Below are 56,521 nucleotides of genomic sequence, written 5' to 3' on the forward strand. Positions count from 1 at the left end.
GGCGGGTTTGCCGGTGAAACTCGCGGAGCTGGATGCGCTAGGCGGGTACACCCCAGCGACTGCTCAGGGTTATGAGCAAGTGCTGGAGAAGCTGGGCAATGATCTGGCGGGTTGCCTGGAATCCTTGTAACAACACATACCTGTGGCGAGGGAGCTTGCTCCCGCTGGGCTGCGCAGCAGCCCCCCCTCAGTGGCTCACGAATGGATCGCAGGGGAGCGCTTCGCACTCCAACGGGGGCAAGCCCCCTCGCCACAATTCAGAGGGCGAACGGCAGATGAATGCTGACCTGTTGACGCCGCGCCAGTCGGTGCTCGAATTCTTGCGGATCGTGAATCAACACGTCCTGCCCGGCAAACGTTTCCGCCGCGATCAACCGCGATAGCCAGAACCGTACGCACGCCACGCGCAGCATGGTCGGCCACAACTCGGCCTCAGCCGCAGTAAAGGGTCGCAGCGCCGCATAGGCACCGAGAAACGCTCGGGCACGCGGGCCGTCGATCAAACCATCCTCGTCCGAGCACCAATCGTTCAACGCAATCGCCACGTCATAGAGCATCGGCCCCGAGCAAGCGTTGTAGAAGTCGATCAACCCGGTCAGGTGCGTGCCTTCAAACATCGCGTTGTCGCGAAACAGGTCAGCGTGGATGTTCGCCCGTGGCAGCGTGAGAATCTTGTCTTTCTGCTGGGTGATTTCATCCAGCGCCGTTTGCAGCAGCGCGCGCGGCTCGTCGCTCAGGTGCGAAAGAAACTGCGTGCCCTCCTCCAGCATCCAGTCCAGGCCACGATCAGTCTTGCGTTTGATCATGTTCGGGCCTTGGGTCGCCAGGTGCAGATGCGCCTGCAACTCGCCGACCTGCGCGCAATGCTGGGCATTGGCCTGCTTGATGTGCTTGCCGGCCAGGCGCGGCTGGAGCAGCGCCGGTTTGCCTTTAAGCTCACGCAACGCTTCACCATCTGTGGTGCGCAGCGCGTACGGCACCGGCAAATCGGCGTTGTGCAGCACGTCGAGCAGGTCGATGAAGAACGGCATTTCCTGCACCGGGCCGCGCTCGACCAGAGTCAGGACGAACTCGCCCTGCTCCATGCTGACAAAGAAATTGGTGTTTTCACTGCCGGCGGCGATCCCCTGAAAATCCAGCAGACGGCCAAGCCCGTAAGGGGCGAGAAAAGTTTCCAGCTCGGGCCGAGCCAGCGGGGTGAACACAGACATGGTTAAAAACTGCTCAGTTCTGGCGCCGGGGTCGAACCGGCGCCTGTTGAATTTAAGAAACTACTTCCACTCGAAAATCTTCCACGAAGGAATCAGCATATCCGGCTGATCCGAGCGGATGAAATTTGCATCCGTACCGTCCGCACGCACCAGAAAGTACGGCGGGAAACCCTTCTGGGTGACTTTGATCGCGTACAAAAAGCCATTCTGACGATATTCCTGAATGGTCTTGTCGCCTTCCGTGCGAATGGTTACCTCGGGTTCCCCACCCGGCGCGTCATCTGCCGCCATCGCAGGCAATGGCGAGAGAGCAATCAAACTGACCAGCAGCAAGCGATTTAACGTACGCATGATAACCTTGTCCCTTTGTCGTCAACGGTCCCGCTATTCTAGCGCCGGACCCGCCGAAAAGGTTGATCCTGCTCATGAGCCAAGCCCCCCTCGTCCTGGTGGACGGTTCGTCTTACCTGTACCGCGCTTTCCACGCCCTGCCCCCGCTGACTACGTCCAAAGGCCTGCCGACCGGCGCGGTGAAGGGCGTGTTGAACATGCTCAAGAGTCTGCGCAAGCAGTATCCCGACAGCCCGTTCGCCGTGGTGTTCGACGCCAAGGGCGGGACCTTTCGCGATGACATGTACGCCGAATACAAGGCCAACCGCCCAAGCATGCCGGATGACATGCGCGTGCAGATCGAGCCGCTGCACCAGAGCGTGAAAGCGTTGGGCTTCCCGCTGCTGTGCGTCGAAGGCGTCGAGGCCGATGACGTGATTGGCACCCTGGCGCGCAGCAGCGCGGCGGCGGATCGACCGGTGATCATCTCCACCGGCGACAAGGACATGGCGCAGTTGGTCGACGGTCACATTACCTTGGTCAACACCATGTCCGGCAGCTCGATGGACGTGGAAGGCGTGAAAGAGAAATTCGGTGTCGCTCCTGAGCAGATCATCGATTATCTGGCGCTGATGGGCGATTCTTCCGACAACATCCCGGGCGTTCCCGGCATTGGCCCGAAGACCGCTTCCGGCCTGCTGGTCGGCGTCAACGGTGGCCTGACCGAGCTTTACGCGCAGCTCGACATCGTGCCGACCCTGCCGATTCGCGGCGCCAAGACCTTGGCCGCCAAGCTCGAAGAGCACAAGGAGATGGCGTTCCTGTCCTATCAACTGGCAACGATCAAGATCGACGTGCCGCTGGACGTCGAACTCGACGACTTGCAGATGGGCAAGGAAGACACGGCCAAGCTCTACGAGCTGTACACGCTGCTGGAATTCAAGAGCTGGATCAACGATCTGGATCGGGACGCGAAACGCCAGGAACTGAGCAGCGCTCCCGCGCCTGAGGCGGCAGACGACCTGTTCAGCGCGCCGCAGGTCGACGCTCCGGCCGCCCCCGCTGAAGCCGCTTATGAAACCATCCTCGATCAGGCGCGTTTCGATGTCTGGCTGGAAAAACTCAAGCAAGCCAAGCTGTTCGCTTTCGTCACCAAAACCACTGGTATTGACGCGCAACAGGCGCAACTGGTCGGCTTGTCGTTCGCTGTGCAGCCCAACGAAGCCGCCTACATACCGCTGACTCACTCCTACATCGGCGTGCCGGATCAGCTGGATCGCGACAGCGTTTTGCGTGCGCTCAAACCGATTCTGGAAGACCCGAACAAGCTCAAGGTCGGCCAGCACACCAAGTTCGATATGAACATTCTGGCCAACTGCGCCATCGGCGGGGACCAGAACGAAGGCATCACCGTACGCGGCATTGCCTTCGACACGATGCTTGAGTCCTACGTCCTTAATTCCACCGCCACTCGCCATGACATGCCCAGCCTCGCGCAAAAGTATCTGGATCACGCCACCGTGAATTTCCAGGATATCGCCGGCAAGGGCGCCAAGCAGTTGACCTTCGACCAGATCGCTCTGGAACAAGCCGGGCCTTACGCCGCCGCAGACGCCGATGTCACCCTGCGCCTGCATCAGACGCTGATCGAAAAGCTCGACGCGATTCCGAGTCTGGCCAGCGTGCTGACCGACATCGAAATGCCGCTGGTGCCGGTGCTGGCGCGTATCGAACGTCAGGGCGCGTTTGTCGATGCCGAGCTGCTCGGTATTCAAAGCATCGAGCTGGGCAACAAGATGGTCGCACTGGAGCGCGAAGCGTTCGAGATCGCCGGTGAAGAATTCAACCTCGGCTCGCCCAAGCAACTCGGCGTGATTCTCTACGAAAAGCTCGGTCTGCCGGTGTTGAAGAAAACTGCCAAGGGCCAGCCGTCCACCGCCGAAGAGGTGCTGGCAAAACTCGCCGAAGACGATCACCGCCTGCCGAAAGTGCTGATGGAACACCGTTCCATGAGCAAGCTGAAAAGCACTTACACCGATCGCCTGCCGGAGCAGATCAACTCGCGTACGGGGCGCATCCACACCTCGTATCAGCAGGCTGTGGCATCTACCGGGCGCCTCTCATCCAGCGATCCAAACCTGCAGAACATTCCGGTGCGCACTGCTGAGGGCCGACGCATCCGCCAGGCGTTCGTCGCTCAGAAGGGCTACAAATTGCTGGCGGCCGACTATTCGCAGATCGAACTGCGGATCATGGCCCACCTGTCCAAAGACGAAGGCCTGATGAACGCCTTCCGCAACAATCTCGACGTGCACACCGCGACCGCCGCCGAAGTGTTCAAGGCCGAACTGCACGAAGTGACCTCCGATCAGCGCCGTGGCGCCAAAGCGATCAACTTCGGCCTGATCTACGGCATGGGCGCACAGAAACTCGGCAAGGACATCGGCGTCGACACCAAGACTGCCAAGGCCTATATCGATACTTACTTCGCTCGCTATCCGGGGGTTCGTGAATACATGGATCGCACCCGCGCACAGGCTGCGGATCAGGGCTACGTGGAAACCTTCTTCGGCCGTCGCCTGTACTTGCCGGAGATCAACTCCAACAAGCCCCAGGAACGCGCAGCCGCTGAACGCACGGCGATCAACGCGCCGATGCAGGGCACGGCGGCGGACATCATCAAGAAAGCCATGGTTGCAGTGGATAACTGGCTGAGCACTTCCGGGCTGGACGCCAAAGTCATTTTGCAGGTGCACGATGAACTGGTGCTGGAAGTTCGCGAGGACCTGGTCGATCAGATCAGCAAGGAAATTCGCGTGCACATGAGCGAAGCGGCGAAGCTGGATGTGCCGCTGCTGGTGGAAGTCGGGGTTGGCAACAACTGGGACGAGGCGCACTAAGCCTCGCTGGAGCGCGGTTCTGCTGTGACATGCAGTCGCAGCAGAACCGATGAAGGGCGCTTAGTCCGGATCGCTCTGGAGCTTATTCCAAAGCTATTTGAAAAAAATCTGAACTAATCTTGCGCTGAGCCACTCAGAGTTACTGAATGGCTGGTGAAGCCCTTCAATGCTCCTATGTTGTGTTAAGTGTTGGCAGATATCTGAACCCCGCCCTAGCGGTTCGGAACTTAAACCCCGGAACTTCTCCCTCCCCAATTGAAGTCCGGGGCTTTTTTTGCCTGCGATTTACTCAGCAGGCAGTTCTGTGCCCTTATCCGCCAGCTCCATCCAGCCCGCCAATACAGTGTAGGCGTCTTCCAGGCCCATACGCTTGGGCGCGGAAAACAGCTGGATGGTGACGTGATCACCCCAACCCTTACGAATTTCCGTCTGCACTTTGAGCAGCGTGTTCTTGGCTGCGCCGTAAGTCAGCTTGTCGGCTTTGGTCAGCAGGATGTGCATCGGCATGCCGGCCGCAACGGCCCAATCGAGCATCAGCAGGTCGAAATCGGTCATTGGATGACGAATGTCCATCATCAGAATCAGACCTTTCAAACTCTCGCGGCCGCCCAGATAGGCTTCCAGGTGACGCTGCCAGTGCATCTTCAGCGGGATCGGTACTTTTGCATAACCGTAGCCCGGCAGGTCGACCAGACGGCGTTCATCGTCTAGCTTGAAGAAGTTCAAGAGTTGCGTGCGACCTGGAGTTTTCGAGGTCCGCGCCAGGCTGGCGTGAGTCAGGGTGTTCAGCGCGCTGGATTTACCGGCGTTGGAACGACCGGCAAACGCCACTTCGAAGCCTTCGTCGTCAGGGCATTGATCGACTTTGGCGGCACTGAGCATGAACGTGGACTGTTGGCACAGGCCGAGGATGGGATTTTTGAGCTGCATGGGATTTCCGATGTGGGCGGCGCCGGGATTGGGCGCGGAACGCGGTGTCGCTTCCGTTTCAGTGACGCCAGTATATAATGCCGCAGATTTTGTGTGTGCTTTGTCCCAGCGTAGGATGAAGTCCACGGGAGCGACAGACCTTGATTGCGCATTAGAACGCAGAACGCTCTCAACCCTGAAAAGGTCGTTTTATGACGAAATGGCTGCTGGCAGCCGGAGTCTTGATGCCGCTTTACAGCGCGCAGGCTACACAAGATCCGGAAGCAGTGTACAACCGTGTTTGTGGTGCCTGTCATTCCGGCCAACTACCCATGGCGCCCGCAAGAGGCGATCAGGCAGCTTGGACGCCGAGGTTGGCGAAAGGTATGGAGACGCTGGTGCAACACGTGACCCAGGGTTTCAAGGCGATGCCGCCGCGTGGTTTGTGCATGGACTGCAGTGCCGAGGATTACCAAGCCATCATCCTTTGGATGAGCGAGTAAGCCCGGTCCATAACTCTTAACCCTTAGCCGTAGTTGGATTAGCTGATGAACAAATTGATCGTGAGTCTGCTGTTGACCGTGGGAATCACCGGCATGGCCCATGCCGCAGGCGATGCAACCGCAGGCCAGGCGAAAGCCGCCGTGTGCGGCGCCTGTCATGGCCCGGATGGCAACAGCATGGCGCCAAACTTTCCCAAACTGGCGGGCCAGGGTGAACGCTACCTGACCAAGCAGTTGCACGACATCAAGTCGGGCAAGCGTGTCGTGCTGGAAATGACCGGCCTGCTGACCAACCTGAGCGATCAGGATCTGGCCGACATGGCCGCCTGGTTTGCCAGCCAGAAAGGCAGCGTCGGCGCCGCCGATCCAAAGCTCGTCGCTCGCGGTGAAGCGCTGTTCCGTGGCGGCAACCTCGCCAAAGGCCTGCCAGCCTGCACCGGCTGCCACTCGCCGAACGGCACCGGCAACGCCGCCGCCGGTTTCCCACACCTGGGCGGCCAACACGCTCAATACATCACCAAGCAACTGACCGATTTCCGTAAGGAAGAAGGCGGCCGTACCAACGACGGCGACACCATGACCATGCAGACCATCGCCAAACGCCTGAGCGACGAAGACATCGCGGCGGTGTCGAGCTACATTCAGGGCCTGCACTAAGCGCGTCTACTGCGGCGGACATCTCGCGTTACGTTAACGCTCGATTAATCCGTCGCGGCAAGTATAAAAAGGGTGGCTTTGGCTGCCCTTTTTTGTGGCCGCTGCCGTTACACTACAGAACTCATGCCCGCCAGGATCTGTCTGAAAACAGGTCGCGCGAGGCGACCAAAATTGTCCAGGAGTAAAGCATGCGTAATCTGATCATCAGCGCCGCCCTCGTCGCTGCCAGCCTGTTCGGTGTGACCGCTCAAGCTGCCGAAGCCCCTGCCGCTCCATTCGTCGAACTGAGCAATCCGGTACCGGTTGCCGTACCGGGCAAGATCGAAGTGGTAGAGCTGTTCTGGTATGGCTGCCCGCATTGCTACGCGTTTGAGCCGGTGATCAATCCGTGGGTCGAGAAACTGCCGTCCGACGTCAACTTCGTGCGCATTCCTGCCATGTTCGGCGGCCCGTGGGACGCTCACGGCCAGATGTTCCTGACCCTCGAAGCCATGGGCGTCGAGCACAAGGTGCACAACGCAGTGTTCGAAGCGATCCAGAAAGAACACAAGAAGCTCACCGACAAGAACGACATGGCCGACTTCCTCGCCACTCAAGGCGTAGACAAGGACAAGTTCCTCGCGACCTTCGACTCGTTCGCCATCAAAGGGCAGATCGTCAAAGCGCGCGAACTGGCGAAGAAGTATGAAGTCACCGGTGTTCCAACCATGGTCGTCAATGGCAAATACCGTTTCGACATCGGCTCCGCCGGCGGTGCTGAACAAGCGCTGAAACTGGCTGACCAACTGGTCGCCAAAGAGCGAGCGACCAACAAGGCAGCTGCCAACTAAGCGCGGCAATCGCCATGCGCCGCTGGGGAACTGAACGTCTCGTTGGCCTGCACGATCCGCAGGTCAACGAGCATCACTTGGAATCCACGGGCCTGCCCGCAGACAGTCGTCTGCGCTTGCTCAGTTTCAACATCCAGGTCGGCATCAGCACCGAGCGCTATCGGCACTACCTGACCCGCAGTTGGCAGCATCTGCTGCCGCACACCGGGCGCTCCAACAATCTGCAAAAGATCGGCAATCTGCTCGGCGACTTCGATCTGGTGGCCTTGCAGGAAGCCGATGGCGGCAGCCTGCGTTCAGGCTACGTCAATCAGGTCGAGCACCTGGCGCACCTTGGTGCGTTTCCCTATTGGTATCAACAACTCAATCGCAACCTCGGGCGACTCGGCCAGCACAGCAACGGCGTGCTCAGCCGCCTCAAGCCGTGGGCGATTGAAGATCACCCGCTGCCGGGGCCGAAAGGTCGCGGTGCGATTCTGGTGCGTTTCGGCGAAGGTCCGGAAGCGCTAGTGGTAGTGATGATGCATCTGGCCCTCGGCGCCCGCGTGCGCAGCATGCAGCTGGCGTACATTCGCGAGCTGATCGGCGGCTACAAGCACCAGATTCTGATGGGTGACATGAACACCCACGCCAGCGACCTGCTGCAAAATTCGCCACTGCGCGACCTTGGCCTGCTCGCCCCGCAACTCGAAGCGACGTTCCCCAGCTGGCGCCCGCAGCGCTGTCTGGATCATATTCTGCTGAGTCCGACCCTGACCCTCGAAAAGGTCGAAGTGCTGGCTCAGCCTATTTCCGATCACCTGCCGGTCGCGGTAGAGATTCGTCTGCCGGGTTCGCTCACGGCTGATGCATTGCCCGCGTTGAGTCCTGCCCCTCGCGGAACCCCTGAATGAGCGACGAAGCCCAGCGCTGGAAAGAGAAGTACCTCAAAAGCATCGAACAACAGGAAAAGCTCGAACGTCGATGGGACGCCCGGCTCGACCTGCTGCGCCGTGGCCTGGTGCGCAGCACACTGGCAGCCGAGGGCACCGACCGCGTGGTTGACCAGTGCATGAAAGAGATGCGCGATGTGGTGCGCACCGACGAGATGGATGCCGGCCTCGCCGCTTTGCTGCCACGCCTGGAAAAAGCCGTGCTCGATTCCGAGCAACGCCGCGAAACCCGCATTGATCAGATGAGTACCGCGCTGACTTCGCTGGTCACGCAGTTGCAAGCCTTGCCGTTGCCGCGCGAAGTCGCCCAGCCGCTGAAGAAGTTCGCCAAACAGCTCGACGGTCGAGTCGGCCAGGCGCGCGAGATGCCGCTGCTGCTGGGTGAGCTCAGCGGTCTGCAGGGCAAGGCGTTGAGCCTGTTGGAGACACCGGTCGAGCCGGGTCGTCCGGGATTGTTGCAGCGGCTGTTTGGTGGTCGGGATAACGAGCAAGCGCCGGCGTCCGAGGCGCACGCTCCAGCTGCGACACCTGTGGCACAACAGCAACATACGCCCGCAGCCGAAGAGCTTGTCGCGCCGCCAGCAGCCACTGCCGCAGTCGCCGAGCCGGTAATGGTCGTTGCAGCCAGGGAAGCTCCAGCCGTAGTACCCGTCGACGTCCACGCACCAACGCCCGCGCCGCGTCCAGCGCTGGAGCCAGAGCCGGAGGTTGTCGCGTTCGAACCTCCAGCGATCACCCCTGAAATCGTCAGTAAACCGGTCGAACCCGAGCCAGAACTCTCTACAACAGCTCCGGTAACCGCCACAGCTTTCAACCCCGACGAACTGATCCACCCCGGCGATGCCCCGCCGCCATTGATCCTCGACAGCCTGCCCCTGCCCGAACCCATTGCTCAGGCCTTGGCTGCCATCGATCCGGAGCAGTCCGAGCAAGACATCCTCTATGCGCTGCCGGATTCCCCCGAGCCGTCCTACAGCTCAGTGGCCAAGCACATCGAAGACACCTTGCTCGGTCTGCTCGATGACCTGACCTTGCCGGAGCGTCATCGCCCACAAGCCGAAGCCATGCGTGATCGACTGAAAAACGGTCTCAACTGGTACGAACTGCTGCCGATCCTCGACGATCTGGCAACTCTGATGCTGGCGATCACCGACAGCGGCCAGCATGAATTCGAAGCCTACTTGCAGCAACTCAACGAGCGCCTGGAAGCGTTCCAGAGCAATCTGCAAGCCGCCAGCGACGGGCACGCCGACAACAGTTCCGCCGCGCGGGAGATGGAGTCGCAGATCCGTGAGCAAGTCGACGGCCTGCAAACCAGCGTGCAAGACGCAGCGGATCTGGAGGACCTCAAGCAAGTGCTGGAGAACCATCTGGAAGGCCTGCTTGGCACCATGGATCAGCATCAGAAGCAGCGCGACGCCCGCGAGCAGGAAGTCGCCGGTCGCCTGAAAAGCCTGGCCGAACGCGTCGCACACATGGAACAGGAAGCCCTCGGCTACCGCGAACACCTTGAAGAACAACGTCAGAAAGCCATGATCGACCCGCTGACCGGGCTGCCCAACCGTGCAGCGTGGAGCGAACGCCTCGAACATGAAATCAGCCAGTGGCAGCAGCACGGCAACACCCTGAGCCTGGCGATGCTCGACCTTGATCACTTCAAACGCATCAATGACAACTATGGCCATCTGGCCGGCGACAAAGTGTTGAAGATCATCGCCACAGTGCTGCGCAAACGTCTGCGCGGCAGTGACTTCATCGCGCGCTTCGGTGGCGAAGAGTTTGTCCTGCTGCTACCGGCAACGCCGCCAGCTATCGGCGCCAAACTGCTGGAAACCCTGCGCGCGGCGATCGAAGCCTGCCCGTTTCACTTTAAAGGTGAACGGGTGACCATCACTATCTCGATGGGACTGGCCTCGTTCAAACCGGGAGAACACAGCGATCTGGTACTGAAAAGAGCCGATCAGGCGCTATACCGCGCGAAAAATGCCGGACGCAACCGGGTCGAGCTGGGCTGAAGGCAATTGTTCCATATTGTTTAATTCAGCCCGCAAGCCTTTGAAGCTCAGGGCAGTACGTTACACTGTTGCATTATTGTCCTGTGCGTACTGCCCTTTATCATGAAATTTTTAGCCCTCATTGCTTCTCTTCTGGTACTCGCCGGTTGTGCCAGCGGCCCGCGTTTCGACACCAGCCATCCTTCGGTCAATCACGACAGCCGCGTGCAGTTCGTGATCGTGCATTACACCTCTGCGTCCCTTGAGCGCTCGCTGCAATTGCTGACTCATGGCGAAGTCAGCAGCCATTACCTGATCGGCGACGACAAAACTGCCACCACCTACAAGCTGATGGATGAAAATCAGCGCGCCTGGCATGCCGGTGAAAGTGAGTGGGATGGCCGTACATGGCTCAACTCGAGTTCGATCGGCATCGAGATCGTCAATCCCGGATTCAAGGACACCCCGACCGGGCGCGTCTGGTATCCATACAGCGAAGCGCAGATCCAGAGCCTGATCGTCCTGCTCAAGGACATCAGCCAACGTCAGGGCATCAGCCCGCGCCATATCATCGGCCACAGCGACATCGCACCGCTGCGCAAGCTCGATCCGGGGCCGCTGTTCCCGTGGAAGCGCCTGGCCGCTGAAGGTCTGGGCCTGTGGCCGAATGAACAAGCCGTGGCGCGTCAGCAAGTGCAGTTCAATAACGAACTGCCGAGCATCAGCTGGTTTCAGTCGCAGCTCGCACGCGTGGGCTACGCGACGCCACAGACCGGCGAACTGGATGTCGCCACCCGCCATGTGCTCGCAGCCTTCCAGATGCACTACCGCCCTACCCGTTTCGACGGTACGCCGGATGCGCAAACCGCAGCGCTGCTACTGGTTTTGAATCAGACAAAATAATGACACCCGCCCGACGGTCAGGGCGAAACGGCAAACAGCAGCTATAACTCATTGGTAATTCTTCGGAAATCCATGATGGTAGCTACCCGAGAAACGCTGCGTAGCTGGTTTTATCGCCCTTGGTTTTTGGCGATGATCGCGGCTGTTCTCAGTGCGAGCCTGTTGATCACTGGTGGGCTGTTCGTCGCCATGCGCCAGGTCGAACAAAGCGAAAGTCGGGAAATGAATGCTCAGGGCGAGCGCTTCCTCGCCCGCCTCGAACAATTGTTCGGGCAATTACGTGAAAGCCTCGACGATCTCGAGGCCCAGCCTCTGCGCAGCTGTGACGACGATATGATCGCCACGTTGCAGCAAGTCACCTTCAATTACCGCTTCGTGTATGAAGCGGCCTACATGGACGCTGCGCGAATCTGCTCCAACCGTCCGCGCCAGGAAGGCCTGACGGTGGTTCGCGCTCCAGATATCAAAGGCCCGACTTACAGCTATTGGCTGAACACCACCACTGAACCGGATGAAAACCGTGCGGCGCTGATGCTCGGCCGGGGCAATTTTCGCGTGGCCACCTCGCGCGGGCATCTGACCGACATGGTCGATCTGTCGCCCGGCAGCAGCCTGCTGGTGGTACTCGATCACGGCACGCGCGCAATTCCGGTGCTGGGCACGCCGCACGCCTGGCCACCCACCGAACCATGGCCACCCATAAACCCTGAAGCACTGCAAATTACCCAGGCCAATCTGATTTACCGCATGCCGACCAATAATCCGGAATATCAGCTAGTGCTGATCACGCCGCGTACCGGCATGCACATTCCGGAAGTGTGGTGGTGGATGGTGCCGTTCTGCCTGATGCTCGGTGCCTTTGTTGGAGCATCGGTGTTCTGGCTGGTACGCCAGCGCCAGTCGCTGGATGCCGAACTGCATGGAGCGATCCGCCGTGGCGAGTTGCAAGTGCTGTATCAACCGATCTTCGATCTCGACAGCCGCAACTGCGTGGGTGCCGAGGCGCTGCTGCGCTGGCGTCGGCCGGACGGCACGCTGACCAGTCCCGACCTGTTCATTCCGATGGCGGAAAACACCGGGCAGATCCGGCAGATGACCGACTTCGTCCTGCAGCGTCTGCTCGAACAATTGGGCCAACTCCTGCGCGCCAATCCGCAGCTGTATATCTCGGTGAACCTCGCGGCGTGTGACGTGATGGTGCCGCGTATCGGCCAGGTCATGGCGCGGCTGCTGACTCTGCACCGGGTCGCGGCGCGGCAGATTGCTTTCGAGGTAACCGAACGCGGTTTGATTGACGTGGTGGTAGCCCGGGAAAACCTGCAAGCCTTGCGCGATGTCGGGCATCAGGTGCTGATCGACGACTTCGGCACCGGCTATTGCAGCCTCGCGTACCTGCAAACCCTGCCGGTGGATTGCCTGAAGATCGACAAGGCGTTCATCGACGCCCTCGGCCATGACGCCGCCAGCAGCGGCGTCGCGCCGCACATCATTCACATGGCGCAGGCGCTGGACCTGAAAGTGATTGCCGAAGGCATCGAGCTCGAATCACAAGCGGCGCTGCTCAGTAGCGAAGGCGTGAAATTTGGTCAGGGCTGGCTGTTCGCGCATGCGCTGAGCGCGGTGCAGTTCATTGAACTGATCACGCGCGGCCGACGCCTCGCGGGCCGGCGCATCGACGACGAAGCCTAAACCGCCAGCGCCATGTAGAACTGCGTACCCTGCCCCGGCCGCGAATAAACGCCCATGCGGCCGCCATGCAGCTGAACGATTTCCTTGCACAGCGCCAAGCCAAGCCCGGCGCCGCCCTTCTTGCGCCCGACCTGCACGAACGGCTCGAAAATCCGTCCCTGTTGGCCGTAGGCAATGCCTTCGCCGTTGTCTTCGACGCTGATGATCACCCGCTCGCCATGCCGGCGTGCCTGCAAACGGATCCTTCCGTCGCGGGCGGTATGGCGCAAGGCATTGTCGATCAGGTTATCCAGCACCCGATCAAGCTGTGCCTGATCAGCCTGCAAGCGCGGGAGCGGCCCTTGCACTTCCACATTCAGCGCGATGCCTTTTTCAGCGGCCGAGTCGACGAAGCGCGACTGCGCCTGCGTCAACAGATCCTCGATGCAGCACGGTGCCAAAGTGAGTTTCTGCAGGCCGCTCTGGTACCGGGAAAAATTCAGCAGATCGTTGATCAGCTGCATCAAGCGCTGCATCTCTTCATTGACCGTATCCAGCAGGTCAGCCTCGCGCGACTCTGGCGGAAATTTCGCCCGCTCGCGAAACAGGCCGAACGCCATGTGCATGCCGGTTACCGGCGTGCGCAACTCGTGGGATGCGCGCAGCACGAATTCGCTGCGCACCCGCTCGAAGGCGCGCTGCTCGGTGACGTCGTGCAACACCATCACCGCGCCGAGGATGTGCCCTTCGGTGTGGCTGACCGGGGTCAGGCTGTAGGTCAGCAGGCGCGACTCGCCATCGACCTCGATGCTCAAATCTTCCGGTGCGCGTTCCAGGCTGCCGCCGCGCAACACCAGCTGCAACTGATCGTCCAGCTCCGGGCGTTCCAGCGCGGTGCCCAAGCCTTGCCCGAAGCGGTCGCTGTCCCAACCCAATTGGCGCTGGGCCACCGGGTTGAGGTGCTCCAGATGGCCTTCGCGGTCGATCATCAGCAAGCCGTCGTCGATACTGTCGAGCACCGCTTGCAAACGTTGCTGACCGGCCAGCAGTTCATCGACATTGGTGGCCTGGTGCTCGCGCAGGGCTTCAGCCATCAGCCCGAAGCGCCGCGATAACAGATTCACCTCCATCGCCGACGATGCCGGCAAGATCACCTCAAAGTTGCCCTGACCGATATTGTCAGCCGCTTTGGCCAACGCCTCGATCGGCGCGCCGAACCTGCTGGCAATCCCGTGCGCGGTAACGAACCCGATGATCAACACCGCCAGCCCCACCAGCCCGAGCAGACCAGCCACCAGCAGCGCTCGATCACGGGCCACATGTTGTACTGAGTTGATATTGTCCAGCGCATGCTTGTGTTCGGTGATCAGCCCGTTGCGCAGGGTGTTGAAGCGCTCGCGCAGGTCGCCGCCGCTTAGAGCAAGGCCCGGATCGCGTGACGCATCGAAAGCCTCGAGGAACTTCAGATAATCTGACTTCGCCTGACTGAAGCCATAATGCCGACCGTCATCTGTTTGTTCTTGGGCGATACCTTCGTCCAGCAGCTGGAAGTAGTGCTGCTTGGAAGCCTCGAAAGCCGCCGGATCGCGCTTCTCGGCGAGCATCATGATCAGTTGATCGCCGAGGGTCTGACGCAGCTTGAGGCCCAGATCAAGGGTGACGAAGTTGTTGCGGATCGTCGCCTCCTGAGTGCCGGCCATCTGCATCACGCTGACCAGCCCGAGCAACAGCCCGAGCAGGGCCACGGTGATCAGGGCGGAGATACTCAGGAACAACCGTGTCCGCAACTTCATCGCCAGTTTCATCGGCGGGCGCTCACAAGTTGTACTGCTTGCGCTTGCGATACAGCGTCGAGGCGTCAATACCCAGGGTCTTGGCGGCTTGATCGAGGGTGCCGGCAGTAGCCAGAACCGCGCCGATGTGCGCCTTCTCCAACTCGTCCAGACTCAGCGCCGCGCCGACCCGTGGCGCGTTATTGGCCGGTTGTTCGGCCATGCCGAGGTGGCTGATCTCAACGCGTTCCTGCGGACAGATGATGCTCGCGCGCTCGACCACGTTGCGCAGTTCGCGAATGTTGCCCGGCCAGCGGTAACCCAACAGGGCTTCTCGCGCTTCATCACTGAAGCCTCGGGCCGGGCGCGCGTATTCTTTGACGAAACGCGCGAGGAATCGGTCGGCCAAGGTAAGAATGTCCTCGGTCCGCTCACGCAGCGGCGGCAGATGCAGGGTGATGACGTTCAGGCGATACAACAAGTCCTCACGGAATCGCCCGTCGCGCACCATGTCTTCAAGGTTCAGGTTGGTCGCAGCGAGGATTCGCACATCGGCCCGGCGGGTCACTGGATCGCCTACCCGCTCGTATTCTTTGTCCTGAATGAAGCGCAGTAACTTTGGCTGCAACGTCAGGGGAAAATCGCCGATCTCGTCGAGAAACAGCGTACCGCCGTCAGCCTGATTGACTCGACCCAAGGTGCTTTCGCTGGCGCCGGTAAATGCGCCGCGACTGTGACCGAACAGTTCACTTTCCATCAGTTCAGCGGTCAGCGACGGGCAGTTGATGGTCACGCAGGATTTCTTCTCGCGCTTGCTCCAGCCGTGAATGGCACGGGCCAGTTCACCTTTACCTGTGCCGGATTCGCCGAGGATCAGAATGTTGGCGTCGGTGCCGGCGACTTGCCGCGCCGTTTCGAGTACGACTTTCATCGCCGGGCTGTGGGAATCGAGACCGTCCTTCGGTTTGCGGATCTCGCCTTCCAGCGCTTCGAGGCGCGCCGAGAGTTGGCGCACTTCCAGTTGCTTGGCGGTGGCCAGACGCAATTGGTCTGGGCTGCACGGCTTGACCAGATAATCGGCGGCACCCGCCTGGATCGCATCTACCGCCGTATCGACCGCCGAGTGCGCGGTGACGATCACCACACGCATCCACGGCGCCTGAATGCGCATCTGCGCCAATACATCGAGACCGTTGTCTTCACCCAGACGCAAATCGAGGAAGCACAGATCGAAAACCTGACGCTGCAGTAACGCATCAGCCTGGGCCGCACTGTTGGCGGTGGCGACGGTATAGCCTTCGTCTTCAAGGCAGTAACGGAATGTTCGCAGGATGGCGGATTCATCATCCACCAGCAGAATGCGGCCTTGGTGCTCAGTGGCAGATTCCATTTTTCCTACGCTCCAAAAGTGAATGTCCTGGGTTAGTCCCGGAAAAATCGGGCAAGTTGCATGGTTGATTCTGAACGATTCTGGCCATTGGAGGGTAGCCCTCTCATGCACTCATGGCTAATACGCTGATTTTGTTGATTTTTTAAACAATTTTCGAGTTACAGGCGATTGCCTGCGTTCTTTTCTGACATCCGCGCCCTGCCCTCAATTCAAAAAGAATCAATTCCCCTAAGAAATAATCGTGCAATCCGCACGACCACGAACGACCCATCGTGCAGGATGCGTCGTGCAAGATTTGCGCATCACATTCAAGTCATTGATTTTATTGGTGTTTTTTTAAATAAAAAACTGGCATGCAGGCTGCAATACATATGTCAGCCCGGGCAAAACAACAGTTGCCCCAACCGAACAAGAGTGAGGAACTCAGGATGACTCGCCAACGTGCCGCCCAAATGCGTATCTCGCCACTGCATATCCAGCAGGGCCTGTTTGCTGTACTCGCATTGTTGATCACGTTGATCGCTTGTCAGCAGTACCTGCGCTGGGAAAACAGCCAGCAGCCTGAGCCTTTGATCTCGATCCAGCACACCACGCAGAAGCACTTCAGCGCCGTCAGCAGCACTCAGGCGGACAACGCCTCGATGCGCATGATGGACGTCGACCAGCCGCAGCCGCTGGGCGACATGCCACGTGAAGAGCGCTGGGTCTTTTAACCGAATCTGGACGTAACCGCGTCGAGACCAGCACTACCCCTAAATAGAAGCAAGGAGAATCACCATGTTGAGTTGGGCAATCACTTTCCTGATCATTGCCATCATCGCTGCAGTACTGGGCTTCGGTGGTATCGCGGGCACCGCTACGGGTATCGCCAAGATCCTGTTTGTCGTGTTCCTGGTGATGTTCGTTGTGTCGTTCTTCTTTGGCCGTCGCGGTCGAGGTTGACCATGAGTGCTTTAAAGACACTGGCAGCCGCCCTGCTTATGGGCGGTAGTGCCATGGCGATGGCGGCCAATGATGGCCAGACGCGGGTCAACGAGATACTGAACACCGACCCGCAGTACCGCGAAACCTGGCAAGGCGTGGTCAAGAACGAAGAACGCCTGCCGGAATGGGTGATGAACCTGTCCGGTACCTCGGAACAGCAGATGAATGCGGTTACTGAGGACGGTGACAAGTATCTGGTCGGCCCGCTCTGCGAAAGTGCCGACAAGTGCCTGAACCACCGCTTGATCGTGGCCTTCAGTTTCGACAAGGACGATGCCTACGGCATGCTGGTCGATGTGCCTGAAGCTCTGCCCGCCGACAAGTCGCCGACGCGACATGCCACCTACCGGTTCTTCGGCAAGCCCGATCAGGGCATGCAGGATCTGTTGATGGAAACGTTGAAAAAAGATCCCAAGTGGTACTGAGATTGAACATGAGGGCAGCGCCTGCGCTGCTTTCCATTGCGCCCACCCGATGAAGGCCGGCGCATGACCATGGGGCCGGGATGTTCTGACTGTTGCAGGGTCGGAGTGACCTACGGGTACAGGGAGTGACTGCGCTGAGGGCCGGGTCAGGGTAAAAGCTGCGCCGCAGGTTCGCCCACCCCAGGTGGTGAGACGGACTTGCGCAGGGCTTGGCCGGAACAAAACGTTGATCTAGAGCGTCCTGCTCAGAATTTTCACAAGCAAAATGCCGACGAAAACATTTCGCAGTGTTTCGTGGCGACCGTATATCGAGAAAGCTTCGATTTAAACAGACGGACTTTTCGCCTTCGAATGTAGGCTTTTTCCGAAATTTCGGACTGAATTCAGTTGTTTAAAAATCAGCCAACCTGCGCTGAAATGGCCGGTTCACGGCACTTATGCCTGCCGAAATGTCATATTCGAACCGGTTGGGACGCCAGTTTCGTTTAAAAAAGCTCATGCCGATTCGGCATAGGGTAGGCGTTTACGGCATTAGACGTCGCAACCTTGCATCGGAATAGTTGCGCCTTTTTTCGCCTGCCGGAGAGCCGCTAATGCGCGTCCCGGGGCACCTTATACGGAGGCAGATGCACAGACTTTTCCGCTAGAAAGCGTTCCAGTTCCTGCATGTGCCTGAGTCAAACGCAAGTAAGGGTAAAGATATGAAGAAGGCAAAGCTTAGCCTCGCCTGGCAGATCCTCATCGGTCTGGTATTGGGGATTGCAATTGGTGCGTTGCTCAACCACTTCAGTGCCGAGAAGGCGTGGTGGATCAGCAACGTCCTGCAACCAGCAGGCGATATCTTTATCCGTCTGATCAAGATGATCGTGATTCCGATCGTCATCTCGTCCCTGATCGTCGGCATCGCCGGTGTCGGTGACGCCAAGAAGCTCGGGCGCATCGGCCTGAAGACCATCATCTACTTCGAAATCGTCACGACCATCGCGATTCTGGTAGGTCTGGTGTTGGCCAACGTGTTCCATCCGGGCACCGGCATCGACATGAGCACCCTGGGCACTGTGGATATTTCCAAGTACCAGGCGACGGCCGCCGAGGTTCAGCATGAACACGCGTTCATCGAAACCATCCTCAACCTGATCCCGTCGAACATCTTCGCGGCCATGGCCCGCGGCGAAATGCTGCCGATCATTTTCTTCTCCGTGTTGTTCGGTCTCGGTCTGTCGAGCCTGCAATCGGACCTGCGCGAGCCGCTGGTGAAGATGTTCCAGGGCGTTTCCGAGAGCATGTTCAAAGTCACCCACATGATCATGAACTACGCGCCAATCGGTGTGTTCGCGCTGATCGCGGTGACCGTGGCCAACTTCGGCTTCGCCTCGCTGGTGCCGCTGGCCAAACTGGTGATCCTGGTTTACGTCGCCATCGCCTTCTTCGCCTTCGTGGTACTGGGCCTGATCGCCAAGCTGTTCGGCTTCTCGGTGCTCAAGCTGATGCGCATCTTCAAGGATGAGCTGGTGCTGGCGTACTCCACCGCTTCGTCGGAAACCGTGCTGCCACGTGTGATCGAGAAGATGGAAGCCTACGGCGCGCCGAAAGCCATTTGCAGCTTCGTGGTACCGACCGGTTACTCGTTCAACCTCGACGGTTCGACCCTGTACCAGAGCATCGCGGCAATTTTCATCGCGCAGCTGTACGGCATCGACCTGTCGATCAGCCAGCAATTGCTGCTGGTACTGACGCTGATGGTTACCTCCAAAGGCATCGCCGGCGTACCGGGCGTGTCCTTCGTGGTGCTGCTGGCCACCTTGGGCAGCGTGGGTATTCCGCTGGAAGGCCTGGCGTTCATCGCCGGTGTCGACCGCATCATGGACATGGCGCGTACCGCACTGAACGTGATCGGCAACGCCCTGGCCGTGCTGGTCATCTCGCGCTGGGAAGGCATGTACGACGACGCCAAGGGCGAGCGCTACTGGAACTCCCTGCCGCACTGGCGCAGCAAGGAAAAACTGCCGGCTGGCGAGATTTCCAAGCACTAAGCACTTGCCTCTAGGCACACAGACAAACCCCGGAGAAATCCGGGGTTTGTCGTTTCTGGCGACCCCGTTATCATTCGCCGCATCTTCCGGGGGATTTGACTGATGCTTAATGGCCTGTGGCTTGGCTTCTTCATCGTGGCAGCCGTGTCGGCGCTCGTGCAGTGGCTGGTCGGCGGTAACGCCGGGATCTTCGCGGCGATGGTCGAAAGCATTTTCGCCATGGCCAAGCTCTCGGTCGAAGTCATGGTCCTGCTGTTCGGCACGCTGACCCTGTGGCTGGGCTTTCTGCGGATTGCCGAGAAAGCCGGCATTGTCGATTGGTTGGCAAAAGTGCTCGGGCCACTGTTTCTGCGGCTGATGCCGGAAGTCCCGGCCGGTCACCCGGCGCTCGGGCTGATCACCTTGAACTTCGCCGCCAACGGCCTGGGCCTGGACAACGCCGCCACGCCGATCGGCCTGAAGGCCATGAAGGCCCTGCAAGAGCTCAATCCAAGCGCGACCATCGCCAGCAACGCGCAGATCCTGTTTCTGGTGCTCAATGCCTCATCCCTGACGCTGCTGCCGGTAACGATCTTCATGTACCGCGCCCAGCAGGGCGCGCCGGATCCGACGCTGGTGTTCCTGCCGATCCTGCTGGCGACCAGTTGCTCGACCATCGTCGGCTTCCTGTCGGTGGCGTTCATGCAACGCCTACGGGTGTGGGACCCGGTGGTGCTGGCGTATCTGATTCCCGGCGCACTGATCCTCGGCGGCTTCATGGCGTTGCTGGCGACCATGTCGGCCACAGCATTGGCGGGCCTGTCGTCGATCCTTGGCAACCTCACGTTATTCGGGCTGATCATGCTGTTTTTGGTGATCGGCGCGCTGCGCAAGGTCAAGGTTTACGAAGCGTTCGTCGAAGGCGCGAAAGAGGGCTTCGACGTCGCCAAGAATCTGCTGCCGTATCTGGTGGCGATGCTTTGTGCGATCGGTGTGCTGCGTGCGTCGGGCGCGCTGGACTTCGGTCTGGACGGCATCCGCCACTTGGTGGAATGGGCCGGCTGGGACACACGGTTCGTCGATGCGCTGCCAACCGCGATGGTCAAACCGTTCTCCGGCAGCGCCGCGCGGGCGATGCTCATCGAAACCATGAAAACCTCTGGTGTCGACAGCTTCCCGGCGCTGGTGGCGGCGACGATTCAGGGCAGTACCGAAACCACGTTCTATGTGCTGGCGGTGTACTTCGGTGCGGTGGGCATTCAGCGCGCACGGCACGCGGTGGGTTGCGCGTTGCTGGCCGAGTTGGCCGGAGTAATCGGCGCCATCGCGGTCTGCTACTGGTTCTTCGGCTGATCACAATCCTTTGGCCAAACAGATCCCCTGTGGCGAGGGAGCTTGCTCCCTCGCCACAAAGGCGGTAACTGACTTTAAGGGCGCGGTGAGGGCGCAATTTTTTGCCCTTGCTCCACCGCCCAAGCGACGACTTTCGCGGTAAGACGATCACTCGCCTGGCCAAACCCGGCAACTACCGCCGGCACCTGCACATCGTTCAGCGGCTGGCGTTCCTCGAAGCGGCGGCTGGCGAGGATGCGCTGGTCGTAGCCGCGTACCAGCAACGCATCGAGGCGCACCACAACGCCGGCCTGCGTGCCCTGATATTCGGTCTGAAACGCCTGCAAATTACCGCCCAGTTCCAGATCCGCCTGAAAGTTGCTGTCGTCGGTACTCAACAGCGTCACCCGGCCGTCACGCTGAAAGCCGTCGAGCAGCCGATTGCGCAGCAGCACCGGCGCCGGATCGCTCCAGCGCGAAGCCTTGTAGCTGCTGAGCAGATCACCCTGCGGAATCACCGCGATGGTCGGCCGGTTCAACGCTTCGCTGGCCTGCAATTTGTTCAACCGCAGCGACCAATGCTGAGTCGCCGCCGAACTGGCCAAGGCGGGCGCCTGAGCCACCGGCAAGCGATAAACATCCAGCGGCTCGGACTTGGGCAGGATCGAACACGAACCGAGCAGGGTGACGCCAGCGAGGAGGGCGAGGTGCGTCAGCTTCATGGCGTGAACTCCTTGTTCTTGTCACTGCCCAGCAGGTAACCGCTCGGGTTGGCCTCCAGACGTTGAGAGATGGCGCGCAGCGAAGACAACGTTTCGCGCAGTTCACGCACGGCCGGCGCCAGACCATTGAGGCCCTGCATGCCGCTGTCGAGAGAGTTCTGATTCTTGCTCAGCAGGCCGTTGATGGTCGCGCTGCTCTGTTCCAGCGACTTCATCGCCTGCTCGGCACTGCCCAGCGCTTGCTTGCCCTGATCGTTGAGCAGGCCATTGGCGTTGCGCATCAGCGCCGAGGTCTGTTCGAGCATGCTGCCAGCCTGTTTACCGACCGTCGCCAGTTGCTGCATGGCTTGGCGCAGATCACCGCGCTGGTCGTTGATCGCGCCCGTGGTCTGTTCGAGATGGGCGAGGGTGGCGCTGATGCGCGTGACGTTCTCAGCGGAAAACATCTGGTTGGCGTTATTCAGCAGCGTGCTGATCCCGCTCATCAAGTCGTTGCTGTCATTGAGCAGCCGCGAGATCGGCGAGGGCGAGGCGACGATCACCGGCAGCTTGCCGTCGTGGCCCTTGAGCTGAGGACTTTGTGGCGTGCCGCCGCTGAGCTGGATGATCGAAGTGCCGGTGATCCCGGTCAGGGCCAGTTTGGCCTGGGTGTCTTCCTTGACCGGCGTGTCGCCGCCCAGACGAATCCGCGCCAGCACCCGGCGCGGGTCCTGCGGATCAAGGCGCAAACTGACTACGTCGCCAACCTTGATCCCGCTGTACTGCACCGAACTGCCCTTGGACAGACCGCTGACCGCCTCGTTGAAGACCACGTCGTAATCCTTGAACTCGGTATCGACGCTGGACTTGGCCAGCCACAGGCCGAAGAGCAGGGCGCCCGCCACCACAATCACGGTGAACAGGCCGATCAATACATGATGGGCTCGGGTTTCCATGTCAGACCTCGTTAAGCAGTTTGGCGGCGTCCAGCGCCGAGCGGCCGCGAGGGCCATGGAAGTATTCGTGAATCCACGCGTCGTCGGTTTCCGAGACCACGTCGATGGCATCGGCCACCAGCACTTTCTTCTGCGCCAGCACCGCCACGCGGTCGGTGATGGTGTAGAGCGTGTCGAGGTCGTGGGTCACCAGAAACACGCTCAGGCCCAGCGCATCGCGCAGGGTCAGGATCAATTGGTCGAACTGCGCCGCGCCAATCGGATCGAGGCCGGCCGTCGGTTCGTCGAGAAACAGGATATCCGGATCGAGTGCCAACGCGCGGGCCAGCGCTGCGCGCTTGATCATGCCGCCCGACAGGGACGCCGGGTATTTGTCCGCCGCCGACAACGGCAGCCCGGCCAGCGCCAGTTTCACTGCAGCGAGATGCTCGGCATCTTCGCGACTCAGGCCGGCGTGTTCGATCAGGGGCAGGGCGACGTTCTCGGTCACCGTCAAAGAAGAAAACAGCGCGCCTTTCTGGAACAGCACGCCAAAGCGTCGTTCGATCAGCGAGCGCTCATGCTCGGACAGGCTCGGCAGGTTCTGGCCAAACACTTTGACCATCCCCTCGCTGGGCCGACGCAAACCGACGATGCTGCGCAGCAACACCGATTTGCCGCTGCCGGAGCCGCCGACCACAGCCAGAATCTCGCCTTTGTACAAATCCAGATCGAGGTTTTCGTGCACACTCTGGCTGCCAAAGCGATTACACAGGCCACGGACTTCGATCACCGCCTCGGCGGGCGCACGGGGTAGACGACTCACCAGCCCATCTCCATGAAGAACAGCGCGGCTACCGCGTCGAGCACGATCACCACGAAAATCGACTGCACCACGCTGGAGGTGGTGTGCGCTCCGACCGATTCGGCGCTGCCGCTGACTTTAAAGCCTTCCAGGCAACCAATCGCCGCGATCAGGAAGGCGAAGATCGGCGCCTTCACCAACCCGACCAGAAAGTGCTGAATGCCAATGTCCGATTGCAGCAGCGAGAGGAACATCGCCGGCGAGATATCCAGCGACACCGCGCACACCACCGCACCGCCGATAATGCCGCAGAGCATCGCCAGAAAAGTCAGCATCGGCAGCGCCACCAGCAACGCCAGCACGCGTGGCACCACCAGCAACTCCATCGGGTCGAGGCCCAACGTGCGGATCGCGTCGATTTCCTCGTTGGCCTTCATCGAACCGATCTGCGCAGTGAAGGCACTGGCGGTGCGGCCGGCCATCAGGATCGCGGTAAGCAGCACGCCGAACTCACGCAGGAACGCGAAACCAACCAGATCCACGGTGAAGATACTCGCGCCAAAACTGGCCAGCACGGTCGCGCCGAGAAATGCCACCACCGCGCCGACCAGAAACGTCAGCAGCGCCACAATCGGCGCGGCATCGAGGCCGGTCTGTTCGATGTGCGCGACCATCGGCGTAATGCGCCAACGCTTGGGCCGGAACAGATTACGGGCGATGGTTTCGAGGATCAGGCCAACGAAGCCGAGCAGTTGCAGGGTGTCTTGCCAGACCGTGTCGACGGCGCGACCGATGCGCGTCAGCAACTGCACGCTGACGCTGACTTCCGCTTCCCTGACCGGCACGCAGAAGTCGGTCATCGACTGGTAAACGGTTTGCAGCAGCGCGCGGTCAGCATTGGAAATCGTGCAATCGGGATGTTCGGCGGATTTGCCCAGACGCTCGCTGCCGAGCAATTCAACCAGCAGCGACGCACCCGCGGTATCGAGGGCGCCGAGGCCGTTGAGGTCGATGGCGGCGTTGCCGTCGTACTGCCCGCGCAGGGTGGCGCTCAGTCGCTTGAGCTCGGCGTAATGCGCAAGCGTCCAGTCACCGGTAACCCGAAGCTGTGCAGGGGAGGTCGAGGTGTCGAGTTGGGCACTACCGGTGATCGAGCTGCTGGTCATAAGCTCCGTGCTTTTTCGGCTGTTTACGCTGGCATAGGTAATAGCACGAACCCGGTTACTTTTCTTTGATCGGTGTGCTGTCGGTCACTTCGAAGCGCAGCACGCCGATCAGTTGACCATCCTCGGTCAGTACCCGCACTTGCCATTTGCCCGCCGGGTTGCCGGGGAAATTCTGCTTGTGCGTCCACGCCCGGTAACCTTCCTTGCGCCCACCGTGGATGTCGAGGGCGATACGGTCGACCTCTTTGCCGTTGAATTTCCACACGTGATAAATCCGCTCGTCCAGCCCGCGCGGCGCGTTGATCGCGGTGTAGGCGTAGAGCCCGCCGCCACGAATCTGCTCGGCGCTGACTTTCTCCAGGCTCGCGCCGGGGGTGCGATCCTGCAACTGCGTGCTGATCGCCACGTCGGTCATCCACAACGTGGCTGGCGGTACCCAGGAGCGCAGCACCCAACCAAGGCCACCGATGCCGACCGTGATACAGAGGATCGCCAAGGCGTTACGCACGGTGCGGATCGGGAAGATCGACGCCAGGCTCGGGAACGACAGCACCACGGCAATCCCCAGCGCCCATTTGAAACTCTGCGCAGTGGTCAGGTGCATGATCACCGGCAGCGCGGTGAGCAGGGCGGCGAACAGCGTCAGGGTGTGCAGCGCCAAAAACGCCCAACGCCGTGGCGCCAGCCATTTGTAGTAAAGCGGGTCGACAATCGAAATCAGTGCCGAGATGCACAGCATCCCGGTGAAGAATAGCTGGCCGCTGTTCCACGTCGTGGTGATGAAGAAGAACGGCAGGACGAAAAACAGGCTCTCCTGATGGATCATCTGCGTCGCGTAGCGCAGCAGCGGCGGCGGGATTTCGCGTTTGAAGATCCGCGTGAACAGCTTGGTCAGGCTGTTTTCCAGCATCAGCCAGATCCAGCTCAGCAGCATGATCGTGGTGATCCAGCTCGCCAACCCTTGTTGCCGGTCGACCAGAATGAAACTGCCGACCCCGGAGATAAATCCACCGAGCGCAATGACCCCCGGATAGCGCTTCATAAGCTCGAGAATGCGCTGGATCAGCAGGGTCAGTTTGGACATTTGGGCGCTTCGCTACACATTAGGAAAAAACCCAGACAGAGTACCTCCCGCAGGACATTGTGGCGAGGGAGCTTGCTCCCGCTGGGCTGCGTAGCAGACCCAGGATTTTTATGGGCGCTGCGCACCCAAGCGGGAGCAAGCTCCCTCGCCACAGGTCAGTGTTTGGCTGGTTGACGGTGGTGCAGGCGCCAGCCGAGCAGGAGCAGGATCAACACGCCCAAACCACCCGCCGCCAGCCACAGCACTTGATCATCACTGAGCAGCGGCTTTTCGATCCGCAAATAACCCGGTTGCAGCAGCAACTCGCGCATGGCCTTGTTCGCCGCTTCCAGCGTCACGCCTTGCAGCTCTCTGGCGGGATCGGCGAAACGGCCGTCATCGTAGTCACCGAGCGCGCTCCAATAATAGTCGGCCATGGCACTGTTGCCTTGCACCGCCCAGGCCTGATGGGCGATGGCTGCCTGTTTGAGGCGAGCGAACGTCTCAGGATCGAGCCCGTTTTTCAGCAGATCTGCCTTGAGGTCTTCGAGCACCTGCTCAGCTTGGGCAACGTCATCCCGATCAAGGTCAGCGTTGAGGCTCATGAAACCTACACCGCCGAACACCTGTCGATCAGCCCACGGCCCGTAAGACAGTGCATGTTGCAGGCGCAATTGGCGATAGAGCGCCCAGTCCAGATAATCCTTGAGCAGGTCGAAGGTTTCGTCGTGCCGTTCCTCCAGCACCGGCTCCGGCACCAGCCAGTGCAGCTTGGCGCTGTCGCCGATGAAGCCGCGCGTCAGCGTGCGCTCATGGGCGGCACTGACGCGGATGTCCGGCAATGGACGGTGCTCGCTCGGATCGACCGCTTCGAGCGCACCCCAGGCACGTTCCAGATAGGCCGGCAGCAGTTTGTCGAGTTCACCGACGACGATCAGGGTCATGTTGTTCGGCGCGTACCAGGCCGCGCGCACTTTCTCCAGTTGCTCCTGGGTCAGGCCCCCGACTTCGGCGCGTTGCGGGCATTTCAGACCCAGCTCAACGGCCAGTTGATTACTCGCGGTGTGGCCCAGATCCTGGCGGTCGAGGAACCGTTGCAGACGTGTGTAGTGCCCGCCGTCCTCGCGTTCGACCACGCGTTTGGCGGCGTTGATCGCGTTGTCATCGATGCGGGTTTGCGTCAGCAGAGCCAGCAACAGATCGAGGACTTTGCGCTGGTTTTTCGCCGGGGCTTCGATCACGAAGGTAGTGTCGGCGTTGCTGGTGAAGGCATTCCAGTCGCCGCCGAGGGCTTGCATGCGTTCTTCGAGGCCACCTTCGCCAGTGGCGTCGATACCGCTGAACAGCAGGTGTTCGAGCAGGTGCGGCAGCTCTTTATCAGCACACTCGAAGTCATCGAGGCCGACGCCGACCACCAGCCGGATCGCCACATGCCCGCGTTCGGTGCCGGGTTTGAGCATCAGCTGCAAGCCGTTGGGCAGGGCATAGCCTTCGACCTGAAAGCGATCCAGGGCAAACGCGGGCAGGGAACCGAGCAATAGACAAGCGAACAACAGGCAACGCATAACGAGCTTCCATACGGCTGAATTGGAGATCCGTGTTGTCAGTCAGGGCCCCATCGCTGGCAAGCCAGCTCCCACAAGGATTTACGGCGCTCACAAAACCCTGTGGGAGCTGGCTTGCCAGCGATGGGGCCCTTGAGACTGAACTCTGTGTTACTGACTGACCTCAGCCCCAGACGTTCAAGGCGAATGCGTAATGTCAGCCATATCATCCGCCGCCAGTGCACCCGTATCAGCCGTCTCCAGCACCACATAAGCACTGCTGCAAAACAGCGAATTCAAGCGCTTCATGTCGGCAATCAGCTCCAGATGCAGCGAACTGGTCTCGATACTCTGCACGATCCTGCGTTGCAAGCGGCTGACATGCGCGTGGGCCAAGCGCCGTTCCTGTGCGCGAAAACGGCGTTTTTCGCGCAGCAACTGGCGGGCGCTTTCCGTGTCAGCGCTGAGAAACACCGACAAACCCAGCCGCAGGTTGGCAATCAACTGACTGTGCAGATCCGCCAGCTCTTCAAGCCCGACCTCAGAGAACGAACGACGCTGCGAAGTCTTCTGCTGCTGCACCTTGCGCAGCATGCGTTCGATCAGATCGCTGGCGAGTTTGAGGTTGATCGCCAACTCGATGATCTCGGCCCAGCGGCGACTGTCACGCTCGCCGAGATCCTCGCGTGGCATTTGCGCCAGATACAGTTTGATCGCGCTGTACAACGCCTCCACGTCATCGGTCATGCGGCGCATTTCCTGAGTGACCGCCGTCTGCTTGCCGTGCAGCACATCGAGCATCGCTTCGAGCATGTTGTCGATCAGGTCGCCCAGACGCAGGGTTTCCCGGGCCGCGTTGGCCAGCGCCAGGCTCGGTGTGAGCAGCGCGGTCAGATCGAGATGGCGCGGTTTGGCCGTGCCGTTGACCTCGCTGCGCTCCGGCAGCAACCAGGCACACAGCCGCGCCATTGGTCCAACCGAGGGCAGCAAGATCAGGCATCGCGTGGTGTTGTAGAGCAAGTGGAAGCCGATGACCATTTCCTGCGGGCTGAAATCGAGGCTGTCGATCCAGTGCACCAGCGGGTCGAGCACGGGGATGATCAGCAGCAGCCCAATCAGCTTGTACAACAGACTGCCGAGCGCCACTTGTCGACCGGCGGCGTTCTGCATGCTGGTGCTCATGAACGCCAGAATCCCGCTGCCGATATTGGCGCCGATCACCAGACCGATCGCCACCGGCAGACTGATCACCGCAGCCCCGGCCAGAGTCGCAGTGAGCAACACCGCAGCCAGGCTTGAGTAGGAAATCATCGCGAACAACGCGCCGACCAAGGCGTCGAGCAGGATGTCGCCGGTCAGCGAGGCGAAAATCACCTTCACCCCTTGGGCGTGAGTGATCGGCGCAGCGGCTTCGACGATCAGTTGCAGCGCGAGAATGATCAGGCCCAACCCGATGCTGACGCGCCCCATCTGCCCGAGCCGCGTCTGTTTGCGCGACAGAAAGAAGATCACCCCGACGAAAATCAGCAGCGGCGACAGCCACGACAGATCGAGCGTCAGCACCCGCGCCATCAGCGCCGTACCGACGTCGGCGCCGAGCATGGTCGCCAGCGCCGGGGTCAGCGCCATCAGGCCCTGGCCGACAAACGAGGTGACGAGCATGGCCGTGGCGTTGCTGCTCTGCACCATCGCGGTGACGATGATGCCGGCAATGAACGCGAGCCCACGCTTGGACATGTTCTGGCCAATCACATGGCGCAAATTGGAACCGTAGACCCGCAGGATGCCGGTTCGGACGATGTGCGTGCCCCAGATCAGCAGGGCCACGGCGGAGAGCAGATTGAGCAGGGTGAGCATACAGGCCCCCTGTGATTGCAGGCGCCCCAGAGGGGCAAGTTGACGGTGCCGCGCGTTTTCTACTTTGTGTACTTAAGCTGTAGTTGGCTAACGGTCTGCGCGCCAGCATTGCACAGCTAAAGTGCCGATTGAAACAAAACTGTCATGAAAACCGGTTCATCCGCACATTCTGAAATCAACAAAAAACCTGTGGGAGTCTGGCTTGCCAGCGATGGCGTGCGTTCAGCAGACATTGATGTCGCTGACACTCCGCTATCGCTGGCAAGCCAGCTCCCACAGGTTTTGTCTTGTAGCTGATGTTCCGGGTTACTGCCCCGGAATATCCTTGCGCAGTTTCACTGGATCCTGCTGTTTACGCTTTTTCGCCATCGCACCGCGCAGCTTGATGTTGATCGCTTCGACCGCCAGCGAGAACGCCATGGCGAAGTAGACGTAGCCTTTGGGAACGTGCACGCCGAAGGCTTCAGCAATCAGCACGGTGCCGACTACCAACAGGAACGACAGCGCCAACATTTTCAACGACGGGTGCTTGTCGATGAACTCGCTGATCTTGCCCGCGGCCAGCATCATCACCAGTACCGCCACAATGATCGCCGCAACCATGACCGGCACGTGCGAAACCATGCCCACGGCAGTGATCACCGAGTCCAGCGAGAACACGATGTCGATGATCGCGATCTGGATGATCGTGTAGAGGAAGTTGCCGCCCTTGCCCGATGGGCCGTCGGCGCTTTCGTCTTCGCCTTCCAGCGCGTGGTACATCTCCTGCGAGCTTTTCCACAGCAGGAACAGGCCACCGAAGAACAGGATCAGGTCGCGACCGGAAATGCCCTGGCCGAACACTTCGAACAGGTCGGCGGTGAGGCGCATGACCCAGGTGATCGAGAGCAGCAACAGGATTCGCGTGATCATGGCCAGCGCCAGACCGAAGATCCGGGTGCGCTGCTGCATGTGCTTGGGCATGCGGCTGACCAGGATCGAAATCATGATGATGTTGTCGATGCCCAGCACGATTTCCAGGGCAGTCAGGGTGAAGAAGGCAACCCAGATTTCAGGGTTGGTCAGCCATTCCATGTGTATTCCTTTGAGCAGTTGTTAAACCGCAAAAGGTTCTGACTTCAAACAACGAAGGCAGAACCCGAGCGGTGAGTCTTGAGTTATAGAGTGCTGAACAGCGGGAAAGTCCCCAGCAGCAGTGCAGCAATCAGGATGCAGATACAAACCAGAATCGCCCATTTCAGGGTGAATCGCTGGTGGTCACCAAAATCAATGCCAGCCAGGGCGACCAACAGATAGGTCGATGGCACCAACGGGCTCAGCAAGTGGACGGGCTGACCGACGATCGAGGCACGGGCCATTTCCACCGCGGTGATTCCGTAGTGGCTGGCGGCTTCGGCCAGGACCGGCAACACGCCGTAGTAGAACGCATCGTTGGACATGAAGAAGGTGAACGGCATGCTCACCAGCGCCGTGATCACGGCCAGGTACGGGCCGAGGAAATCCGGGATCACTGCCAACAGGCTCTTCGACATCGCATCGACCATGCCGGTGCCGGTCAGGATACCGGTGAAAATACCGGCAGCAAAGATCAGTCCGACCACTGCCAGCACACTACCCGCGTGAGCCGCGACGCGATCCTTCTGCTGTTGCAGACAAGGGTAGTTGACGATCATCGCGATACTGAACGCCACCATGAACAGCACCGGCAGCGGCAGCAGGCCGGCGATCAGGGTGCACATCAGGCCGAGGGTCAGGGCGCCGTTGAACCAGATCAGTTTCGGACGACGCGCATCCGGGAACTGCGAGACGCTGATTTCACTGTGATCGATGTCGTCGCCGATCAGGTGCAGCTCACCCAGACGCGCGCGTTCACGTTTGCCGTAGAAGTAAGCGATCACCAGAATCGCCAGCACGCCGGCGGCCATCGCCGGGATCATCGGTACGAAGATGTCCGACGGGTCCACATGCAGCGCACTGGCGGCGCGCGCGGTGGGGCCGCCCCATGGGGTCATGTTCATCACGCCACCGGCGAGGATGATCAGACCGGCCATGATCCGCGGGCTCATGCCGATGCGGCTGTACAGCGGCAACATGGCGGCCACGCAGATCATATAAGTGGTCGCGCCGTCACCATCAAGGGAAACGACGAGTGCCAGAACGGCAGTACCGACCGAAACTTTCAACGGGTCGCCCTTGACCAGTTTGAGGATCTTGCGCACGGCCGGGTCGAACAGGCCGGAGTCGATCATCAGGGCGAAATACAGAATGGCGAACATCAGCATCACGCCGGTCGGCGCAAGCTTGGTGATGCCTTCGAGCATCATCGGACCGATCTTCGGCGCAAAACCACCGAACAGGGCAAAAACAATCGGGATGATGATCAAAGCGATCAGCGCGGACAGGCGCTTGGTCATGATCAGGAACATGAACGTGATGACCATGGCGAAGCCAAGGAAAGTCAGCATGGGAATACTCCAGGCGTAGCGCGTCTAGGGAATGAGCAGATCGGACGGGATCAGCGCAGAACGGGGAGGACGAGACGTACGGGCGGAGTTGCAGCAGGGAGGCGGGTTGCAGAGGACATCAGAATCACCATTGTTGTTGTTAATTGGACCGTGCGCGCGGGGTATCACGCGCATTGGCCAACCGGTCTGTTGCCGGTAGTTGGGCGATCCTAATCGGGGAACCTTTCAGCTACCTTTCGATGGTGACAGGTCTGACGGAAGGCTCATCCAGTTTCTCGCAAGAAATAGGCACGGGATGGAAAAGGGTCGTAAGACCCTTCCGTAGATATTGAAGGGCCATGCCCGCCGCTGTATGGAAGGAGTTCGCAATGCTAGGCTTGCGCCCATTGCAAAGCTTGAGAGGAGCTCCAACCAATGATCAACAGTGTTGAACTAGACAATTTCGGTCCTTTACAACGAGTCCGCTGGAGCAAGCTCTCAAACTTGAATCTGGTCATCGGCGCAAACAGTAGCGGCAAAACATTTTTGCTTAAGACACTTTATTGCACGATGCGAACCCTCGAAGAATATCAGCGGGGCAACGAGCAGCGTTCAGCTGCGGAAATTCTGGCCGACAAACTTTATTGGACCTTTCAGGCGGACAAGATTGGTGACCTGGTCACTAAGAGTGCCGATGGGCCATTAGCCTGCAAGGTGAAAGTAGATGCACGTGAATTTCGGTTCGGGTTCGGCAAAGACACCACAAAGAATATTGCAACGCTGGAAAGCCACGTCCCGCCGCAAGACAGCAACTCCATCTTTTTGCCCCCTAAAGAAGTGCTCTCTCTACAGCACATTATTTTAAAGAGCCGTGATGTCGACAAGGACTTCGGGTTCGACGATACCTACTACGACTTGGCCAAAGCGCTGCGTCTTATGCCGACTAAAGGTAAAAATCATGCGCACTTCGTGAAGGCACGTAGCAGTCTTGAAGACATGTTCGGTGGCAAAGTCGAGTTCGACAGCAGCGCAAATCGCTGGCAGTTCAAAAAGGGTAACCAAAAATTCCAGATCGGTTCGACCGCAGAGGGCATCAAGAAAATCGCCATTCTCGACACGCTGCTGGGTAATCGATACCTCACCAAAGACTCCATTATTTTCATTGATGAACCGGAATCCGCACTGCATCCGGTGGCGATCACTAAATTGATCGATATCATCGTCTCTCTTGCGGAGAACGGAATTCAATTTTTCATTGCGAGTCACTCGTACTTCGTCATCAAAGCCCTGTATCTGGCAGCTCAAAAGCAAAACATGTCGATCCCGGTTTTGTCATCGCGTGAAGGCGAATGGTTAAGTGATGATCTGCTCAAAGGCATGCCGGACAACCCCATCGTCGACGAATCAATCCGCCTGTATGAAGAGGAAGTGGAGTTGGCCTTGGGATGACTATTTCAATCAAAGAGTCAGGGATGAATTTTGGGCCTTTTCCTGAAAAGAAGCTATTTCCGATCGAAACCAGCCCCTTAGCCAAATCCCTCGGGGAAGGACTGAAGCTTACTGAGTTTGTTCTGCTGCGAGATTTTGCAAATAAACCCCAGGAAGCTTGGTTTATCGAGGCCAAATCAAGCGCCCCCAAAGAAACTACGATTTTTGTCGAAGAAATTCGGCAAAAATTTACAAACTCGGTACAGCTGACCATCGCCGCCTGCCTCAAGCGTCACACTGGTAGTGAAGAATACTTATCTGCGGATTTTCTGGATCTGGACCTTGAAAACTGTGGAATCAAATGCATTCTGGTCATCAACTCTTTTCCGAAAGAATGGATGGTCAACCTCCAGGACGCATTGAACAAAGCGATGAATTCTTTAGCTAAAACTCTGGGGCTCAAACCCGGGTCGGTAATCGTCATAAACGATGAAATGGCTCGCGCACGTAACCTGATCAGTTAGCAAGGCCAGGCAACATGACAATACGGCACAGCGGTGGCTGTCACTGCGGACATATTCGTTATCAGTTCAGCGGAGCGCTGCATGACATTGCCCATTGTCATTGCTCGATCTGCCGCCGCGTAAGTGGCGGCATAGTCACCACATGGATCACCGTGCCGGCGGCGAATTTCCAATGGTTGGCGGCGGCGCCGTCGCGCTATGACTCGTCGAACAGCTGCGCGCGGTTCTTCTGCCCGAACTGCGGCGCGCAACTGGCGCTGGTGACATTGCTCAGTCCCGAAAGTATCGACCTGACCATCGCCACGCTCGATCACCCGGAGCAGGCGCCGGCCGAGCGGCATATCTGGACTGACAGCCAATTGCCCTGGCTGCATCTGGATGAGCACTTGCCTGGTGAGCCTGAAGAAACGCTTTGATCAAAATATAGACAGGTCCAGCGGTCGCACCCTGTGCATTGCAACGCCTGCGAATCGGTTCGAACCCTCGGCATTGCCCGTGTGTCACACACCATACAAGGGACAATAAAAGGGACCTCAGCCATGAAAAATGCCGAAACCCCGGCGGTGAAAGTGGTGCTCTACGGTGCCAGGAGTAGCCTCGGCAGTGCGTTGATGGCTGAACTGCTGCGCCGCCAGCATGAAGTCATCGCCATCCTCGACGACCTGACCGCCCTCGCGCCACGCCCCGGATTGCGCACCAAGAGTGGCGATCTGTTTGATGCCGAGCGAGTCAATCAAAGTGTCGCCGGCAGCTCGGCAGTAATTTGTCTGTTGAATGCGCCGGGCTTGCCGTTCAACAGCGAGCACATTGAAAAATCCGTAGTGCTCGGGCCGGTCGAGCAGGTGCTGGCGGTGGATGCGTTGATCGACGGCCTGCAAGCGGCGAGTGTTGCGCGGTTGTTTGTGGTCGGCGAATTCGAAGCGCTGGATGAACCGGAACTGGATGATCGCCTGCAGCGCCACGCCGCCGAGGAAATCCGCGAAGCGCTGCAAAGCAGCCCGCTGCACTGGACGCTGGTGAATGCGCCGCGCGGCGTGGCGGGGCTGACGATTGAGCATTTCAGTCAGGTCAGCAGTTCGCTTGAGCCGGGGTTGGCCGAGCCGCTCGAGCGATTGCAACGGGTGGCGGTGGGGATTGCGGATGAGCTGCGGTTGAATTTGCATGTGGGTGAACATGTGAGTTTTGTGGCTGCTTCAGATAGCTAAAGGATCGCAGCCTGCGGCGCTGCTCGCCTGCTCCGCCATCAGCCAATCCACAAACTGCTGAATCAACACTCCGCGTCGCTTGCGCTGTGGCAGCACCACGTAATAACCAAGGCGTGACAGCGTTGTTTGCGCTATCGGCCGCACCAGCAACCCTTGGCTGAGCAAGTTATCCACAAGGTGCCGCCAACCAATCGCCACGCCTTGGCCGCCAATCGCCGCTTGGATCAACAGCGTGTAATTGTCGAAACGCAATTGCCCCGGCGCTGGCGGGGTGGCGATGCCGAGCTCGCGGAACACGCCACTCCAGTCAAACCAGTTGCTGCTGTTCTCGCCACGCAGATGCAGCAGCGGAAACTCCAGCAGTGCCTGAGCCGGCAAGGGCAGGGCGCGCTCCTTGAGCAATTGCGGGCTGCACACCGGAAACACTTCTTCGCTGAACAGCCAGTGGCTTTCCCCCTGCTTGAAGCGCCCGTCGCCGAACAGGATTGCCACATCGATGTCAGTGCGCAGCATGTTGTGATTGCGTTCGCTGGTGACCAGGCTCACATCAACCTGCGGGTTGGCCTCGTGAAAACGGTGGAGACGCGGCATCAGCCAATACGCGGCAAACGCAAAATCGGTGGCAACTTGCAGCACCTCATGTTGCTCTTGTGTACTGATCGCACTCAATCCTGCGTCGATATTCTGCAAACCGAGGCTAACTTGCTCAAATAGCAGCGCGCCGACCTCAGTCAATTCGATGCCACGATAGATCCGGTCAAACAGCCGCGTGCCGAGCTGTTCCTCCAGGCGTTTGATCTGCTGACTGATCGCCGGTTGCGTGGTGCCCAGCTCGACCGCCGCTGCGGTGAAGCTGCGCTGACGGGCCGCTGCCTCGAAGGCGCGCAGCAGATCCAGCGATAAATCGCCAAGGGCTTCATACATAAGCTGTGCTTATCCTAGTCATTGCCCGGCGCGGGCTTTACCGGGTAGAGCATGGACTCCATGCTCGATCGAAGCAATATCGCATAAATATTCACTATGGAATGCCGCGATCACATGAAGCGCAAGAACATCCTCTTCATCATGGCCGATCAAATGGCCGCGCCAATGTTGCCGATCTACGGCCCGTCACCTATCAAACTACCCAATCTGAGCCGCCTGGCCGCACAAGGCGTGGTGTTCGACGCCGCCTATTGCAACAGTCCACTGTGCGCGCCGTCGCGTTTTACCCTGGTCAGCGGCCAGTTGCCGAGCAAGATCGGCGCTTACGACAACGCCGCCGATTTCCCCGCCGACATCCCGACCTACGCCCACTATCTGCGCCGTCTCGGCTACCGCACGGCGCTGTCGGGCAAGATGCATTTCTGCGGCCCGGATCAGTTGCACGGCTATGAAGAACGCCTGACCAGCGACATTTACCCGGCCGATTACGGCTGGTCGGTGAACTGGGATGAGCCGGACGTGCGGCCGAGCTGGTATCACAACATGTCCTCGGTGCTGCAGGCCGGGCCGTGCGTGCGTACCAATCAGCTGGATTTCGACGAAGAGGTGGTGTTCAAGGCCCAGCAATACCTGTTCGATCACATCCGTGAGGACGGCGATCAACCCTTCTGCCTGACCGTCTCGATGACTCACCCACATGATCCGTACACGATTCCCAAGGCGTTCTGGGATTTGTACGACGATGCGGATATCCCGCTGCCTACGACGCCGGAGCAACATTCACTCGATCCACATTCCCAGCGTTTACTCAAAGTCTACGATCTCTGGGACAAGCCGTTGCCTGTGGATAAGATCCGCGATGCGCGCCGCGCCTACTTCGGCGCTTGCAGCTATATCGACGCCAACGTCGGCAAGCTCCTGCAAACGCTGGAAGAAACCGGGCTGATCGACGACACGATCATCGTGTTCTCAGGTGACCACGGCGACATGCTTGGCGAGAAAGGCCTCTGGTACAAAATGCACTGGTTCGAAATGGCCGCCCGCGTACCACTGTTGATCAGTGCGCCTGGGCAATTCGCCGCGAGCCGGGTCAGCGCCGCGGTATCTACGGCCGACCTGTTGCCAACCTTCGTCGAACTCGCCGGCGGCAGCTTGGAGCCGAACTTACCGCTCGACGGCCGCTCGTTGCTGCCGCACCTGCAAGGGCAGGGCGAGCACGATGAAGTGTTCGGCGAATACATGGCCGAAGGCACGATCAGCCCGCTGATGATGATCCGGCGCGGTGCCTGGAAATTTATCTACAGCGAAAGCGACCCTTGCCTACTCTTCGACGTAGCCAACGATCCGCGTGAGTTGGAGGAACTCAGCCAGTCGCCGCAGCACCGCCAGTTGTTCGACGACTTTCTCGCCGAAGCGCGGGCCAAATGGGACATCCCGGCCATTCACCGCGATGTGCTTGAAAGCCAACGGCGTCGGCGTTTCGTCGCCGAGGCGCTGACCATCGGCAAGCTGAAGAGCTGGGATCACCAGCCGCTGGTGGACGCCAGTCAGCAGTACATGCGCAACCACATCGACCTCGATGATCTGGAGCGCAAAGCACGTTATCCACAACCCTGCCAAAACCAATAATGCGAAGGGGAAGTCCATGCTCAAGTTATCCACAGTGGTCACCGTCAGCCTGCTGGCTCTGGGCAGCGCTTCGGCCTACGCCGAGCAGAGTTGCGACACGGTAAAAATGGCCGATCCGGGCTGGAGCGACATTGCCGCGACCAACGCGATCACCGGGTTTCTGCTGGACGGCATGGGCTACAAGGCCAAGGTCGACACCCTTGCAGTGCCGATCACCTTTGGCGGATTGAAGGATGGCCAGGTTGACGTGTTCCTCGGCAACTGGATGCCCGCGCAGCAGGGGTTCTATGACAAGTTCGTCGCGACCGGCGAGGTGACGCAACTGGCGAAGAACCTCGAAGGCACCGAGTTCACCCTCGCCGTGCCGGATTACGTGTGGGATGCGGGTGTGCATGACTTTGCCGACCTGAATAAATACGCCGACAAGTTCGAGAAGAAAATCTACGGGATCGGCTCGGGCGCGCCAGCCAACATCTCGCTGCAAGAGATCATCAAGAAAAACGATTTTGATCTAGGCCAGTGGAAGTTGATCGAGTCCAGCGAACAAGCAATGCTGGCCGAAGTATCGCGGGCAGTGAAGAAGCAGAAATTCGTGACCTTCCTCGGCTGGACGCCGCACCCGATGAACGTGCAGTTGAAAATGCATTATCTGAAGGGTGGCGAGAAGTACTTTGGCGACACCGGCAGCGTATTTACCCTGACGCGCAAGGGCTATGCCGAAGCCTGTCCGAATGTGGGCAAGTTGCTGACCAATCTGACGTTCACCCAGGAGATGGAGAACAGCATCATGGCTGAGGTGGTGAACAACAAAGTCAGCAACGCTCAAGCGGCGAAGGCCTGGATCAAAGCGAATCCCGGGGTGTTGGATAAGTGGCTGGAGGGGGTGAAAACCGTAGACGGGAAAGATGCTTTAGGGGCGGTGAAGGCCAAGCTCTGATCGTGGGGTGCTGACGACTTATGTTCGCTCAAGATCTTTTCCCCCCTCACCCCAACCCTCTCCCCCCATGGGGGGCGAGGGGGAAAGGGAGCCGACCGTCGTTGGTTTCAGAACCTGAGTTCGACTGAAGACTTTCAGGTCGATGAATTTCGAATCAACACCTCGGTCAGTCCCCTCTCCCTCCGGGCGGTCCGATGTTTCGGGAGGGTTAGGGTGAGGGGCTCTTCTACTGACACCCTGATCCCCTTGCAAACACCCAAATACCAAACCGCGAGACCACATGCCCCTCCCGACCCGCCGCTCACTCCTGCCCTTCCTGACCTGGCTGCCCCGGCAGACCCGCGCCAGTGTCGGGCGCGACCTGATCGTCGGTCTCAGCGGTGCGATTCTCGCGTTGCCGCAGTCGATTGCCTACGCGCTGATCGCCGGTCTCCCACCTGAATACGGCCTCTACGCGGCAATCATCCCGGTCCTGATCGCCTGCTTATGGGGTTCTTCGTGGCACCTGATCTGCGGCCCCACAGCCGCAATCTCCATTGTGCTTTACGCCAGCGTCAGTCCACTTGCTGTCCCGGCATCACAGGACTACATCACCCTGATTTTGCTGCTGACCTTCCTCGCCGGAGTTTTCCAGTGGTTGCTCGGCCTGTTGCGCTTCGGCGCGCTGGTGAATTTCGTCTCGCATTCGGTGGTGCTGGGTTTCACCCTCGGCGCGGCGGTGGTGATTGTCATCGGTCAATTACCCAACCTGCTCGGGCTGGAGTTACAGAGCAAAGCCACGGCATTGGACAGCCTGATGGATCTGCTGCGGCATCTGGGAACTGTGGATAAACCCTCGCTCGCGCTCGGTGTGGCCACGATGCTGGTCGGCGCGATGTTGAAACAGTTGCTGCCGCGCTGGCCAACGCTGTTGATCACGCTGGTGCTCGGCAGTCTGCTGGTGTGGCTGTGGCCGGCGATGTTCGGCCATGTGCAATTGGTCAGCGCCTTCGTTGGACGTTTGCCGCCGTTCAGTGCGCTGGATCTGGATCTGGACGTGATCCTGCGCCTGCTGCCGAGCGCTGTGGCGGTGGGCATGCTCGGACTGGTTACGAGTCTGTCGATTGCGCGCTCGATTTCCGCGCGCTCGCAGCAGTTGCTCGATGCCAATCAGGAAGTCCGCGCTCAGGGTTTATCCAATATCGTCGGCGCGTTGTTCTCTGGATCGTTGTCCGCCGGGTCATTCACTCGCTCCGGGCTGAGCTATGAGGCGGGCGCCTGCTCGCCATTGGCCGGGGTGTTTTCGGCGTTATGGGTGGCGCTGTTCGCGATTTTCGGCGCGGGACTCATCGCGCACATCCCTATCCCGGCAATGGCCGGCAGCATTCTGTTGATCGCCTGGGGGCTGGTGGATATTCGCGGCATTCGCTCACTGCTGAGGGTCAGCCGCGCAGAATTCTTGGTGATGGCTTTGACCTGTCTCGCCACCTTGCTGCTGGAATTGCAGACAGCGATTTATGCCGGAGTGCTGGCGTCGCTTTTTTTCTATCTCAAGCGCACCTCACAGCCGCGCGTGCAGCATTGGCGCGATGGCGAGGATGATGTGCTGCGGGTCGGCGGGTCGATCTTTTTCGGCGCCAGCCATTACCTGCAAGTGCGCCTGCAACGCATGCACGGCGCGCGCGTGGTGATCGAAGCACAGCAGATCAACTTCATCGATTATTCCGGGGTAGAAATGCTGCATCAAGAGGCGCGGCGCTTGCTCAAACAGGGACGCTGCCTGACATTGCGCCGCGCGCGGCCGCAGGTGGTTGAGGAGTTGAGGAAGCTGGAAGGGCCGGAGAAATGTCCGATCCGCTTTGAGGAGTGATCAGATATCGGTGTCGACTTCAATCGCTGGCAAGCCAGCTCCCACAGGGCTTCAGGTGATCCTTGTGGGAGCTGGCTTGCCAGCGATGCTTTTAAAGGGCCAGTTGGCGGCGCAGTTCGGCGAGCACGGGCGCAGTATCCGGGCGCACCCCGCGCCACAGCAAAAACGCCTCTGCCGCTTGCTCAGCCAACATCCCCAACCCATCCATCGACACCGCCGCGCCATGCTCGCTGGCCCAACGACAAAACGCCGTCGGCTCCTTGCCATACATCATGTCGTAGCACAGGGTTTTACCCGGCTCGATCAGGCTCGGTGCAATCGGCGGGACATCGCCGGTCAGGCTGGCGGATGTGGCGTTGATAATCACGTCCACCGGCTCGCGCAACCAGTCGAAACCACTGGCCGACACCGGCCCCAGATCGATGAATAACTCCGCCAGCAATTCGGCTTTTTCCACCGTGCGATTGGCAATGATCACCGACGCCGGTTTTTCCGCCAGCAACGGCTCCAGCGCTCCGCGCACTGCACCACCAGCGCCGAGCAGCAGAATGCGTTTGCCGGTCAGGCTGAAACCGGCATTCACCGTCAGATCGCGTACCAGTCCGGCGCCGTCGGTGTTGTCGCCGAGCAGCGAACCGTCGGCGAGTTTGCTCAGGGTATTCACTGCGCCGGCACGCTCAGCGCGCGCGGTCAGGCTGTTGGCCAGGCGATAGGCGTCTTCCTTGAACGGCACGGTTACGTTGGCGCCGCGACCTTGCTCGAAAAACGCCTTGGCGCAACCGGAAAAATCGTCGAGCGGCGCCAGCAGTGTGCTGTAGTCGAGGCTCTGCCCGGTCTGCTCGGCGAACAGTTTGTGAATCAGCGGCGACTTGCTGTGGCCGATCGGGTTACCGAAAACGACGTAACGATCCATCACAACTCCTCGTTCAGGCCTGGGCCAGCCAGTCGCGGTCTTGCAGAAAATAGTCGGTCAGGCGTGCCTCTTCGCTACCCGGCTCGGCCTTCCAGTCGTAGGCCCAGCGCACCTGCGGCGGCAGCGACATCAGGATTGACTCGGTGCGTCCGCCCGATTGCAGGCCGAACAGCGTGCCACGGTCGTAAACCAGGTTGAATTCAACGTAACGGCCACGGCGGAATTCCTGGAACTCGCGCTGCTTGGCGGTGAACTCATCGTGCTTGCGCCGCTGCACGATTGGCAGATACGCATCGATGTAGGCGTCACCGATGGCGCGCATGAAGGCGAAACTGGTGTCGAAGTCCCACTCGTTCAGGTCGTCGAAGAACAGTCCGCCGATGCCCCGCGGTTCGTGACGGTGCTTGATGTGGAAGTAGCTGTCGCACCACGCCTTGTAGCGCGAGTAAACGTCCGGGCCGAACGGCGCGCAGGCATGCTCGGCCACGCGGTGCCAATGGATGCAATCTTCTTCATTGCCGTAATACGGGGTCAGGTCGAAGCCGCCACCGAACCACCATACCGGATCTTCGCCTTCTTTCTCGGCGATGAAAAAACGCACATTGGCGTGGGACGTCGGCACATGCGGGTTGTGCGGGTGAATCACCAGCGACACGCCGAGGGCTTCAAAGCCGCGTCCGGCCAGTTCCGGCCGATGGGCGCTGGCCGACGGTGGCAGACCACTGCCGAACACATGGGAAAAGTTTACGCCGCCCTTTTCGATCAACGCGCCGTTCTCGATCACTCGAGTGCGACCGCCGCCCCCAGCCGGACGAGACCAGGCGTCTTCGACGAAGCGCGTGCCGCCGTCCTCGGCTTCCAGCGCAGCGCAGATGCGATCTTGCAGGTCGAGCAGATAGGCTTTTACGGCGTCGGTGCGGGTCGTCATGGCATCACCTTGGATCGGGTAAAACAGATCGGGCAAAACTACGCGGCGCCCCCGCAGGCAATGGGGGGCGGCGCAAATGGGCGCGTAGCATACCATCGCAGGCCGGCACGCCGCAGTTGACGAAGATCAAGGTTGGGAGTTCGATAGGCAGCTCGCAAACGACCCAAGGAATAGGCAGATGGCAAAGCGAATCCAGTTCCGCGCCCACGGCGGCCCCGAAGTGCTCGAGTACGTTGACTACCAGCCCGCCGAGCCCGGCCCGCAGCAGGTGCGCGTGAGCAACAAGGCCATCGGCCTGAACTTCATCGACACCTACTACCGCAGCGGTCTGTACGCGCCGCCAGCATTGCCGTCGGGTCTCGGTGCCGAGGGTGCCGGCATCGTTGACGCGGTGGGCAGCGAAGTCACCCGCTTCAAGGTCGGTGATCGCGTGGCGTATGGCAGTGGCCCGTTGGGTGCTTATAGCGAACTGCACGTCCTGCCCGAAGCCAATCTGGTGAAGCTGCCCGACGCCATCAGTTTCGAAACCGCCGCCGGGGTCATGCTTAAAGGCCTGACCGTGCAATATCTGCTGCGTCAGACTTATGAACTCAAGGCTGGTGAAACCATTCTGTTCCACGCCGCCGCCGGTGGCGTCGGTTCGCTGGCCTGCCAATGGGCCAAGGCTCTCGGCATGAAACTGATCGGTACGGTCAGCTCGAAAGAGAAAGCCGACCTGGCCAAGGCTAACGGCGCATGGGCGACCATCGACTACAGCCACGAAAACGTTGCCCAGCGGGTGCTGGAGTTGACCGACGGCAAGAAAGTCCCGGTGGTCTACGACGGGGTTGGCAAGGACACCTGGCTGACCTCGCTCGACAGCGTGGCGCCGCGCGGTCTGCTGGTGAGTTTCGGTAATGCGTCCGGCGCGGTGGACGGGGTGAACCTGGGGATCCTGTCGGCGAAAGGTTCGCTGTACGTGACCCGGCCGACCCTGGCGACTTACGCCAACAATGCCGCGAACCTGCAACGGATGGCGGATGAGCTGTTCGAGATGATCATCAGCGGCAAGATAAAGGTGGATATCAGTCAGCGTTATCCACTGGCTGAAGCGGCGAAGGCGCAGACCGAGTTGTCGGCGCGGCGCACCACGGGTTCGACCATCCTGCTGCCATGACGACAAGCTGCCCCGGCGATGCTTCATAAGTTGGTCGGGGTAAGTTGCAACTCAACAAAAAACGGCGTCTTGCCGGCCGAGGTTGTTACAAAGTCCTCTCGGGCCAGACGCTGCACCTGCAACCCCAATACTCCGGGCAAGCCGAGCAATGCGCTCGCCTGCGCCTCGACCTGCAGTGCCCGTTCGATCACCGCCTGCGCATCGGCAGCCAGTTTTTCCTGGGCGATGACCAGACGCATGCGAGCACCGTTAGCCTGATGATCGACCTGCACCTGAATATCGGCGGCGCACAACTTGGGCAACATCTGACCGAGCGCATGCATTACCTGCCGCTGAGTGATGATCGCGCCGCCCAGCTTGATCGATGTTTCGACCAGACCCTCGAGCTCCAGCACGGGCCAGGAACTGCCACAGGCGCAATTCGCCAGCTTGCGCAGCATTCGCCCACGATCGCCAATCCTGTACCGCAACAACGGCACGTGATCGGGCAGCAGCGGCGTCAACAGTAATTCGCCGGTCTGCTCTTCGGGCATGGCTTGCAGGGTCACGGGATCAACTACTTCGAGCAGCATCGCGTCGGCATGCAGATGATAAAACCCGTGCTCAAGGTGTGCGCATTGAAAGCCGATGGGGCCGGTTTCCGTAGAGCTGTAGCCGAACGACCTTATCTTCAGCATCGGCCAGTCCCGGGTGAGTTGTTCGCGCAACGATTGACTGCAGGGTTCTCCGATGTAGTACAGCCACTTCAGACTGCCTAACTGCGCTGCGCCGATCTGATCATGGTTGAACAGCGCCGCAGCGAAGGAGGGTGTGCAAATCAGCGCATCGGCCGCCTGTGACTGAATCAGCTCGGCAATCCGTTGAACGCCCATCTGCGAACCGGCGGGCAACAGGCGCGCACCAATGTGCTGGACGACCGCCGATGCGTATTGAAAGGCTCCCTGCATTTCACCGCAGGTCAGACAGTTGATGACGATGCCTGGACGTTCGTCAGCCTCCCCAAACATCCGCGCACCCAAGGAAACGATGCCGGTATTGAACGCCCATGAATGGGTGATGTGCTTACGGTTGCCGGTGCTGCCTCCCGACGTGAGAGTCAGGCCACCGCCCGGTGCGCGGTGTGAGGCTTCGCCGAGCACGGAGAACAGCACACCGCCGTGCTCGTCCTCCACGGCTTGAATCGGCAGTCGATGCAGGTCGTTTGCGGTCTGCACGTCTCTGAGCTGGGGATATAACGCGCTGAACCACGGCAGGGAGCGCGCGTGCGCCAATTTGCGCGCAAAGGCGTCAGCAGTATCCCCGTCAGCACCGGCATTGATTATCGGATCACTGCTCATCGCCACGCCCCCCCTGACGAATACCCAACGCATCGAACCCGCTGCCGACAGCGCTCGCGAGATGCTCCAGCTGGGCCTGGCTATGACTGGCACTGATGGCCAGACGCAGGATCGCCTCGCCCTTGGCCACTACCGGAAACACAGCGGTGGTGACCGCAATCGTCTGTCGGCGCAGATGCAGCGCAAGGTTGATCGCATCGCTCTCGGCGCCGACGCGCACGAACCGAATGGGTGAGGCCACTTGATGGTTGCCCAGCACCGGCCCGAGCAGACCGTCGATCACGGCCACATTGCGCCACAGATTCGCCTGCAACTGTCCCAGCTCAGGGGAAAGGTGGATTTTGCCGGAGGCGACTGCTGCGCCCACGCCGCCCATGGACAGTGGCCCGCCAAAGGTATAGGTCGACGCATGGCGCCGTATCATCTCGGCATCAGCCGCCGTGTGCACAGTAATTGCACCGCCGGTGGCGCCGAACGCCTTGGACAGCGAGGACAGCAGGATCAGACGAGCGCGCTGTCGCTGGTCGGCTGCGAAAAGCGCATAGCCACCGCCTGCTTCGCCATGAATCGAAGTGCCGTGGGCATCATCCGCGTAGAGATAACCGTCGAAACGCTCCGCCAGTTGCAGCAGACGGTTGACCGGATACAAACCGCGCATTGAGCCGATGCTGTCGGTGAGGATGATCGGTGTATTGCCAGCCGCAACCGCAGTAGAGCATGCGTGCTCCACTTGCTCGAGATCGCTGCAATCGCAACGCAGCACGGGGCCGAACTGGCACAGAATGCCCTGCAGCACTTGCATCGAGGCATGCGCAGCCCGGTCGACGATCCAGCCAGGTCCACGACGCAAGGGATAGGAAGGCAACTCGCCGGATCCGAGCAGCGGCAGACAGCCAAGATGCGCGCTGCCTACCGAGTTGAAGGTCACCGAATGCCCCTGGAATATCCGGTTCAGTTGCTCATCCAGCTCTCGCATGGGCGGCAGCAGGGCCCGGGTTCGCGCAGCAGCGAACTGCACGCCGAAGGATTCGACGGCGTTTACCGCGCCTTGAATCAGGCGTGTATCGCACTCAAGTCCCAGGTAGGAGCATGAAAGAAACTCGGTGAGTCGCTCGCCACTGCTCAGCTCGATCTCCTTGCCCTGACGGTGTACCAGGTTCAAACCGTTGAGCCCGGCTTCGAACAATTGCTGCTGATCGTCCCGCGCCTGACGCACACGGTTTTTGACCCAATTTACGGTTGGTTGAATCGTGTTCATGGGAATGCCTGCAAAGGGGGCGTCTGGCGATAGATCTGCACACGCCATAACTGGGTTGTTTCGCGTTCGATCACTGGCTGGTATTGGGCGGTGATATCGCAGAAACCTGCACTATCAGGCTGCACCACATGCAAATGGCCACGCATGACTATCAACGCCTGCCCGCTCAGCGCCGGGCGCAGACGTTGCAAGACACTGGCGCCGGCCCCCTGGGGCATGAAGGACGGCACGTCCGACAGCGAGACGAAATCGACATCCGCAGACGTGGCAACACAATCGAGGATGTCCGCCTGCACCACGCGCAATTCGCACTGGTGTAGTCCCTCGCGCGCACGGCTGAAAATTTTCGGGTCACATTCCAGTGGGTAGCCCTGCGGATAGCGCAGTTCTCCGAAGAACAGCATTTGCAGGAAAAAGCTCTCCTTCACCACTTGAGTGGTAAACAAGGCGTGGAAAATCTGCTGATATGCCGTGCGCGAACTGATACCAAGATTGTTGGGTGGAAATGAGCCTCGATACAGCAGCGAGTTGAGCACTGCCGCGTTCCCCAGCAGCGCGATTACCGCTTTCCAGCGCGTGAGCGGGAAACGGCTTCGGTAATATTCCGTCTGCGCGCCAAGTTCGCTGTGTCGGAAAATTTCTCGACCCGCCCTTCCGGTAAACAACCCGTTGACCTTGGCCAGCCGCTGCAACGTCTGCTCGAAAGCACCCATGTAAATCGGTGCCTTCCCGTCACGGGACCGGAACAACTCCGCCAGCCAGCGGCGATCCGCCGAGGGCAAATTCAGCTGCTGAAAAATCGACTGGCGGCGTATCGCCGAACTCTCAGGCTGGTAGCCCATGAATGCCATGAACGACGCGTGATCGGTCTGCCCCAGAAGAGCAAATCGCAACCGCGTGAAGGCGAGTTGCGGCGCACTTATATCGGTGCAGGTCATGCGCATCGGACTGCGGGCCAACAGCGGCAACAGCCGCCCGCCACACCCGGCGACACCGACTATATGTTTGGCACGCTCGGGCAGAATCGCGTGCTCAAGTGCTGTGTCTTCATCCCCCAGCGTGTAGTTGAGCCGCTCGAAATATTCAGCCATTCGCGCCTCCGCTCATCGGAGGGTGTCGGGCTCTCATGACCGGTCCAGGGCGTGGAGAAAGTCATAACGCGGCGCCAGGCCTTTTTGCCAAGCCTCATATTGCTCATATACAGCTTCAAGCATATTGCCGGTCAGGCGCAGACTGGTTTCCATTACGCTGGCAATCGCATCCCAATCAGCCTGGTTCTTGCACGTGCGCTGCAGCATGAGTTTAATTTCGTTGAAGTGCTCGATATCAATGTCGGAATGGGCAATGAAGAAGGTCAGCTGGGCAGGTTTCAGCGCCAGCGTTTCACTCAGTTGATTGATGATTGGCATGATGAACTGGTAGGCGTTTTCCGCCCAATAACTGTAACCGAGCCGTTGCAGGGGATTACCTGTAAAGGAAATCCAGTACAAGTAAGCAATCAGAACGTTGGTTGCTGGAAGTGCAGATGGCATATCGAAAACTTGATTCTTCAAACCAAGACTCATGACATCGTGCAACGCCATTCTTTCATGGCCGACTTCTTGCGCTGCGTGTTCAAAGCAGAATTTGGCATATACCGGATTATCCGCATGTCGGACACCCACCAACCCCTGATTTCTCGCGTTGTGGGCGGTGTAGTGAAAGGTTTCGATCATATATATCGCATACAGCGCCTTGGAAACATTGCCCTCGCGAATTACTTTTACCAACTGCGAGTTATCCAGGATATCCGCCCAGATCTTGTCGATTCTGTCATCTAGCCGGCTCAACTGTTGTTCAAAACTGCGGGGCGAGTTCATCAGCATGGATTTCCGTTTGGTTGAGAATTTTGTCGGTTGGCGGACTTACGGCCGCAAGGATTTGCGGCCACTTGGCTGAAAGCAGCCAGTAATCGCCGCGTTTGCGCTGCTCGATATGCAATGAATTGGTGGTAATCGGCGTAAGCCCGAAGCGCTGGAACAGACGCCGCTGCGGAGATCGGCACAGCGCAGTGACGCCCTCATAACCGTGTTGGATCGCCCAATCGGTCGCGGCCGCCAGCAGGCCATTGATCAACACCGGCAGGTGACTTGGCGAGTGCGCGATCAAGCGGCTGAACTCGACATGCCGAGACAGCGCCACGGTAGGAGATACATGCTGCTGCGCCAGCGCTGCCCACTCGAACGGCGCAGGTGTAACTCTTAATACCGCCACTGGCTGATCGTCCTGATACAGCAAGAAGTGGGTGCTGCGTGATGTAATTGCCAAGCGTGTTTCGAGTGATCTTGCGCTGGACGTGAGCATGTAATGTTGTAATCGCAGACGAAACTGCTGAGAAACAAAACGTTCAAACTCCCGCGTGTCTGATCCGGCTTCAAGAATAACGATACGACAATTTTCATGACGACTCTTTAACGTCGCCTTGAGTACCTGCAGATAATCCGTGAGTTGTAAATCCGTAGTATCCATTCCATCTCCGCAGAAGTTAACTTTTCGAAATGTCCGGGCGCACTTGAATGATGGATGGTTTTAGAAAAATCGCCACTTCGCGAATTCTGATAATGACGTGGGAAAATTCACGAAAGTTTGATGCTTGTCGATACATCTGACACACGGAGGAAAAATACAAACAACATCGTGTTGTAAGTTGCTACTTACTCGAAGGAAAAATCGCAGGCATGCGTAGTACTCCTCGCTATAAAAGCCGAGGAGTAATCGATAAATCAAACCAGTGTTATATCAATCGGGACGGACGACGTGGCCGGTGGCCAGATCACGGATGATGCTGGGATTCTTGCGCCCACCAAGCAAACCGCCAAGCACCAGATCAAGCTGGCCACGGAAATACTGCTCGACCCGCAACCGCGAGCGCGCTGCTGGCCGACCTTGTGGATTGGCCGATGTCGACACTAGCGGTCCGACCAGTGAACACAGGTCGCGAACCAGTGGATGATCACTGACGCGCAGCGCCACGGTTTCGTGCACCCCGGTGATCCACTGCGGCAACTGGTTGCGATGCGGCACCAGCCACGTGTTCGGCCCCGGCCAGGTGCTGGCCATGCGGTCCAGCCACAGCTCCGGGAAGTCTTCGAAGAGGAAGTCGAACTGGCGGATATTGTCGGCGACCAGAATCAGGCCTTTGCCCACCGAACGGCCCTTGAGCATCAGCAACCGTTCCACTGCTTCTTCATCCCACGGATCGCACCCCAACCCCCAGACGGCTTCGGTTGGATAGGCAATGACCGCCCCGGCACGAATCTCTCGCGCGGCTTGTTGCACACGCCAACTGTTGACCATGAAAAACTCTCCGCAAACAGGTTTCGCGCAGTTTACCGATCTTCAATGTAAATCCCAGCCTGTATGAACGTTAGATCATGCGCGCAAACCAGCGGCCGTTTTCGCAGACTGCGCGGCCGTCCATCTCCAGCTCGGTCAATGCGGCCAGCACTTTGGGCAGCGCCCAGCCACTGCTGTCGACCAGCCCTTCGCTGGTGTGCGGTGCCGCGTGCAGCAGGCGCAATAGTGGGTTATCCACGCTCGTCGTCGCCTCCGACATCGGCAAATGCTGCCAGCCGCGCAACGCTTCGAGGATGTGTTCGATGGTTTCCACCAGCACCGCGCCGTCGCGGATCAACTGATGGCAGCCGCGCGCACCGGGGTGATGGATCGAGCCTGGAATCGCATACACCTCGCGCCCCTGTTCCGCGGCCAGCCGTGCGGTGATCAGCGATCCGCTGGCCACACTTGCCTCGACTACCAGCACGCCAAGGGACAAGCCGCTGATGATCCGGTTGCGTCTGGGGAAGTTGCTGGCGCTCGGCCCGGCGTCCAGCGGAAACTCGGAAAGCACCGCGCTGCCCGCGGCGATCATGTCGTCGGCCAGACGTCGATTGCGTTGTGGATAAAATTTTTCCAGCCCCGTCCCAAGTACCCCGACGGTTTGCCCGCCGACATCCAGCGCGGCTTGATGCGCGGCCGCATCAATGCCCAGCGCCAGGCCACTGGTGATCACGAAACCGGCCCCGGCCAGGCTGCGGGAAAACGCGGCGGCGGTGTCCATGCCCGGGCGTGATGCGCGGCGACTGCCAACCATCGCCAACTGCGGTTTTTCAAGAATCAGTGGGTCGCCAGCGACGAACAGCAGCGGCGGCGGGTCGGGAATCTGCGCCAGCAGTGCCGGGTAATCCGGCTGATCCCACATCAACAAATGCTGGCCCGGCCGCTCTAGCCAGCGCATCGCGTGGCTGGCGCCATCGCGCACCTCCGGGCAACGCCGTGCTTCGGCACACGCCGCCGGCAATCCCAACGCGCGCCAGGCACTGGCCGGCGCGCTGATTGCCTTGGAGGCCGAACCAAACGCCTCGAGCAGTCTGGCAAAACGTTTCGGGCCGATTTCCGGCAGGCGGTGCAGGCGCAAACGCGCCTCCAGTTCCGCCGGGGAAATCGGAGTACATACGGACATCATCATGGATCATCCTTGACCGTTCTAAGCCCCGAACCATTCGGAACAAGCTGTGGATAAGTCTGTTGGTAACTTGTTAAGCCAGCTAAGGATTTCGCACCTTGTCGAGCACCGCCAGCGAGCGCGATGCGTTGAGCACGAGGCCGTAACTGAGTTTGTCGTAGGTGCGGAACACCATCAGCAACCCAGCGCGTTCGTCGGGGATTTTCAGCGGCTGGCCGGTGACCCGGTCGCGTACGGTTTCGCCGGTTTTCATCACCACCAGCACATTGCCTTCGGCCAGACCGTCGCGTTTACCCTTGTTCAAAGTCACAACGTCCATCGCGCCGATCTGTGTGACGCCACGCGGCACGTCGATGATCAGACCATTGATATTGACTTGCGGGGCACTGGGCATGAAGGTCGAATTGATCGAGCGCTCTTCGCCGCTGAACAAGCGGTCGCCGAGGCGGACTTCCTGGGTGGTGCGTTGCAGGGCGAGGGTGGCGACGTCGCCTTCGGTGGCCACAATTTCACCGCCACCGATGTCATCAGCGTTGATCCCCAGAAACTCCTTGGTCTGCGGATCGGTGTACACCTTGCCTTGCCGGAAGATTCCGTAGACCGGCTGGTTCGGGTCGAAATGGCCACGTGCGAAGATCCGGTCACCGGTGCCGCTGAGCACGCGTTCGGCATCGCCGGCGACGATGTACGGCGCTTTGTCGAAGTCCTCGACCTTGTCGACGATGCGGTTGCTCAGCAGAAAGCTGTTGATCGATTTCAGCGGAATGCTCGGAATCGCGTCGGCCACCGGGCTGGTACGGATGCGTGGCGACAGCTTGATCGTGCCGCGTGAGGCGCCGCGATTGAGCATCAGACGCGGCTGGCCGTTGACGTAACTCAGGGTCAGCAGGTCGCCGGGATAGATCAGATTGGGGTTTTCGACCTGCGGATTAGCCTGCCACAGCTGTGGCCACTGCCAGGGTTCGCGCAGGTATTTGCCGGAAATGTCCCAGAGCGTGTCCCCCGAAACCACCGTGTATTGCTGTGGAAAACCTTCCTTGAGCTGCACTTGCCCATGCGCTGCCCCGGCCGAGACCAGAAACAGCAGGGCGAGTAGTGATTTCCTCATGCGGTGAATCCCTTTATTATGTGCGTTCGCGTGAAACGCCAGAGCCCCCGTGGCTCGCTCCGTGCTCTATTCTGAAAAGCACGGCGCTACGTTTCACAACGGTAGCCTGCATCTTCGGACCTGCCAGGCCATCGCCCGACTTTACTCAACGCGTGCAGCAATCAAGCCTATGGCCATTTTAAACATCCTCGAATTCCCGGACCCGCGTCTGCGCACTATCGCCAAGCCTGTGGCCGTAGTGGACGACGAAGTGCGTCAGTTGGTCGATGACATGTTTGAAACAATGTATGAAGCGCCGGGCATCGGCCTTGCCGCGACCCAGGTCAACGTGCACAAACGTATCGTCGTGATGGACCTTTCCGAAGACCGCACCGAGCCACGGGTGTTCATCAACCCCGAGTTCGAATCGCTGACCGAAGAAATGGAGCAATACCAGGAAGGCTGCCTCTCGGTACCGGGCTTTTACGAAAACGTCGACCGTCCGCAGAAGGTCAAGATCAAGGCTCTGGACCGCGACGGCAAGCCTTACGAACTGATCGCCGAAGGCTTGCTCGCGGTGTGCATCCAGCACGAATGCGACCACCTCAACGGCAAATTGTTCGTCGATTACCTGTCCACGCTCAAACGCGATCGCATCAAGAAGAAGCTGGAAAAGCTTCATCGCCAGAACGCTTGATGCCCTCCTTCAAAGGCTTGCTGCGGCAAGCCTTTTTCTTTTTGTGAGAACCTTCTGATGACCGAGCCACTGCGCATTGTCTTTGCCGGCACCCCGGAATTCGCCGCCGAACACCTCAAGGCCCTGTTAAACAGCCCTTACGAGATCGTCGCGGTCTACACCCAACCGGATCGCCCGGCCGGTCGCGGGCAAAAACTCATGCCGAGCCCGGTCAAGCAGCTCGCGCTGGAAAATAACATCCAGGTCTTGCAGCCGCCGACTCTGCGCAATGAAGACGCGCAGGCCGAACTCGCCGCGCTGAAGCCGGACTTGATGGTGGTGGTCGCTTATGGCCTGATCCTGCCGCAAGTGGTGCTGGATATTCCCCGCCTGGGTTGCATCAACAGTCACGCCTCACTGTTGCCGCGCTGGCGCGGTGCAGCGCCGATTCAACGTGCTGTGGAAGCCGGCGACGCTGAAAGCGGCGTGACCGTGATGCGCATGGAAGCCGGCCTCGACACCGGGCCGATGCTGCTCAAAGTCGTCACCCCGATCAGCGCCGAAGACACCGGCGGCAGCCTGCACGACCGCCTCGCGGAAATGGGTCCTCCGGCTGTGGTGCAAGCGATTGCCGGTCTGGCCGCTGGCACGCTGCAAGGCGAAGTGCAGGACGACAGCCTCGCCACCTACGCACACAAACTCAACAAGGACGAAGCACGCATCGACTGGAGCCGTCCGGCGGTCGAGCTGGAACGTCTGGTACGCGCTTTCAATCCTTGGCCGATCACCCACAGCACGCTGAATGGCGAAGCGCTGAAAGTGCTGGCGGCCACACTGGCCGAGGGCAGCGGCAAACCGGGCGCGATTCTCGGCGCCAGCAAGGACGGTCTGATCGTCGCCTGCGGTGAACAAGCCCTGTGCCTGACCCGTCTGCAATTGCCCGGCGGTAAAGCGCTGAACTTCAGCGACCTGTTCAACAGCCGTCGTGAGAAATTCGCCGTCGGCACGATTCTCGGCGCAACGGTGGACGCGCAATGAACCCGCGTCTGGCCGCCGCCAAGGCACTCGCCGCTGTCCTGAGCGGCAAAGCCTCGCTCAACAGCTCCCTGCCGACGCAACTGGATAAGGTCGAGGATCGCGATCGCGGTTTCACTCAGGATCTGGCGTTCGGCACCGCGCGTTGGCAGCCACGCCTGTCGGCGCTGGCAGCCAAGCTGTTGCAGAAACCCTTCAAGGCTGCCGACGCCGATGTCGAAGCGCTGCTGCTCGTCGGTCTCTATCAACTGCTCTACACCCGGGTGCCGCCGCACGCGGCCATCGGTGAAACCGTGGGTTGCGCCGAGAAGCTGAAAAAGCCGTGGGCCAAAGCGTTGCTCAACGCCGTGTTGCGTAATGCACAGCGCGAAAGTGAGGCGATTTTCGCCGAACTGGAGCGAGACCCGGTGGTGCGTACCGCTCACCCGCGCTGGCTGCAAAAATCCCTTAAGGCTTTCTGGCCGGAACAGTGGGAGGCGATCTGCGAAGCCAACAATGCGCATCCGCCGATGATCCTGCGGGTCAACCGCCGCCACCACAGCCGCGACGCTTACCTTGGCTTGCTGACTGAAGCCGGGATCGCCGCGACGCCGTGCATTTACAGCGGTGACGGCATCATTCTCGAAGCGGCCAGCGACGTGCGCAGCCTGCCGGGTTTTGCTGAAGGCTGGATCAGCGTGCAGGACGAAGCCGCGCAACTCGCCGCCGACCTGCTTGACCTCGCGCCGGGCCAACGCGTGCTCGACGCCTGCTGCGCACCCGGGGGCAAGACCTGCCACATCCTCGAAGCCGAACCGGCGCTGGCCGGCGTGGTGGCGGTGGATCTGGAAGCCAAGCGTCTGGTGCGCGTCAGGGAAAACCTTGAACGCCTCGGCCTGAGCGCCGAACTGATCGCCGCCGACGGTCGCGACACGGCCAAGTGGTGGGACGGCAAACCGTTTCAGCGCATCCTGCTCGACGCGCCATGTTCGGCGACGGGTGTGATCCGCCGGCATCCGGACATCAAGCTCACGCGTCAGGCCGATGACATCGCCGCTCTCGCGACCCTGCAAGGCGAGCTGCTCGACGCCATGTGGCAGACCCTCGAAGTCGGCGGCATTCTGCTCTACGCCACGTGCTCGACCTTGCCGACCGAGAACACCGAAGTCATCGCCGCGTTCCTTGAGCGCACGCCCGGCGCCCGCGAGCTGGATCTGGCCACCACGGCCGGGATCAAACAGCCGCATGGTCGCCAATTGCTGGCCCAGCAGGGCGGGCATGACGGGTTCTACTACGCCAAGCTGATCAAGATCGCTGCCGCGCGCGGCTAAACGGATTCAACGGAGTGACTGGATGAAAATCATCATCCTCGGTGCGGGACAGGTCGGCGGTTCGCTGGCGGAACATTTGGCCAGCGAGGCCAACGACATCACGGTGGTCGACACCGACGGCGAGCGCCTGCGCGACCTCGGTGACCGGCTCGACATCCGCACCGTGCAGGGCCGTGGCTCGCTGCCGACCATCCTGCGTCAGGCCGGTGCCGACGACGCCGACATGCTGGTGGCGGTGACCAACAGCGACGAAACCAACATGATTGCCTGTCAGGTCGCGCACACGCTGTTCCACACGCCGACCAAGATTGCCCGGGTGCGCGAAGCGTCCTACCTGACCCGCGACGAGCTGTTCGACAACGAAGCGATTCCCGTCGACGTTCTGATCAGCCCCGAGCAGGTGGTGACCAATTACATCAAACGCCTGATCCAGCATCCCGGCGCTTTGCAGGTGATCGACTTCGCCGAAGGCAAGGCGCAACTGGTGGCGGTGCGCGCCTATTACGGCGGGCCGCTGGTGGGCCAGCAACTGCGCCAGTTGCGTGAGCACATGCCGAATGTGGAAACCCGCGTAGCGGCGATTTTCCGCCGTGACCGGCCGATCCTGCCGCAGGGCGACACGGTAATCGAGGCCGATGACGAAGTCTTTTTCATCGCCGCCCGTGCGAACATTCGCGCAGTGATGAGCGAAATGCGCCGCCTCGACGAAACCTACAAACGCATCGTGATTGCCGGCGGCGGACAGATCGGCGAGCGCCTGGCCGAAGCCATCGAAAGCCGTTATCAGGTGAAGATCATCGAGATGAACCCGGCGCGTTGCCGTTATCTCTCGGACACGCTCGACAGCACCGTGGTGTTGCAGGGCAGCGCCTCAGACCGCGACCTGCTGCTGGAAGAAAATATCGCCGACGCGGATATCTTCCTCGCGCTGACCAACGATGACGAAGCCAACATCATGTCGTCGCTGCTGGCCAAACGGCTGGGGGCGAAGAAAGTCATGACGATCATCAACAACCCGGCCTACGTCGACCTGATCCAGGGCGGCGACATCGATATCGCCATCAGTCCGCAACTGGCAACCATCGGCACCTTGCTCGCCCACGTGCGGCGTGGCGATATCGTCAGCGTGCACTCGTTGCGCCGCGGCGCTGCCGAAGCCATCGAAGCGGTAGCGCATGGCGATTCGAAGTCGAGCAAGGTCATCGGCAAGGCCATCGAAAACATCGCGCTGCCGCCAGGCACTACCATCGGCGCGATCATCCGGGCAGAAGAAGTGATCATCGCCCACGACAACACGGTGATCGAGGCGGGCGACCACGTGATCCTGTTCCTTGTGGATAAAAAGCATATCCGCGATGTGGAGAAGCTGTTCCATGTCGGTCTGAGCTTCTTCTGATCCTGATTTTTCTGTGTCTGTTATGACCTCATCGCTGGCTTGCCAGCTCCCACAGGGTTTGGGGTTGTTCAATAATGTGATGTACACCAGAGATCCCTGTGGGAGCTAGCTTGCCAGCGATGGCGGCGCCACAGATTTCCCCTGACACCCCGAAAAGGAATCCACCAATGCTCGAATCCCTGGAAAAAATGCTCGCCAAGGGTGTGGATAACTCATTGCTGCGCTTTGGCCTGGGCAAGGGTTATCTGGATCTGGGGGAGAATGCCAAGGCTGCCGCGCACTTCCAGCGCTGTGTCGAGCTAGACCCGAAATATTCGGCTGCGTGGAAACTGCTCGGCAAGGCGCATCAGACGCTGGGCGATCACGCCGCCGCGCGTCAGGCGTGGGAGCAGGGTCTGGAAGCCGCCCGCGCCCATGGCGACAAGCAGGCAGAGAAAGAAATGACGGTGTTTCTGAAAAAGCTCGAACGGCAAGCGCCGTGATCGATCAGAGATAACGCAGACCGATGCCCTCGGCATCGACCATCACTACTTCCATGCGCACTCGTGGCGCACCTGTGGGTAAATCCTGCACCTGGCCATAGACCACCGCGCCGGTGGGCAATCCGGCGAGACGCGGATGCTGAACGTAGACGCCCGTAGTAGACAGATTGCGCGTCTGCCCCAGGCATTCGCCGAAGCTTTCGTGGGTGATCTTGATGCGAAATGATTTGCGGTGTTCGGACATCTTCTGCGCCCTTGAATGAACGGTTGTGGATAACCTTCCCGCAGGAAGTTATCCACAGATCATGCCAAATGCATCAATCCAAATGCATCAATACCAGCGTTCTTCGCCCGGCGGCCGTTTCTTGAAGCGCTTCATGCTCCACATGTACTGGCTCGGATACGCCGCCACATAGCGCTCGACCACCTGGCTCATCGCCGCGCAGGAAGTCTCGGTATCGGTGCTGTACATGGCTTCCGGTGCGGCTTCGAGGATTACCTTGTAGCCGGAACCGTCCGGCAGCCGCAGCGCGTGCAGAAACACGCCGACGGCTTTGTGCCCGGCGAGCATGTTCGGCACGAATTTGCTGGTCAGCGCTTGAGTGGCAAAGAACGGCACGAAGATCCCGGCGGATTCGGCCGGTTCCGGGTCAGCGGGAATGCCCACTGCACCACC

The 56,521-nt window shown here is 59.8% G+C and carries 54 protein-coding genes (2 of these 54 only partly in view); 27 read left to right on the top strand and 27 right to left on the bottom strand.

What is annotated here, in order from left to right:
- Positions 1-130: the 3' portion of a zinc ABC transporter substrate-binding protein gene (locus tag ACOI8A_RS20465; RefSeq protein WP_420650016.1), read on the top strand. 791 nt of this gene lie to the left of the window's left edge; the window shows 130 of its 921 coding nt (coding positions 792-921); its start codon lies off the left edge, out of view; it ends in the stop codon at positions 128-130.
- Between the two features lie 127 nt (positions 131-257).
- Here ACOI8A_RS20465 and ACOI8A_RS20470 read toward each other — a convergent pair whose 3' ends face one another.
- Together ACOI8A_RS20470 and ACOI8A_RS20475 are read right to left on the bottom strand one after the other, a co-directional pair.
- Entirely contained in the window at positions 258-1,211 is a 954-nt protein-coding gene (locus tag ACOI8A_RS20470) for a homoserine kinase (protein ID WP_420650017.1), read from the bottom strand.
- Positions 1,212-1,271: 60 nt separating this feature from the next.
- Entirely contained in the window at positions 1,272-1,562 is a 291-nt protein-coding gene (locus ACOI8A_RS20475; RefSeq protein WP_420650018.1) for a DUF2782 domain-containing protein, read from the bottom strand.
- 74 nt (positions 1,563-1,636) lie between these two features.
- Here ACOI8A_RS20475 and polA point away from each other — a divergent pair, with 74 nt between their 5' ends.
- A complete protein-coding gene (gene polA, locus ACOI8A_RS20480; RefSeq protein ID WP_420650019.1) occupies positions 1,637-4,441 on the top strand; it encodes a DNA polymerase I in 2,805 nt (934 codons plus the stop codon).
- Positions 4,442-4,726: 285 nt separating this feature from the next.
- Here the strand turns inward: polA and yihA are convergent, their stop codons facing one another.
- Positions 4,727-5,371, bottom strand: coding sequence for a ribosome biogenesis GTP-binding protein YihA/YsxC (yihA, locus tag ACOI8A_RS20485; protein WP_420650020.1), 645 nt, complete (start codon positions 5,369-5,371; stop codon positions 4,727-4,729).
- A 191-nt stretch (positions 5,372-5,562) separates the two neighbouring features.
- Here yihA and ACOI8A_RS20490 point away from each other — a divergent pair, with 191 nt between their 5' ends.
- The 7 genes from ACOI8A_RS20490 to ACOI8A_RS20520 all read left to right on the top strand — a co-directional run bounded on the left by ACOI8A_RS20490 (position 5,563) and on the right by ACOI8A_RS20520 (position 12,858).
- Positions 5,563-5,853, top strand: a complete 291-nt coding sequence (locus ACOI8A_RS20490; protein ID WP_420650021.1) for a c-type cytochrome — start codon at positions 5,563-5,565, stop codon at positions 5,851-5,853.
- 45 nt (positions 5,854-5,898) lie between these two features.
- Entirely contained in the window at positions 5,899-6,510 is a 612-nt protein-coding gene (locus ACOI8A_RS20495; protein WP_420650022.1) for a c-type cytochrome, read from the top strand.
- Positions 6,511-6,698: 188 nt separating this feature from the next.
- Positions 6,699-7,340, top strand: coding sequence for a thiol:disulfide interchange protein DsbA/DsbL (locus ACOI8A_RS20500; protein ID WP_420650023.1), 642 nt, complete (start codon positions 6,699-6,701; stop codon positions 7,338-7,340).
- A gap of 14 nt (positions 7,341-7,354) precedes the next feature.
- Positions 7,355-8,233, top strand: coding sequence for an endonuclease/exonuclease/phosphatase family protein (locus ACOI8A_RS20505; protein ID WP_420650024.1), 879 nt, complete (start codon positions 7,355-7,357; stop codon positions 8,231-8,233).
- Complete coding sequence (locus ACOI8A_RS20510; RefSeq protein ID WP_420650025.1) at positions 8,230-10,287, top strand: diguanylate cyclase; 2,058 nt, start codon at positions 8,230-8,232, stop codon at positions 10,285-10,287. The genes ACOI8A_RS20505 and ACOI8A_RS20510 overlap by 4 nt, the downstream gene beginning before the upstream one ends.
- Positions 10,288-10,389: 102 nt before the next feature.
- On the top strand, positions 10,390-11,169 hold the full coding sequence (locus ACOI8A_RS20515) for an N-acetylmuramoyl-L-alanine amidase (protein WP_420651491.1): 780 nt from the start codon (positions 10,390-10,392) through the stop codon (positions 11,167-11,169).
- 72 nt (positions 11,170-11,241) lie between these two features.
- Positions 11,242-12,858: an EAL domain-containing protein gene (locus tag ACOI8A_RS20520; RefSeq protein ID WP_420650027.1), complete on the top strand. Its 1,617-nt coding sequence runs from the start codon at positions 11,242-11,244 to the stop codon at positions 12,856-12,858.
- Here the strand turns inward: ACOI8A_RS20520 and ACOI8A_RS20525 are convergent.
- Positions 12,855-14,642 (bottom strand): ATP-binding protein, encoded by a 1,788-nt coding sequence (locus tag ACOI8A_RS20525; protein ID WP_420650028.1) that lies wholly within the window; start codon positions 14,640-14,642, stop codon positions 12,855-12,857. The two genes, ACOI8A_RS20520 and ACOI8A_RS20525, sit on opposite strands and share 4 nt — an antisense overlap.
- Positions 14,643-14,652: 10 nt before the next feature.
- Positions 14,653-15,999: a sigma-54-dependent response regulator transcription factor AlgB gene (algB, locus tag ACOI8A_RS20530; protein WP_420650029.1), complete on the bottom strand. Its 1,347-nt coding sequence runs from the start codon at positions 15,997-15,999 to the stop codon at positions 14,653-14,655.
- Between the two features lie 428 nt (positions 16,000-16,427).
- Between algB and ACOI8A_RS20535 the strand changes: the two genes are divergently transcribed.
- The 5 genes from ACOI8A_RS20535 (at position 16,428) to ACOI8A_RS20555 (ending at position 20,773) form a co-directional block, all read left to right on the top strand.
- Positions 16,428-16,712, top strand: coding sequence for a hypothetical protein (locus tag ACOI8A_RS20535; protein WP_420650030.1), 285 nt, complete (start codon positions 16,428-16,430; stop codon positions 16,710-16,712).
- Positions 16,713-16,776: 64 nt separating this feature from the next.
- The gene (locus ACOI8A_RS20540) at positions 16,777-16,941 is read left to right on the top strand and encodes a DUF1328 domain-containing protein (RefSeq protein WP_003380232.1); all 165 of its coding nucleotides are present in this window, start codon (positions 16,777-16,779) and stop codon (positions 16,939-16,941) included.
- Between the two features lie 2 nt (positions 16,942-16,943).
- Positions 16,944-17,408, top strand: a complete 465-nt coding sequence (locus tag ACOI8A_RS20545; protein WP_420650031.1) for an inhibitor of vertebrate lysozyme family protein — start codon at positions 16,944-16,946, stop codon at positions 17,406-17,408.
- 701 nt (positions 17,409-18,109) lie between these two features.
- The gene (gene gltP / locus ACOI8A_RS20550) at positions 18,110-19,441 is read left to right on the top strand and encodes a glutamate/aspartate:proton symporter GltP (protein WP_420650032.1); all 1,332 of its coding nucleotides are present in this window, start codon (positions 18,110-18,112) and stop codon (positions 19,439-19,441) included.
- Between the two features lie 102 nt (positions 19,442-19,543).
- The gene (locus ACOI8A_RS20555) at positions 19,544-20,773 is read left to right on the top strand and encodes a nucleoside recognition domain-containing protein (protein WP_420650033.1); all 1,230 of its coding nucleotides are present in this window, start codon (positions 19,544-19,546) and stop codon (positions 20,771-20,773) included.
- Positions 20,774-20,847: 74 nt separating this feature from the next.
- Here ACOI8A_RS20555 and ACOI8A_RS20560 read toward each other — a convergent pair whose 3' ends face one another.
- The 9 genes from ACOI8A_RS20560 to ACOI8A_RS20600 all read right to left on the bottom strand — a co-directional run bounded on the left by ACOI8A_RS20560 (position 20,848) and on the right by ACOI8A_RS20600 (position 31,288).
- Entirely contained in the window at positions 20,848-21,474 is a 627-nt protein-coding gene (locus ACOI8A_RS20560; RefSeq protein ID WP_420650034.1) for an ABC-type transport auxiliary lipoprotein family protein, read from the bottom strand.
- A complete protein-coding gene (locus ACOI8A_RS20565) occupies positions 21,471-22,409 on the bottom strand; it encodes an MlaD family protein (RefSeq protein WP_420650035.1) in 939 nt (312 codons plus the stop codon). The genes ACOI8A_RS20560 and ACOI8A_RS20565 overlap by 4 nt, the downstream gene beginning before the upstream one ends.
- A gap of 1 nt (position 22,410) precedes the next feature.
- The gene (locus ACOI8A_RS20570) at positions 22,411-23,214 is read right to left on the bottom strand and encodes an ABC transporter ATP-binding protein (protein WP_420650036.1); all 804 of its coding nucleotides are present in this window, start codon (positions 23,212-23,214) and stop codon (positions 22,411-22,413) included.
- Entirely contained in the window at positions 23,211-24,359 is a 1,149-nt protein-coding gene (locus tag ACOI8A_RS20575; protein ID WP_420650037.1) for an MlaE family lipid ABC transporter permease subunit, read from the bottom strand. Before ACOI8A_RS20575 ends, ACOI8A_RS20570 begins: the two co-directional genes overlap by 4 nt.
- Positions 24,360-24,414: 55 nt before the next feature.
- Positions 24,415-25,443 carry a DUF5924 family protein gene (locus ACOI8A_RS20580; RefSeq protein ID WP_420650038.1) on the bottom strand — a complete coding sequence of 343 codons (1,029 nt, stop codon included), beginning with the start codon at positions 25,441-25,443 and terminating at the stop codon, positions 24,415-24,417.
- 155 nt (positions 25,444-25,598) lie between these two features.
- The gene (locus ACOI8A_RS20585) at positions 25,599-26,987 is read right to left on the bottom strand and encodes a M16 family metallopeptidase (RefSeq protein ID WP_420650039.1); all 1,389 of its coding nucleotides are present in this window, start codon (positions 26,985-26,987) and stop codon (positions 25,599-25,601) included.
- A gap of 177 nt (positions 26,988-27,164) precedes the next feature.
- A complete protein-coding gene (locus ACOI8A_RS20590) occupies positions 27,165-28,823 on the bottom strand; it encodes a Na/Pi cotransporter family protein (RefSeq protein ID WP_420650040.1) in 1,659 nt (552 codons plus the stop codon).
- Between the two features lie 306 nt (positions 28,824-29,129).
- Positions 29,130-29,897, bottom strand: coding sequence for a TerC family protein (locus ACOI8A_RS20595; RefSeq protein WP_420650041.1), 768 nt, complete (start codon positions 29,895-29,897; stop codon positions 29,130-29,132).
- Between the two features lie 83 nt (positions 29,898-29,980).
- On the bottom strand, positions 29,981-31,288 hold the full coding sequence (locus tag ACOI8A_RS20600; protein WP_420650042.1) for a CitMHS family transporter: 1,308 nt from the start codon (positions 31,286-31,288) through the stop codon (positions 29,981-29,983).
- Between the two features lie 414 nt (positions 31,289-31,702).
- Between ACOI8A_RS20600 and ACOI8A_RS20605 the strand changes: the two genes are divergently transcribed.
- The 4 genes from ACOI8A_RS20605 to ACOI8A_RS20620 all read left to right on the top strand — a co-directional run bounded on the left by ACOI8A_RS20605 (position 31,703) and on the right by ACOI8A_RS20620 (position 34,424).
- Positions 31,703-32,716, top strand: coding sequence for an AAA family ATPase (locus ACOI8A_RS20605; RefSeq protein WP_420650043.1), 1,014 nt, complete (start codon positions 31,703-31,705; stop codon positions 32,714-32,716).
- Complete coding sequence (locus tag ACOI8A_RS20610; RefSeq protein WP_420650044.1) at positions 32,713-33,219, top strand: hypothetical protein; 507 nt, start codon at positions 32,713-32,715, stop codon at positions 33,217-33,219. Before ACOI8A_RS20605 ends, ACOI8A_RS20610 begins: the two co-directional genes overlap by 4 nt.
- Before the next feature lie 14 nt (positions 33,220-33,233).
- The gene (locus ACOI8A_RS20615; RefSeq protein ID WP_420650045.1) at positions 33,234-33,635 is read left to right on the top strand and encodes a GFA family protein; all 402 of its coding nucleotides are present in this window, start codon (positions 33,234-33,236) and stop codon (positions 33,633-33,635) included.
- Between the two features lie 123 nt (positions 33,636-33,758).
- Positions 33,759-34,424, top strand: a complete 666-nt coding sequence (locus ACOI8A_RS20620; protein ID WP_420650046.1) for an NAD(P)-dependent oxidoreductase — start codon at positions 33,759-33,761, stop codon at positions 34,422-34,424.
- Here the strand turns inward: ACOI8A_RS20620 and ACOI8A_RS20625 are convergent.
- Positions 34,413-35,348 (bottom strand): choline sulfate utilization transcriptional regulator, encoded by a 936-nt coding sequence (locus ACOI8A_RS20625; RefSeq protein WP_420650047.1) that lies wholly within the window; start codon positions 35,346-35,348, stop codon positions 34,413-34,415. The two genes, ACOI8A_RS20620 and ACOI8A_RS20625, sit on opposite strands and share 12 nt — an antisense overlap.
- 114 nt (positions 35,349-35,462) lie before the next feature.
- Here ACOI8A_RS20625 and betC point away from each other — a divergent pair, with 114 nt between their 5' ends.
- From betC to ACOI8A_RS20640, 3 genes are all read left to right on the top strand, one after another.
- The gene (betC, locus tag ACOI8A_RS20630; RefSeq protein ID WP_420650048.1) at positions 35,463-36,977 is read left to right on the top strand and encodes a choline-sulfatase; all 1,515 of its coding nucleotides are present in this window, start codon (positions 35,463-35,465) and stop codon (positions 36,975-36,977) included.
- A gap of 16 nt (positions 36,978-36,993) precedes the next feature.
- Positions 36,994-37,914, top strand: a complete 921-nt coding sequence (gene choX, locus ACOI8A_RS20635; RefSeq protein WP_420650049.1) for a choline ABC transporter substrate-binding protein — start codon at positions 36,994-36,996, stop codon at positions 37,912-37,914.
- A 280-nt stretch (positions 37,915-38,194) separates the two neighbouring features.
- Positions 38,195-39,763 carry a SulP family inorganic anion transporter gene (locus ACOI8A_RS20640; RefSeq protein ID WP_420650050.1) on the top strand — a complete coding sequence of 523 codons (1,569 nt, stop codon included), beginning with the start codon at positions 38,195-38,197 and terminating at the stop codon, positions 39,761-39,763.
- Between the two features lie 91 nt (positions 39,764-39,854).
- On the opposite strand, the gene aroE is transcribed toward ACOI8A_RS20640, so the two are convergent.
- Positions 39,855-40,676 carry a shikimate dehydrogenase gene (gene aroE / locus ACOI8A_RS20645; RefSeq protein ID WP_420650051.1) on the bottom strand — a complete coding sequence of 274 codons (822 nt, stop codon included), beginning with the start codon at positions 40,674-40,676 and terminating at the stop codon, positions 39,855-39,857.
- A 13-nt stretch (positions 40,677-40,689) separates the two neighbouring features.
- Entirely contained in the window at positions 40,690-41,604 is a 915-nt protein-coding gene (gene hemF, locus ACOI8A_RS20650) for an oxygen-dependent coproporphyrinogen oxidase (RefSeq protein ID WP_420650052.1), read from the bottom strand.
- Positions 41,605-41,782: 178 nt separating this feature from the next.
- On the opposite strand from hemF, the gene ACOI8A_RS20655 reads away from it, so the two are divergent.
- A complete protein-coding gene (locus ACOI8A_RS20655) occupies positions 41,783-42,760 on the top strand; it encodes an NADPH:quinone reductase (RefSeq protein ID WP_420650053.1) in 978 nt (325 codons plus the stop codon).
- A 23-nt stretch (positions 42,761-42,783) separates the two neighbouring features.
- Here the strand turns inward: ACOI8A_RS20655 and ACOI8A_RS20660 are convergent, their stop codons facing one another.
- The 8 genes from ACOI8A_RS20660 to ACOI8A_RS20695 all read right to left on the bottom strand — a co-directional run bounded on the left by ACOI8A_RS20660 (position 42,784) and on the right by ACOI8A_RS20695 (position 50,967).
- Positions 42,784-44,097 (bottom strand): phenylacetate--CoA ligase family protein, encoded by a 1,314-nt coding sequence (locus ACOI8A_RS20660; RefSeq protein ID WP_420650054.1) that lies wholly within the window; start codon positions 44,095-44,097, stop codon positions 42,784-42,786.
- Positions 44,087-45,355: an aminotransferase class I/II-fold pyridoxal phosphate-dependent enzyme gene (locus tag ACOI8A_RS20665; protein WP_420650055.1), complete on the bottom strand. Its 1,269-nt coding sequence runs from the start codon at positions 45,353-45,355 to the stop codon at positions 44,087-44,089. The genes ACOI8A_RS20660 and ACOI8A_RS20665 overlap by 11 nt, the downstream gene beginning before the upstream one ends.
- Complete coding sequence (locus ACOI8A_RS20670) at positions 45,352-46,446, bottom strand: DUF3419 family protein (protein ID WP_420650056.1); 1,095 nt, start codon at positions 46,444-46,446, stop codon at positions 45,352-45,354. The genes ACOI8A_RS20665 and ACOI8A_RS20670 overlap by 4 nt, the downstream gene beginning before the upstream one ends.
- 33 nt (positions 46,447-46,479) lie before the next feature.
- The gene (locus tag ACOI8A_RS20675; RefSeq protein WP_420650057.1) at positions 46,480-47,220 is read right to left on the bottom strand and encodes an iron-containing redox enzyme family protein; all 741 of its coding nucleotides are present in this window, start codon (positions 47,218-47,220) and stop codon (positions 46,480-46,482) included.
- On the bottom strand, positions 47,192-47,863 hold the full coding sequence (locus ACOI8A_RS20680; RefSeq protein WP_420650058.1) for a hypothetical protein: 672 nt from the start codon (positions 47,861-47,863) through the stop codon (positions 47,192-47,194). Before ACOI8A_RS20680 ends, ACOI8A_RS20675 begins: the two co-directional genes overlap by 29 nt.
- Positions 47,864-48,133: 270 nt before the next feature.
- Positions 48,134-48,691: an L-threonylcarbamoyladenylate synthase gene (locus tag ACOI8A_RS20685; RefSeq protein ID WP_420650059.1), complete on the bottom strand. Its 558-nt coding sequence runs from the start codon at positions 48,689-48,691 to the stop codon at positions 48,134-48,136.
- A gap of 70 nt (positions 48,692-48,761) precedes the next feature.
- The gene (gene dprA, locus ACOI8A_RS20690; RefSeq protein WP_420650060.1) at positions 48,762-49,862 is read right to left on the bottom strand and encodes a DNA-processing protein DprA; all 1,101 of its coding nucleotides are present in this window, start codon (positions 49,860-49,862) and stop codon (positions 48,762-48,764) included.
- Positions 49,863-49,941: 79 nt separating this feature from the next.
- A complete protein-coding gene (locus ACOI8A_RS20695) occupies positions 49,942-50,967 on the bottom strand; it encodes a LysM peptidoglycan-binding domain-containing protein (RefSeq protein WP_420650061.1) in 1,026 nt (341 codons plus the stop codon).
- Between the two features lie 169 nt (positions 50,968-51,136).
- Here ACOI8A_RS20695 and def point away from each other — a divergent pair, with 169 nt between their 5' ends.
- The 5 genes from def (at position 51,137) to ACOI8A_RS20720 (ending at position 55,845) form a co-directional block, all read left to right on the top strand.
- A complete protein-coding gene (gene def, locus ACOI8A_RS20700; protein ID WP_166222103.1) occupies positions 51,137-51,643 on the top strand; it encodes a peptide deformylase in 507 nt (168 codons plus the stop codon).
- Positions 51,644-51,700: 57 nt separating this feature from the next.
- Positions 51,701-52,660: a methionyl-tRNA formyltransferase gene (gene fmt / locus ACOI8A_RS20705; RefSeq protein WP_420650062.1), complete on the top strand. Its 960-nt coding sequence runs from the start codon at positions 51,701-51,703 to the stop codon at positions 52,658-52,660.
- Complete coding sequence (rsmB, locus tag ACOI8A_RS20710) at positions 52,657-53,967, top strand: 16S rRNA (cytosine(967)-C(5))-methyltransferase RsmB (protein WP_420650063.1); 1,311 nt, start codon at positions 52,657-52,659, stop codon at positions 53,965-53,967. Before fmt ends, rsmB begins: the two co-directional genes overlap by 4 nt.
- A 22-nt stretch (positions 53,968-53,989) precedes the next feature.
- Entirely contained in the window at positions 53,990-55,363 is a 1,374-nt protein-coding gene (trkA, locus tag ACOI8A_RS20715; RefSeq protein WP_420650064.1) for a Trk system potassium transporter TrkA, read from the top strand.
- A 167-nt stretch (positions 55,364-55,530) separates the two neighbouring features.
- Positions 55,531-55,845, top strand: a complete 315-nt coding sequence (locus tag ACOI8A_RS20720) for a tetratricopeptide repeat protein (RefSeq protein WP_420650065.1) — start codon at positions 55,531-55,533, stop codon at positions 55,843-55,845.
- A 4-nt stretch (positions 55,846-55,849) separates the two neighbouring features.
- Here the strand turns inward: ACOI8A_RS20720 and ACOI8A_RS20725 are convergent, their stop codons facing one another.
- Both ACOI8A_RS20725 and ACOI8A_RS20730 read right to left on the bottom strand, forming a co-directional pair.
- On the bottom strand, positions 55,850-56,089 hold the full coding sequence (locus ACOI8A_RS20725) for a PilZ domain-containing protein (protein WP_420650066.1): 240 nt from the start codon (positions 56,087-56,089) through the stop codon (positions 55,850-55,852).
- Positions 56,090-56,176: 87 nt separating this feature from the next.
- Positions 56,177-56,521 carry the 3' end of a lysophospholipid acyltransferase gene (locus ACOI8A_RS20730; RefSeq protein WP_420650067.1) on the bottom strand. It continues 543 nt past the right edge of the window, so the window shows 345 of its 888 coding nt (coding positions 544-888); its start codon lies beyond the right edge, outside the window; it ends in the stop codon at positions 56,177-56,179.

It is taken from the genome of Pseudomonas sp. P4795 (assembly GCF_048822895.1).
GTDB lineage: Bacteria > Pseudomonadota > Gammaproteobacteria > Pseudomonadales > Pseudomonadaceae > Aquipseudomonas.

Coding starts and splice junctions, on each gene's coding strand:
- ACOI8A_RS20470 (WP_420650017.1), bottom strand. CDS start 1,211: ATGTCTGTGTTCACCCCGCTGGCTCGGCCCGAGCTGGAAACTTTTCTC.
- ACOI8A_RS20475 (WP_420650018.1), bottom strand. CDS start 1,562: ATGCGTACGTTAAATCGCTTGCTGCTGGTCAGTTTGATTGCTCTCTCG.
- polA (WP_420650019.1), top strand. CDS start 1,637: ATGAGCCAAGCCCCCCTCGTCCTGGTGGACGGTTCGTCTTACCTGTAC.
- yihA (WP_420650020.1), bottom strand. CDS start 5,371: ATGCAGCTCAAAAATCCCATCCTCGGCCTGTGCCAACAGTCCACGTTC.
- ACOI8A_RS20490 (WP_420650021.1), top strand. CDS start 5,563: ATGACGAAATGGCTGCTGGCAGCCGGAGTCTTGATGCCGCTTTACAGC.
- ACOI8A_RS20495 (WP_420650022.1), top strand. CDS start 5,899: ATGAACAAATTGATCGTGAGTCTGCTGTTGACCGTGGGAATCACCGGC.
- ACOI8A_RS20500 (WP_420650023.1), top strand. CDS start 6,699: ATGCGTAATCTGATCATCAGCGCCGCCCTCGTCGCTGCCAGCCTGTTC.
- ACOI8A_RS20505 (WP_420650024.1), top strand. CDS start 7,355: ATGCGCCGCTGGGGAACTGAACGTCTCGTTGGCCTGCACGATCCGCAG.
- ACOI8A_RS20510 (WP_420650025.1), top strand. CDS start 8,230: ATGAGCGACGAAGCCCAGCGCTGGAAAGAGAAGTACCTCAAAAGCATC.
- ACOI8A_RS20515 (WP_420651491.1), top strand. CDS start 10,390: ATGAAATTTTTAGCCCTCATTGCTTCTCTTCTGGTACTCGCCGGTTGT.
- ACOI8A_RS20520 (WP_420650027.1), top strand. CDS start 11,242: ATGATGGTAGCTACCCGAGAAACGCTGCGTAGCTGGTTTTATCGCCCT.
- ACOI8A_RS20525 (WP_420650028.1), bottom strand. CDS start 14,642: ATGAAACTGGCGATGAAGTTGCGGACACGGTTGTTCCTGAGTATCTCC.
- algB (WP_420650029.1), bottom strand. CDS start 15,999: ATGGAATCTGCCACTGAGCACCAAGGCCGCATTCTGCTGGTGGATGAT.
- ACOI8A_RS20535 (WP_420650030.1), top strand. CDS start 16,428: ATGACTCGCCAACGTGCCGCCCAAATGCGTATCTCGCCACTGCATATC.
- ACOI8A_RS20540 (WP_003380232.1), top strand. CDS start 16,777: ATGTTGAGTTGGGCAATCACTTTCCTGATCATTGCCATCATCGCTGCA.
- ACOI8A_RS20545 (WP_420650031.1), top strand. CDS start 16,944: ATGAGTGCTTTAAAGACACTGGCAGCCGCCCTGCTTATGGGCGGTAGT.
- gltP (WP_420650032.1), top strand. CDS start 18,110: ATGAAGAAGGCAAAGCTTAGCCTCGCCTGGCAGATCCTCATCGGTCTG.
- ACOI8A_RS20555 (WP_420650033.1), top strand. CDS start 19,544: ATGCTTAATGGCCTGTGGCTTGGCTTCTTCATCGTGGCAGCCGTGTCG.
- ACOI8A_RS20560 (WP_420650034.1), bottom strand. CDS start 21,474: ATGAAGCTGACGCACCTCGCCCTCCTCGCTGGCGTCACCCTGCTCGGT.
- ACOI8A_RS20565 (WP_420650035.1), bottom strand. CDS start 22,409: ATGGAAACCCGAGCCCATCATGTATTGATCGGCCTGTTCACCGTGATT.
- ACOI8A_RS20575 (WP_420650037.1), bottom strand. CDS start 24,359: ATGACCAGCAGCTCGATCACCGGTAGTGCCCAACTCGACACCTCGACC.
- ACOI8A_RS20580 (WP_420650038.1), bottom strand. CDS start 25,443: ATGTCCAAACTGACCCTGCTGATCCAGCGCATTCTCGAGCTTATGAAG.
- ACOI8A_RS20585 (WP_420650039.1), bottom strand. CDS start 26,987: ATGCGTTGCCTGTTGTTCGCTTGTCTATTGCTCGGTTCCCTGCCCGCG.
- ACOI8A_RS20590 (WP_420650040.1), bottom strand. CDS start 28,823: ATGCTCACCCTGCTCAATCTGCTCTCCGCCGTGGCCCTGCTGATCTGG.
- ACOI8A_RS20595 (WP_420650041.1), bottom strand. CDS start 29,897: ATGGAATGGCTGACCAACCCTGAAATCTGGGTTGCCTTCTTCACCCTG.
- ACOI8A_RS20600 (WP_420650042.1), bottom strand. CDS start 31,288: ATGCTGACTTTCCTTGGCTTCGCCATGGTCATCACGTTCATGTTCCTG.
- ACOI8A_RS20605 (WP_420650043.1), top strand. CDS start 31,703: ATGATCAACAGTGTTGAACTAGACAATTTCGGTCCTTTACAACGAGTC.
- ACOI8A_RS20610 (WP_420650044.1), top strand. CDS start 32,713: ATGACTATTTCAATCAAAGAGTCAGGGATGAATTTTGGGCCTTTTCCT.
- ACOI8A_RS20615 (WP_420650045.1), top strand. CDS start 33,234: ATGACAATACGGCACAGCGGTGGCTGTCACTGCGGACATATTCGTTAT.
- ACOI8A_RS20620 (WP_420650046.1), top strand. CDS start 33,759: ATGAAAAATGCCGAAACCCCGGCGGTGAAAGTGGTGCTCTACGGTGCC.
- ACOI8A_RS20625 (WP_420650047.1), bottom strand. CDS start 35,348: ATGTATGAAGCCCTTGGCGATTTATCGCTGGATCTGCTGCGCGCCTTC.
- betC (WP_420650048.1), top strand. CDS start 35,463: ATGAAGCGCAAGAACATCCTCTTCATCATGGCCGATCAAATGGCCGCG.
- choX (WP_420650049.1), top strand. CDS start 36,994: ATGCTCAAGTTATCCACAGTGGTCACCGTCAGCCTGCTGGCTCTGGGC.
- ACOI8A_RS20640 (WP_420650050.1), top strand. CDS start 38,195: ATGCCCCTCCCGACCCGCCGCTCACTCCTGCCCTTCCTGACCTGGCTG.
- aroE (WP_420650051.1), bottom strand. CDS start 40,676: ATGGATCGTTACGTCGTTTTCGGTAACCCGATCGGCCACAGCAAGTCG.
- hemF (WP_420650052.1), bottom strand. CDS start 41,604: ATGACGACCCGCACCGACGCCGTAAAAGCCTATCTGCTCGACCTGCAA.
- ACOI8A_RS20655 (WP_420650053.1), top strand. CDS start 41,783: ATGGCAAAGCGAATCCAGTTCCGCGCCCACGGCGGCCCCGAAGTGCTC.
- ACOI8A_RS20660 (WP_420650054.1), bottom strand. CDS start 44,097: ATGAGCAGTGATCCGATAATCAATGCCGGTGCTGACGGGGATACTGCT.
- ACOI8A_RS20665 (WP_420650055.1), bottom strand. CDS start 45,355: ATGAACACGATTCAACCAACCGTAAATTGGGTCAAAAACCGTGTGCGT.
- ACOI8A_RS20670 (WP_420650056.1), bottom strand. CDS start 46,446: ATGGCTGAATATTTCGAGCGGCTCAACTACACGCTGGGGGATGAAGAC.
- ACOI8A_RS20675 (WP_420650057.1), bottom strand. CDS start 47,220: ATGCTGATGAACTCGCCCCGCAGTTTTGAACAACAGTTGAGCCGGCTA.
- ACOI8A_RS20680 (WP_420650058.1), bottom strand. CDS start 47,863: ATGGATACTACGGATTTACAACTCACGGATTATCTGCAGGTACTCAAG.
- ACOI8A_RS20685 (WP_420650059.1), bottom strand. CDS start 48,691: ATGGTCAACAGTTGGCGTGTGCAACAAGCCGCGCGAGAGATTCGTGCC.
- dprA (WP_420650060.1), bottom strand. CDS start 49,862: ATGATGATGTCCGTATGTACTCCGATTTCCCCGGCGGAACTGGAGGCG.
- ACOI8A_RS20695 (WP_420650061.1), bottom strand. CDS start 50,967: ATGAGGAAATCACTACTCGCCCTGCTGTTTCTGGTCTCGGCCGGGGCA.
- def (WP_166222103.1), top strand. CDS start 51,137: ATGGCCATTTTAAACATCCTCGAATTCCCGGACCCGCGTCTGCGCACT.
- fmt (WP_420650062.1), top strand. CDS start 51,701: ATGACCGAGCCACTGCGCATTGTCTTTGCCGGCACCCCGGAATTCGCC.
- rsmB (WP_420650063.1), top strand. CDS start 52,657: ATGAACCCGCGTCTGGCCGCCGCCAAGGCACTCGCCGCTGTCCTGAGC.
- trkA (WP_420650064.1), top strand. CDS start 53,990: ATGAAAATCATCATCCTCGGTGCGGGACAGGTCGGCGGTTCGCTGGCG.
- ACOI8A_RS20720 (WP_420650065.1), top strand. CDS start 55,531: ATGCTCGAATCCCTGGAAAAAATGCTCGCCAAGGGTGTGGATAACTCA.
- ACOI8A_RS20725 (WP_420650066.1), bottom strand. CDS start 56,089: ATGTCCGAACACCGCAAATCATTTCGCATCAAGATCACCCACGAAAGC.